Here is a 57,671-nt window from a genome sequence, read left to right as displayed (position 1 = left end):
CACCCGGGTCGAAGGGCTCGCGATCTGGCTGCGCAGCGCCGGGCTGGCCGACCGCTTCCGCGCCGACGCGGCGACCCTCGTCCACCTGCTCACCGCGCGCGAGGCGCTGGCCCGCGCGGTCGCGGACCCCGCCGACGCGAGCGCCCGCTCCCTGGTCGACTCCGTCCTGGAGCACGGCCGGATCCGCGCCACGCTGACCGCCGAAGGCCCGGGCGAGCGGCCCGAGTTCGCCGATCCCGCCTGGGGTCCGGCCTGGACGGCCGCCCGCGACTACCTGGACCTGCTGGGCTCCGATCCCGACCGGATCCGCAAGTGCGCCTCCGAGACCTGCGTACTGCACTTCCACGACACCTCGCGCAACGGCACCCGGCGCTGGTGCTCGATGGCCGTCTGCGGCAACCGGGCGAAGGCCTCGCGCCACTACGCGCGCACGCGCGAGCGCTGAGGGCGCGAAAGTTGTCACACCCGATTCGAGACGGAGCTCCGCTCCGCCGCTGACGCGCGGTCGGGATATCTACAAATCAACTCTTCAACCCCGGCGGGTCGTACCGGTTCATCACGGTACGGCCCGCCTGGCGTTCACTCCGCATTGGCGAGTGTCCGCCATGGCAGGTATCGGTCAATGACAAGCCTCCCCAAACAGCTGTCACTTGCGCAAAGCTGACCGGTCATCCGGCACCGAAATCCGGACCGTTTCTTTCACTTACCAGGGATGCTGATGACCCTCGAATCCCCCAGCTCCATATCCGGGGCCCGGCGCGTCGCACGCGTCGCGGCCGCGGCCGGTCTGGTGGCCGCCCTCGCGGCCACCGGCGCCGTGCCCGTTTTCGCGGCCACCGGCGCCGACAACCCGGGCACCACTCCGGCGGTCAAGTCGGCCGACCAGAAGCTCGGTTCGGCGGATGCCGAGCTGCTCCAGGAGGCCAAGGCCAAGGGTGACGCGAACGTCACCGTCATGGTCGCGACCGCCCCCGGGCAGACCAAGCAGGTGGCCGACCAGCTCGACGCCGTCCAGGGCGCCTCGGTGGGGCAGACGTACGACAACCTCGGCTACGTCCGCGCCACCCTGCCCACCGACAAGGCGGAGGCCGCGCTGAAGTCGGCCGCCAAGCTGTCCTCCGTGCACGGCATCGACCTGCGGCACGAGATCCAGCTCCCCGACCCGCGTCCCGACGCCGACCGCGAGACCGGCACGGTCAAGCGGACCGCGGGCGCGACGTTCGCGGCGCCGGACAAGGACACCCCGGCGAAGAACCCGTACAACCCGTCCTTCGAGACCGGTGCCGTCGACTTCGTCGAGGACAACCCGCAGGCCGACGGCCGCGGCGTGACCATCGGCATCATGGACTCGGGCGTCGACCTCGGCCACCCGGCCCTGCAGACGACCACCACCGGCGAGCGCAAGATCGTCGACTGGGTGACGGCGACCGACCCGATCACCGACGGCGACGCCACCTGGCGCGCCCAGATCACCCCGGTCACCACCGCTGCCGGCACCTTCTCCGCGGGCGGCCAGAGCTGGAAGGCCCCCGAGGGCTCCTTCCAGTGGAGCCGGTTCAGTGAGTCGATCACCGCCAACGGCGACATGAAGGGCGACGTCAACCGGGACGGGGACACCACCGACCGGTTCGGCCTGCTCTACGACGCCGCCGCCGGCACCGTCCGCGTCGACACCGACCAGGACGGCGACTTCACGAACAACGAGCCGATGAAGCCGTACAAGGACGGCTACCAGATCGGCTACTTCGGCACGGACAACCCGGCGACCCAGGTCGCCGAGCGCATCCCGTTCGTGATCGAGATCCGCAAGGACGTCCCGATGGACCCGCTGGGCGGTGACTGGGTCGGCAAGAAGGCCGACTTCGTCAACGTCGGCATCATCGAGTCCGAGCACGGCACGCACGTCGCGGGCATCACCGCCGCCAACAGCCTCTTCGGCGGCAAGATGAACGGCGAGGCGCCCGGCGCCAAGCTCGTCTCCTCGCGCGCCTGCTCCTGGTCCGGCGGCTGCACCAACATCGCGCTGACCGAGGGCATGATCGACCTCGTCGTCAACCGCGGCGTGGACATCGTCAACATGTCCATCGGCGGTCTGCCGGCGCTGAACGACGGCAACAACGCGCGCTCCGAGCTCTACAAGAACCTCATCGACACCTACGGTGTCCAGCTCGTCATCTCGGCGGGCAACGAGGGTCCCGGCATCAACACCATCGGCGACCCCGGTCTCGCGGACAAGGTCATCTCCGTGGGCGCCGCGGTCTCCAAGGAGACCTGGGCCGCCAACTACGGCTCCGCCGTGGACAAGAAGTACAACATGTTCCCCTTCTCCTCGCGCGGTCCGCGTGAGGACGGCGGGTTCACCCCGACCATCACCGCCCCCGGCGCCTCGATCAACACGATCCAGACCTGGCTGCCCGGCGCCCCGGTGAAGGAGGCCGGCTACGACCTGCCGGCCGGTTACGGCATGCTCCAGGGCACCTCGATGTCCTCGCCGCAGGCGGCGGGCGCCAGCGCCCTGCTGATCTCGGCCGCGAAGCAGCAGAACATCAAGCTGACGCCGGCCGCCCTGCGCATCGCGCTCACCAGCACCGCGAAGAAGATCGACGACGTCCCGGCGCACGCCCAGGGCTCGGGTCTGATCGACGTTCCCGGCGCGTGGGAGTCCATCCAGCGCGACGCGAAGGCCAACGAGTTCACCGTCAAGGCGCCGGTCGACACCGCGATCGACCAGTTCCTGAAGACCCCGGGCTTCGGCACCGGCATCTACGACCGCGAGGGCGGCCTCAAGGCCGGCCAGAAGAAGGTCTACAACGTCGTCGTCACCCGCACCACGGGCGTCAAGTACGGCACCCAGCACAAGCTGTCGTGGCGCAACAACGACGGCACGTTCAAGGTCCTCAGCGACTACGACTACGTCACGCTGCCCCTGAACAAGCCGGTCACCATCAAGGTCGAGGCCAAGGCCAAGACGGCCGGCGTGCACAGCGGCATCCTGCAGCTGGACGACCCGACCACCGAGGGCATCGACAAGCAGATCCTCTCCACGGTCGTCGTCTCCGCCCCGCTGGCGAAGCCGTCGTTCTCCTACTCGGACACCTCGTCCGTGCAGCGCAACAGCCACAAGTCGTACTTCGTGACCGTCCCGCAGGGCGCCAAGACCCTTGAGGTCGCCCTCGGCGGTCTGAAGCCGGGCAGCCAGACGCGCTTCATCTCGATCCACCCGTACGGTGTGGGCGTCGAGGACAGCGCGACGACCCAGTGCTACCCGAACTACGACAACCCGGCGAACCTCTGCCGCCCCGACCTGCGTTCGTACGAGAACCCGCAGCCGGGCGTCTGGGAGATCGAGGTCGAGTCGCGCCGTACGTCGCCGCTGCTCGACAACCCGTTCAAGCTGGACATCTCGGTGCTCGGCGCGGCCTTCGACCCCGCGGTCAAGGTCCTGCCCGAGGTCAAGAAGGGCACCCCCGCCCCGGTCCAGTGGAGCATCAAGAACGAGGCCGCGGCCATCGCCGGCGGCAAGCTCCAGGGCGGCCCGCTCGGTTCCGCGAAGGTCGCCAAGCCGACCATCGCCAACGGTGAGACCCAGACCTCCGAGGTCGTGATCGGCGAGGGCGTCTCCCGCCTCGACGTCGCGATCGGCGGCGTCTCCGACACCGGCGCGGACCTCGACCTCGAGGTCTACAAGGACGGCGTCAAGGTCGGCACCTCCGCCGACGGCGACTCCGAGGAGGCCGTGAGCCTGGTCAACCCGGCCGCGGGCACCTACAGCGTCAAGGTGATCGGCTACGCGGTCCCGGCCGGCACCACCACGTACGACTACCGCGACGTGTTCTTCTCGGCCGCCCTGGGCTCCGTCCTGGTCGACGAGACCGCCACGGTGAACCTCGCCAACGGCGCTTCGGCGAACGTCTCGGCGAACGTCCTGGTCAACAGCGAGGCCCCCGCGGGCCGTCAGTTCTTCGGCCAGGTCAAGCTGCTCAACGGCCGCGGCACCGCCGCGGGCACCGGAAGCGTCCAGATCGACAAGGTCCTTCCGTAGTACAGGCAGGCCGAAGGGGCGGTGCTCTGACGAGCACCGCCCCTTCGGGCTTTTTCCCCCCGCGCTCTACTTGCCGAGCGACCTCAGGGACTCGGCGTAGGTGCCGACCGCGTGGGCGATCACGTCCAGGTTGGTGTCGAAGGCCCCCAGGTCCAGGTTCTTCAGGTCGTCGCCCGCCCCGTGGTAGTTGGGGTCGTACGGGGCGCCTGCCGTGCCGCCGTAGCGCTCGGCCTGCTCGGCGGTCTTGATGCCCTCGGCGCCGGTGAAGGTGCCGCCGGCCGGGATGCCGTTCGCGATGAACGGGCCGTAATCGGAGCGGCCGTCGAAGTCACTGCCCTCGTGCGGCTTGCGCTTCTTGTCGAGGAAGCCGTTGATCAGCGCCTCGATCTGCGCGGAGCCGGCCGGGCCCGCGCCCTCCCCGACCTTGTCCGAGTCGTCGCCGTCGTAGACGAACTGCGCCGGGTTCGGCGAGGCGATCATGTCGAAGTTCAGGTAGAGCGCGATGTCCTTCTTCTGCCGCTCCGACAACTGCGCGACGTAGTGCTCGGAGCCCAGGAGTCCCAGCTCCTCCGCCGACCACCAGGCGAAGCGCACCTTGTTGGCGGGACCCCTGCCCTTCTTGTTGCCGCCCTCCTCCGCGAGCTTGAGCGCCACCTCCAGCAGACCGGCCGAGCCCGAGCCGTTGTCGTTGATGCCCGGCCCCTCGGGGACCGAGTCCAGGTGGGAGCCGACCGCGACGACGCGGTCGGAGCGGCCGCCCCGGGTCTCGGCGATCACGTTGCGGGTGGTCTTCCTGACGTGCTCCTGGTCCAGCTCCAGCCGTACGGTCACCTCGCCCCCGGCGGCGGCCGCGGTCAGCGCCTCGCCGTCGGCCAGGGTGATGCCCGCGCTCGGGATCACGCCGTCGGCGGGCGAGGAGAAGCCGCCGCGGACGGGGGTGGTGCCGCTGTGGTTGTAGACGATGACGCCGAGGGCGCCGGCCGCGGCAGCCGCCTTCTCCTTCTCCACGAAGGTGCAGGCACCCCGCTTGACCAGGGCGATCCTCCCGGCGAAGGCGCCCGCCGGGTAGTCGGCCGCGTCGCAGCCCGGGGTCTCGTCGACCCGGGCGAGGGCGAGCGGGGCGACGAGGCCGCCGGCCGGGGTGGACTTGGTGAAGGTGAAGGCGGCGGTGGCCAGCTCGCGGCCCGCGGTGCCCTCGGGCCCGCCGAGGACCAGGGTCCGCTCCGTCTTGGTGTGCGCCTCGTGGATGTCGAAGTCCTGGTACGAGACCTGGTACCCGGCCTTCTTCAGGGTGTCGTGCACGTAGGCGGCGGAAGCGGCGTGGCCGGGCGTGCCGGCGGCCCGGTTGCCGCCGTTGGCCTCGGCGATCTGCTGGAACTTCGCCAGGTGGCGGTAGGCGCCGCGGGCGGTGACCTCCTCCACCAGTTCCTTGGCGAGCCGGGACTCGCGCGGGTGGGCGGCCGCCGGCGTGGCGGTCAGCAGGACGGGTGCGGCGACGGCGGCTGCCGCGAGGGCGGCGAGCGCCGGTATGGACCGGCGGCGGTGGCGGATGGCGCGCACGGTGTTCCTCCCCAGGGTTCGTACAGCGGACTGCCGTGTCCGGACAGCGGACACGACAGACCGGACGCTAACCGGCCGCGACCAGGCAAAACGGCCGTTCTGGGGTGGTGCAACACGCCCGTCACGAACTCGTCACGGGGGTTCGCATTCAGGACACCGTCCGTTCCTCGGACAATGGATTGGACAAGCCTCGTGGGGTCGAACGCATGATGGCTCCACGCGCGCCCGCGTCGTACGTACCAAGAGGAGTCACCGTGAGGGTCGGAATCGTCGGAGCCACCGGACAGGTCGGCGGAGTCATGCGCGGCATCCTGGCCGAGCGGAAGTTCCCGGTGGACGAGCTGCGGCTGTTCGCCTCGGCCCGTTCCGCGGGCTCGACGCTGGAGTGGGAGGGCCGGGAGATCACCATCGAGGACGCCTCGACGGCCGACTACACCGGCCTGGACATCGTGCTCTTCTCGGCCGGCGGCGCCACCTCCAAGGCCCTCGCCGAGAAGGTCGCCTCGCAGGGCGCCGTCGTGATCGACAACTCCTCCGCCTGGCGCAAGGACCCCGAGGTCCCGCTCGTCGTCTCCGAGGTCAACCCGCACGCGATCAAGAACCGCCCCAAGGGCATCATCGCGAACCCGAACTGCACCACCATGGCCGCGATGCCGGTGCTGCGTCCGCTGCACGAAGAGGCCGGTCTGACCGCGCTCGTCGCCACCACCTACCAGGCCGTCTCCGGCTCGGGCCTGTCCGGCGTCGCCGAGCTGCGCACCCAGGCCTGCGCGGTCTCCGAGGCCGCCGACCAGCTGACCTTCGACGGCGGCGCGGTGGACTTCCCGGAGCCGGCCGTCTACAAGCGGCCCATCGCCTTCAACGTCATCCCGCTGGCGGGTGCGATCGTGGACGACGGCTCCTTCGAGACCGACGAGGAGCAGAAGCTCCGCAACGAGTCCCGCAAGATCCTGGAGATCCCGGAGCTCAAGGTCTCGGGCACCTGCGTGCGCGTGCCCGTCTTCTCGGGCCACTCCCTCCAGGTCAACGTCCGCTTCGAGCGCCCGATCAGCGTGGAGCGCGCGTACGAGCTGCTCAAGGACGCCCCCGGCGTCGAGCTCTCGGAGATCCCGACCCCCCTCCAGGCCGCCGGCAAGGACGCCTCGTACGTGGGCCGCATCCGCGCCGACGAGACGGTCGACAACGGCCTCGCGCTGTTCCTCTCGAACGACAACCTGCGCAAGGGCGCGGCGCTGAACGCGGTGCAGATCGCCGAGCTCGTCGCCGAGGAGCTGCGCGGCTGATCCCGCTCGCACGGACGGGGGGCGGCGCCGTGACGGCGCCGCCCCCCGTCGTTCCGGACGCCTCAGCCGCGGCGGACCTCGTAGAGGAAGCAGCCGAACTCGACGGCCCGGACGTGCACGAGGGCGACCTCCGGATCGGCGAAGGCCTCGTCCAGGGCCCGCCCGAGCTCGGCATCGGCGTCGGTGTCCGTACCGGCGTCCGCGTCCGGGTCCGCGGCGAAGCCGATGACCCGGCCGCCGAGGATGTGCCCGCGGGCGCTGTAGCGCCGGGCGGCGCGCTGCACGCCGGGCCGGACGAAGGGGTACGCGCCCTCGGCGGCCGGTCCGCCGCAGTCCTCGGCGTGGACGAAGACGGGCCCCTGCTCGTCGTACGCCCCCGGCTGCGCGCCGGTCGCGGCGGCCCAGCGCCGCAGCGGTGCGTACGAGACGAGCGCGATCCGCTCGCCCGCCGCGCTGGGCCGCAGACAGCACCTGAGCGGCGCGCCGCCCTCGTCGTCGGTGTACGGGACGCAGCCGCGCCCGGCGTCGTCACGGACCCGCAGTGCGGCGAGGGCATCGGGGGCGATGGGGAGCACGGTGTGCCTGGTCACGGTGGTCATGGCTCCAGGGTGGGGGTCCGCGGCCGGGCGGGTCTGGCAGGAATCGGACGTCGCGTTCGCCCCTGGATGACTCCGGCGCGGTGGCGCCGACCGCGTGGAAGGATGGCGGGGCAACGTCACCATCAAAGGAGATGAACGCGTGCCTGGCACGAACCTGACCCGTGAAGAAGCGCAGCAGCGGGCGAAGCTGCTCACCGTCGACTCCTACGAGATCGAGCTCGATCTCAGTGGGGCACAGGAGGGCGGGACCTACCGGTCCGAGACCACCGTGCGCTTCGACTCGGCCGAGGCCGGCGCCGAGACCTTCATCGACCTGGTCGCGCCGGCCGTCCACGAGGTGGTCCTGAACGGCAAGGCGCTCGACGTCGCCGCCGTGTTCCGGGACTCGCGCATCGCGCTGAAGCACCTCGCGGCCGGGACCAACGAGCTCCGTGTCGTCGCGGACTGCGCCTACACCAACACCGGCGAGGGCCTGCACCGCTTCGTCGACCCGGTGGACCAGCAGGCGTACCTGTACACCCAGTTCGAGGTGCCGGACGCGCGGCGGGTCTTCGCCAGCTTCGAGCAGCCCGACCTGAAGGCGACCTTCCGGTTCACTGTGACGGCCCCCGAGGGCTGGACGGTCATCTCGAACTCGCCACGCGACATTTCGCAGGGGGCGGAGCCGAAGGACCGGGTGTGGGCCTTCGAGCCGACCCCGCGGATCTCCACGTACATCACGGCCCTGATCGTGGGCCCGTACCACGCGGTGCACAGCTCCTACGAGGGCTCGGACGGGAAGTCCGTGCCGCTCGGCATCTACTGCCGGCCCTCGCTCGCCGAGTTCCTCGACGCGGACGCGATCTTCGACGTGACCCGGCAGGGCTTCGACTGGTTCCAGGAGAAGTTCGCCTACGACTACCCGTTCGCCAAGTACGACCAGCTCTTCGTCCCGGAGTTCAACGCGGGCGCGATGGAGAACGCCGGCGCGGTCACCATCCGCGACCAGTACGTCTTCCGCTCGAAGGTGACGGACGCGGCGTACGAGGTGCGCGCGGAGACCATCCTCCACGAGCTCGCGCACATGTGGTTCGGCGACCTGGTCACCATGGAGTGGTGGAACGACCTGTGGCTGAACGAGTCGTTCGCCACCTACACCTCGATCGCCTGCCAGGCGTACGCCGAGGGCTCGAAGTGGCCGCACGCGTGGACGACCTTCGCCAACTCCATGAAGACCTGGGCGTACCGGCAGGACCAGCTGCCGTCCACGCACCCGATCATGGCCGACATCCGCGACCTGGACGACGTCCTCGTCAACTTCGACGGGATCACGTACGCCAAGGGCGCCTCGGTGCTCAAGCAGCTCGTCGCCTACGTCGGCCAGGACGCCTTCTTCAAGGGCGTTCAGGCGTACTTCAAGGCGCACGCCTTCGGGAACACGCGCCTGTCCGACCTGCTCGGCGCCCTTGAGGAGACCTCGGGCCGCGACCTGACCGCCTGGTCCAAGGCGTGGCTGGAGACGGCCGGGATCAACATCCTGCGTCCGGAGATCACCACGGACGAGGACGGTGTCGTCACCGCCTTCGCCGTCCGCCAGGAGGCGCCGGCGCTGCCCGCGGGCGCCAAGGGCGAGTCCACGCTGCGCCCGCACCGGATCGCGGTCGGCCTGTACGACCTGCAGGGCGGCCGGCTGGTCCGCACGGACCGCGTCGAGCTGGACATCGACGGCGAGCTGACCCCGGTGGACGCGCTCGTCGGCCGTCCGCGCGCGGCTGTCGTGCTGCTGAACGACGACGACCTGTCGTACGCGAAGGTCCGCCTCGACCAGGAGTCCCTCGCCACGGTCACCGCGCACCTGGGCGACTTCACCGAGTCGCTGCCGCGGGCGCTGTGCTGGGCCTCGGCGTGGGACATGACCCGCGACGGGGAGCTCGCCACCCGCGACTACCTCGCGCTGGTGCTGTCGGGCATCGGCAAGGAGTCGGACATCGGCGTCGTCCAGTCGCTGCACCGCCAGGTGAAGCTGGCCGTCGACCTGTACGCCGACCCGGCGTGGCGGGAGCAGGGGCTGGCCACCTGGACGGAGGCCACGCTGGAGCACCTGCGTGCGGCCGCCCCGGGCAGCGACCACCAGCTGGCGTGGGCCCGCGCGTTCGCGGCGACGGCCCGTACCGAGGAGCAGCTGGCGTACCTGTCGGGTCTGCTCGACGGGTCCGTGGAGATCGAGGGCCTGGCCGTCGACACCGAGCTGCGGTGGGCGTTCCTGGAGCGCCTCGCCGCGACGGGCGTCAGCGGCGAGGCGGCCATCGCGGCCGAGCTGGAGCGGGACGCGACGGCGGCGGGCGAGCGCCACGCCGCGACCGCGCGGGCCGCGCTGCCGACCGCGGAGGCCAAGGCGGCGGCGTGGGCCTCGGTCGTCGAGAGCGACTCGCTGCCGAACGCGGTGCAGGAGGCGGTGATCGGCGGCTTCGTCCAGACCGACCAGCGCGAGCTGCTCGCGCCGTACGCGGAGAAGTACTTCGCGGCGGTCAAGGGGGTCTGGGACAGCCGCAGCCACGAGATCGCACAGCAGATCGCGGTGGGCCTGTACCCCTCCCTGGCGGTGTCCGAGGAGACCCTGGCGGCGACGGACGCGTGGCTGGCCTCGGCCGAGCCGAACGCGGCGCTGCGCCGCCTGGTCTCGGAGTCCCGCGCGGGCGTCGAGCGGGCGCTGAAGGCCCAGGCGGCCGACGCCGCTGCCGCTCGGGTCTGACGCACCACCCCGGGCGGGGGGCATCCCCCGCCCGGGCCCCATCGCGGGGCCCCGGTGGGTTCCGCGCAGCGGTTACTGCCGGGCCGCGGCTGCCTGGCGCAGGGCCGCGAGGACGTGGGAGACCGCCGGGCCGGACTCGGCCCCACGGCGGACCGCCGCGATCACGTGGCGGGTGGGGCGGTCGTGGGTGAGGACCCGGACCGCCACGCCCGACGCGCGGCTCGACACCATGCGCGGGACCAGCGCCACGCCCATGCCCGCCTCGACCATGGCCAGGATCGCGGTCCAGCCGGACGCCGAGTGCGCCTGCTCGGGGACGAAGCCCGCCGCCTCGCACGCACCCACCGCGATCTCCGACCAGGGGCCGCTGCCGCCGTAGATCCACGGGTCGCCGGACAGGTCCGCCAGCCGCAGGTCCGGGGCGGCCGCCAGCGGGTGGCCCGGCGGCAGGGCCACGTCCAGCGGGTCCTCCAGCAGCGTGACCCGGGTGAACCGCGCGTCCCGCGCGGTCGGCGCGTGCGCCGCCAGGGACAGCGCGAGGTCCACGCCCCCGGCGGACAGCAGCTCGTACGATTCCGCGGCCTCGGTCTCCCGTACGCGCACCTCGACCCGGGGGTGGGTACGCCGCAGCTCGGCCACGGCGGGGACCACCAGGGCCGGCACCGCGGTGGAGAAGGCCCCGACGCGCACCTCCCCCGCCTCCCCGGCGAGGTACCCGGCGAGCTCCGCGTCGGCCCGCTCCAACTGCGCGAACACCGCCTCCGCGTGCCGCAGGACCAGGTGGGCGGCGTCCGTGAGCCGGACCCGGCGCCCCTGCGCCTCCAGCAGCGGCACCCCCAGCTGCCGGCCGAGGTTGGTCAGCTGCTGGGAAACGGCCGAGGGCGTCATGTGCAGCGCCTCGGCCGTCGCGGTCACGGTCCCCCGCTCGGCGAGGGTCCGCAGGATCCGCAGCTTCTTGATGTCCCACTCGGTCATGGGCCCGAACCTACCGCCGGGCACCGAGGCCCACGCCGCCCAGGATCAGCGCCATGCACAGCAGTTGCGCCGGGCCGGTCCGCTCGCCGAGGAGCAGGAGGCCGAGGCCCGCGACGCAGACCGGCTGGAGGTAGTAGACGACCCCGGCGCGGGCGGCGCCGATGACCGAGACGGCCTTGTTCCAGGCGAAGAAGGCGACGGCGGAGGAGAAGACCCCGACGTAGAGCAGCGGTCCGACGGTGCCCGCGGTGACCTCGAAGCCGCCCTGGACGGTGACGGACACGGCGTACGCGGGGGCCAGCATCAGCGCGCCGAGGAGGAAGGTGGTGATCAGGAAGGCCAGGCCGCCCAGTTCGGCGGGCTTGCGCTTGAGCAGCGCGCTGTACGTGGCGAAGGACAGGGCGGCGCCGAACATCCACAGGTCGCCGGCGCCGAAGTCGAAGCCGAGCGAGCCGTCCCCGACCAGCAGCAGCACGCCGAGGGCGGCGAGGGTGAGGCCGAAGGTGCGCCGGGCACCGAGCCGTTCGCCGCCGAGGCGGCCGTACAGGGCCATGAGGACCGGCGAGGCGGCCATGATCATGCCCATGTTGGAGGCTGAGGTGGTCAGACCGGCCTGGTGGACCAGCGTGTTGTAGAGGGTGACGCCGAACAGCGTGGCGAGGGCGATGAATCCGAAGTGCCGCCGGATCAGTGCCCGCTGCTGCCAGGCCTGCCGGGCGGCGAAGGGGGCGACGGCGAGGGTGGCGATGATCCAGCGCCAGAACACGGCCTGGACGGGCGGGACGCTGTCGGCCATGCCCCGGGTGGCGACGAAGCTGCCGGACCAGACGACCGTCGCGAGCAGGGCCAGGAGCACGCCGACTCCGGCTGCCCCCTTCTTCCCCGTCCCCTGGGCGGCGGGCTTGCCTTGCGAAACGGTACGGACGCGGTCCATGACGGCCACTGTGTGTCTCCCCCTCGAAAGTCCGGTGTGTCGGTCGAGGCTCTACCGTCCCACCCGCCCATCCGTCAGGTCCATCGAAATGTTTCGATCATTCTTTTCAGAAGAACTGAACGATTCGGCCTTCGGCGGCCGGGGCGCGCCGAGCGTCAGCTGGCCCGCGACCGTAGCGCCGAAGGCGATCGCCATGCCCGCCACCTGCACCGGCGTGAGCGCCTGGCCCAGGGCCGCCCAGCCGATGACGGCGGCGGTCAGCGGGGACAGCGGGCCGAGCAGGGTGACCGAGGTGGCGGTGAGCCGGCCGATGCCGCGGAACCAGAGCCAGTACGCGATACCGGTGTTGATCAGCATCATGTAGCCGTAGCCGAGGAAGGCCTTGCCGTCGAGCGCGGGCGGGGCCCCTTCGACGATCGCGGCGATCGGGATGATGATCAGCCCGCCCGCGGTGAGCTGCCAGCCGGTCATGGCCAGCGGCCCGACCCCCTCGGGGCGCCCCCAACGCTTGGTCATGACGGTTCCGGCGGCCATGGAGGCGGAGGAGACGATGCCGGCGGCGATGCCGACGAGGTCGAGCTCCGCCTCGGCGGTCAGGACGACCATGCTGACCCCGAAGGCCCCCACGACGGCGGCGAGCACGGTCCGCAGCCGCGCCCGCTCGCCCAGCAGGAGGGCGGCGAGCCCCACAACGAACAGCGGCCCGGCGGAGCCGAGCACGGCCGCGACACCGCCGGGCAGCCGGTAGGCGGAGAGGAACAGCAGCGGGAAGAAGGCTCCGATGTTGAGCCCGCCCAGGACGGCGGACTTCCACCACCACTCGCCCTTGGGCAGGGTGCGGGAGAGGGCGACGAGCAGCAGCCCGGCAGGCAGGGCCCGCATCACGCCGGTGAACAGCGGCCGGTCGGGCGGCAGCAGTTCGGAGGCGACGGCGTACGTGGACCCCCAGGAGACGGGGGCGAGGGCGGTCACTGCGACGGTGGCGAAGCGCTTCATGGCGGTTGACTCCTCGGGCAGGTGGGGGCGGCGGGACCGTACGGAGGCTCAGGCGGCGGGCACCGGCGCCCGCGGGGCGTCGACCGGCGGCTCGACGAGCGCGACCTTGGCGAGCGCGACCTCGGCGGGCAGAGCTTCGGCGGGCGCGGCCTCGGCCGGCCGGGCCTCGGCGGGCCGGGCCTCGGCCGGCCGGGCCTCGGCCGGCCGGGCCTCGGCGGGCGCGGCCTCGGCGTGCACGGCCTCGGCCGGCAGGTGCCGCTCCAGCCGGACCAGCGCCAGGGCGGCTCCCAGCGCGGCGACGGCGAGGACGGCCCAGGGCAGCCGGCCGTCGACGGCGAGCAGGGCGGTGAACAGCGAGGGGGCGAGCGCGGAGGCCAGCGAGTAGGACAGCTGGTAGGTGGCCAGGTAGCGGCCGCGGACCGCCTCGGGGGCGGCGGAGACCGACAGGGCGCCGCCGGAGGGGCTGTGGACCAGTTCGCCGAGGGTGTAGACGACGACGATGGCGAGCAGGGCGACCAGGGTCGCGGTCTGGCCGGGGCGCAGCGTGCCGAGCACGATCTGACCGACGAAGGCGGCGGCGAAGAGCAGGGCGCCCAGGGCGGCCGAGCGGGTGCGGCGGGCGCCGGAGCGGCGGACCCGGCCCGCGATCAGCACGCCGATCCCGGCGCACAGGACGGTGTTGACGGTGAAGGCGGCTCCGGTGAGGGAGTCGGGGGCCGTCAGCCAGGTGGAGAGGTAGAGCGGGAAGAGGACGGACAGGGCCGAGTAGCCGAGCGCGGTGAGGAAGTTGGCGGCGGTCAGGCCGAGGAAGGGCCGGTCCCGCAGGACCATCCGGTAGCCGGCGGCCGCCCGCCCCGCGGTGGCGGTGGCGGCGTCACGGACCGGGCGGACCCGGCTGACGAGCAGTCCGGCGAGGGCGAAGGCCAGGGAGTTGCCCCAGGCGGTGTAAGTGAACCCGCCGGATCCCCACAGGCCCAGCACTCCGGAGACGAGCAGGGCGCCCGCACCCATCCCGGCGTTCTGCAGGGCCCGGATGGAGGCCTGGAGCCGGTCGCGGGCGGCGCCGCGCGCCACCTCCCCGATCAGCGACTGCTGGACGACGGAGAAGGAGCGGTCGGCGAGGGCGGTGACGAGGGCGACGGCCGCGAAGGCGGGGAGCGAGCCGGCGAAGGGGTACAGGGCGAAGCCGAGCGCCCGTATCCCGTAGAGCACCAGGTTGACCTTCTTGGCGCCGAACCGGTCGACGGCCGAGCCGGCCAGCGGCATGAAGGCCAGGCCGGCGACGCCGGTGACGGTCATGACCAGGCCGACGAGGGTGAAGGAGAGGCCGGTGACGTGGTGGAAGAAGACGAGCGAGAACGGGATGTACATGCCGATCCCGACCGAGCTGATCCCGATGCCCACGAGCAGCGAGCGCTCCCCCGCGACCCGTTCTTCCTTCACCGGTGTACCGGTCTTCATGGTGTCCCCCCACGATCGTTGCTCCGTGATTGCTTGCTTGGAAGTAGCTTAGCGCTAAGCTACTTTTCGTCAAGCTACTTTCTTGCGAACGACCGAGCGGAAACCGGATACTCCACCCATGAAGGACCAGCAGGACGCAGTCGACGCGATCACCGCCCAGTGGCACGCGGTGCGCCCCGACCTGGACACGGCCCCCATGGCCGTCTTCGGGCGGATCTACCGGATCGCCAAGGCCATGGGCGACGCCATGGAGCAGACCTACGCGCGCTTCGGGATCTCGCGCGGGGAGTTCGACGTCGTGGCCACCCTGCGCCGCTCCGGCGCCCCCTACACGCTCTCGCCGCGCCAGCTGTCGGCCACTCTGATGCTCACCACGGGTGGCATGACGGGGCGTCTGGACAAGCTGGAGAAGGCCGGGCTGCTCTGCCGCAAGCCCGATCCGCACGACCGGCGCGGACTCCAGGTGACCATCACCGACCGCGGGCTCGCGCTCATCGACGAGGCCGTCTCCGCCGGCCTGGAGGTGCAGCGCGCCTCGCTGACCGGTCTGAGCGAGGCGGAAGTGGACGTGCTCACCGGCCTGCTCCGCAAGCTGCTGGCCGGGGTCTGAGGACACGACAGGGCGCCGGAGGTCGCGCACGGCCGACTCACATCGGCGTACGGACCCCCGGCGCCCCGGAAGTATTCAGTTCGAAGGGAGCGGACCCGTCGGGTCAGCTGTCCTTCTGCTGCTTTCGCGACTGGTCGCCGACCATCACGAGACCCGCGATGACCAGGAACAGCACGATCGGCGCGGCCACGTACAGGCCGAGCGTCTCGCCAATGCTCAGGCCCGGGCCCGGGTCGTCGCCGTCGTCGCGGGTCAGCGCCAGGGCGGGAGACGTCATCAGCAGCATCATCAGCGTCGTTCCGGCCGTGACGGCGCCGGCGCGCAGAGCGTTCTTCTTGTCCACGGTGCAAACGTAGCGAACGCCTAAAGGGGGCGCGCGCCCGGGGGTGCCGTACGGGTCTGCGCCCCCTCCCGCACCGCGCCCAGCAGGGCGTTCGCCCGGGGCGAGGAGGCCAGCGCCTCCAAGGTCAGCGGCCGGCCCTCCCCGTCCGCGAGCGGCAGCCGCCAATTGGGGTACTGGTCCCAGGTCCCCGGCAGGTTCTGCGGCCGCCGGTCGCCCACCGCATCCGGCAGCCACACCCCGACCAGCCGGGCCGGGGTGCGCAACAGGAACCCGTACAGGGCCCGTACGGCGGCCTCCTCGCCCTTGGCGTCCAGGCCCAGGTCCTCCAGCACCTCCAGCCACCGGGCGGTGTCCGCGGCATCCTCGGCCCGCTCCCGCTCCACCGGGCGGGTCAGCAGGCCGAGCCGGTCGCGCAGTTCCACATGGGCGCCGGCGAGCTTGGCGGCCGTGGGCGGCAGGTCGTGGGTGGTGACGGTGGCCAGGCAGTCGGCCCGCCAGGCCCCGGGCTCCAGCGGGTCTCCGCCGCCCGTCCAGTCCCGCTCGAACCACAGCACGGAAGTGCCGAGCACCCCGCGCCGGGCCAGGGCCTGACGGACCCCCGGCTGCACCGTCCCGAGGTCCTCGCCGATGACCAGGGCCCCGGCCCGGTGCGCCTCCAGGACGAGGACGGCCAGCATGGCCTCGCCGTCGTACGAGACGTACGCGCCTTCGGCGGGCGGGGCTCCCTGCGGGATCCACCAGAGCCGGAACAGCCCCATGACGTGGTCGATGCGCACGGCGCCCGCGTACCGGAACACCCCGCGCAGCAGCTCCCGGAAGGGCGCGTACCCGGACTCGGCGAGCGCGTCGGGACGCCACGGCGGCAGCCCCCAGTCCTGGCCGCGCGCGTTGAAGGCGTCCGGCGGGGCGCCGACCGACACCTCGCGGGCGTGGCAGGAGCCGGTGCGCGCGTCCGAGCCCTCCGGGTGCACCCCGACGGCCAGGTCGTGCACGATCCCCACGGCCATGCCCGCCTCCCGGGCGGCCCGTTGGGCGGCGGCGAGCTGGGCGTCGGTCAGCCAGACCAGCCAGCGGTGGAAGTCGAGCCGCTCCCGCGGGTCCTCCCCCGCCGCGGCCGCGCACCAGGCGGCGTGCCCGTCGAGCGCCGGCCCCTGCGCCGCGCGGAACTCCCGGTAGGCCGCCTCCCGTTCGGCGGTGCGCGGCACGGCGTACAGCAGCTCCAGGGCGGCCCGCTTCAGGGCCCACACCGCGTCCCGGTCGATCAGGGCGCCCTTCTCCAGCACCTCCCGGCGCAACTCGCCCCCCTTGGCGGCCAGTTCGGCGAGGGCCGCCCGCTCGGGGCACCGGTCGTGCTCGGGAACGTCCTCGATCCGCAGGTGCACCGGGTCGGGGAAGCGGCGCGACGAGGGCCGGTAGGGGGACGGGTCGGTCGGGGTCCCGGGCACGGCCGCGTGCAGCGGGTTGACCTGGATGAACCCGGCGCCGTGGGTGCGCCCGGCCCACCGCGCGAGCGCCGCCAGGTCCCCGAGGTCGCCCATGCCCCAGGAGTGCTCGGAGAGCAGCGAGTACAGCTGGACGAGCAGCCCGTGCGCCCGCTCGGGCGCGGCGGGCGCCCGGTCCGGGGCCACGATCAGGGCGGCCGTCGCGGTGCGCCCGTCGGGGGCCTCGACATGGACCCGGTGCACGCCGTGCGGGGGCACCCCGCCGGGCGGCCGGCCGCCCGGCTCCTCGCCCTCCAGCTCCAGCCGGGTCAGCGTCCCGGGCGGCAGCGCGGCGAGCTCCACGGGCGGCCCCGACCCGGCCCACCAGACCAGCACGGGCGGCAACAGCCGCTTGGCGGCGCCCCGTTCGCCGATGTCGGCCCACGCCCGGATAGACTCGGCGGTCTCGGCGGACACCCCGAGCGTGCCCAGCACCGATCGGACGGTGGCTTGCGGGACCTGGACCGTGACGTCCTCGGCGGGCTGGTAGGTGGTGGCGACGCCGTACAGGGCCGCGAGCCGGGCGAGGTCGTCCATGTGTCGAATCCCTGTCTAGTCTCCCGCCGCGGCGGCCGCGGCGGATGTGGTCGGCTCGCTCGTCAGCGGCGCCTCGTCGGCGAGCGGGGGCTCGCTGGTCAGCGGCGCGTGCGCGGAGCCCGCGAGCGGGGGCTCGCTGGTGAGGGGTCCCCCGTCCGGCCCGGCCTGCACGGGCAGGTGGGCGAGCAGCGGGCGGCGGGTCGGGGCGGTGGTCTCTGCGGCGGGCTGTCCGGAGGTCTGTCCGGCGATCCGTCCGGCGTGGGCAGCGGTGTTCACGGTCGGCACTCCTTTGTGCGTGAGGAACAGTCAGAACCATGGAACAACGCCGGAGAACACCGCAGCCATACCCAGTCGGACGCACCGCATTCCTGACGTATCCAGGTCAGATCACCCATCCGCGTTGACACCCCGCCCGCACGGATGGTGGGCTCGGGCTCATTCGTACGAGCAGGGGACGACTCGGGACGGGGAGGCTCCGTGCAGCTCAGGGGCGGGAAGCGGGTCACGGCCGCGGCCGTGGCGGTCATCGGGACGCTGCTGGGCGGCGCGACGTCCGCGGGCCCGCCCGGGGCCTCCGCGCTCCCCGCCGCCCCATCCGTACCCCGGGCGGACCCCGCCGCCGGTGCTGGGCCCGGACCCGTGCTCGACCCCGGCTCCGATGTGGTGCGAGCCCCCGCCGAGGGCCCGGCCGTGTGGCCCCGGCCGCAGTCGATGACCGCCGACCCGGCGCGCGAGGTGGCGCTGGGCGCCGAGGCCGTGCTGGTGCTGCCGGCGGACACCGACCCGTACGCGGCCCGGGTGGTGCGGGACGCCCTGCGCGGGGCGGGCGTACGGACCCTGCACGAGCGGGCCCCCGGGGCGCCGCTGCCCGAACGGGGCACCGTCGTACGGCTCCAGGGTCCGGACGCGGAGGCCGCGCTGCGGGCGCTCGGCGCGGCCGCGGCCGGAGACCTGCCGGACGGCGGCTACCGGCTGGCCGTGGGGCGGACCGGCGGCCGGGACACGGTCGCGCTGGCCGGCGTAGGCGAGGACGGCCTATTCCACGCCGCCCAGACGCTGCGCGCCCTGCTGGCCCCGCGCCCCGCGAAGGTGCCCGGCGTACTGGTACGGGACTGGCCGACGGCGCCCGTGCGCGGGATCGCCGAGGGGTTCTACGGCACTCCCTGGACGCGGGAGCAGCGGCTCGCGCAGGTGGAGTTCATGGGCCGCACCAAGCAGAACCGGCTGCTCCTCGCGCCCGGCGACGACCCCTACCGCAGCGTGGAATGGCGCCAGGAGTACCCGCGGGAGCGGCAGGAGGAGTTCCGGGAACTGGCCGAGCGGGCCAGGGCCAACCGGGTGGTGCTGGGCTGGGCGGTGACGCCCGGGCAGTCGATGTGCCTGTCCTCGGACGCCGACCGGGCGGCGCTCGCCCACAAGCTGGACGCCATGTGGGAGCTGGGATTCCGGGCGTTCCAGGTCCAGTTCCAGGACATCAGCTACACGGAGTGGGGCTGCCGGGCCGACCGGGAGCGCTACGGGAAGGGACCGGCGGCCGCCGCGAAGGCCCACGCGGAGGTGGCGGGTGAGCTGGCGGCGCACCTCGCGGACCGCCATCCGGGGGCGCCCGCCCTGTCGCTGCTGCCCACGGAGTACTACCAGGAGGGCGCGACGGCCTACCGGACGGCGCTCGCGGCCGCGCTGCCCGGGCGGGTGGAGGTGGCCTGGACGGGGGTCGGCGTACTGCCGCGCACGATCACCGGGAAGGAACTTTCCGGGGCGCGCTCGGCGCTGGGGCATCCGCTGGTCACCATGGACAACTACCCGGTCAACGACTGGGACCCGGGCCGGATCTTCCTCGGCCCGTACGCCGGACGGGACCCGGCGGTCGCGAGCGGCTCGGCGGCCGTGCTGGCCAACGCGATGCCGCAGGGCACGCTCTCGCGCATCCCGCTGTTCACGGCGGCCGACTTCGCCTGGAACCCCCGCGGTTACCGGGCCGGCGAATCGTGGTCGGCGGCGGTGTCCGAGCTCGCGGGACCCGATCCGCGGGCCCGCAAGGCGCTGGCCGCACTGGCCGGGAACACGACGTCCTCGGGTCTCGCCCAGCCGGAGTCGGCCTACCTGCGCCCGCTGGTCGAGGAGTTCTGGCAGGCCCGCTCCACCGGGGACCCGGCGGCGGGCGAGCGGCTGCGGGCCGCGCTGCGGGTGCTGCGCGAGGCCCCGGAGCGGCTGCCGGCGCTGTCCGGGGAGGCAGGGCCGTGGCTGTCGCGGCTGTCGCGCTACGGGGCGGCCGGGGAACTGGCCCTGGACGTCCTCCAGGCCCAGGCCCGCGGGGACGGCGCGGCCGCCTGGCGCTCCGCCCAGGCCCTGGCACAGGCCCGCGAGGAGCTGGCGCAGCCGGGCGACGTACGGGTGGACGGCGCGGTGCTGGAGCCCTTCCTCGCCAAGGCCGCGGAGGCGGCGGACGCCTGGACCGGCGCCGCCCGCCCGACCGGCACGGTGGCCCGTGAGCCGGACGCGTGGACGGTCCGGCTGGACGCGGTGCGCCCGGTGTCGGCCGTCACGGTGATGACGGACCCGCTCCCGCCCGGCACCCGGGCGACGGTGGAGGCGCACGTGCCCGGCGAGGGCTGGCGCGAGGTCGCCGGGGCGGCGGCCTCGGGGTGGACCCAGGCGGACACCGGCGGGCTGCGGGCCGACGCGGTCCGGCTGGCCTGGACGGGACCGGCGCCGGCCGTGCACCGGGTGGTGCCGTGGCTCGCGGACGGCCCGCAGGCCCGCTTCGAACTGGCGGAGGCCGCCGACGCGGAGATCGGCGGGGCCCCGCAGCGGCTCACGGCGCAGCTCGCGCCGCTGCGCCCCGGCGAGGTGCGCGGCCCGCTCTCGGCGGCGCCGCCGCCGGGCATCGAGGTGCGCCTCCCGGCCGAGGCGAAGGCGCCGCGCGGCACGCAGGTGTCCATCCCGGTGGAGGTCACGGTCCCGGCCTCGACCCCGCCGGGCAGCTACCGGGTCGCGGTGAGCTTCGCGGGCGAGTCCCGCACCCTGACCGTCCGGGCGGTTCCCCGTACGGGCGGGCCTGACCTGCTGAGCTCGGCCCGCGCCTCCTCCTCGGCGGACGAGGCGCCTCAGTTCCCGGCCTCGGCGGCGCTGGACGGCTCCGCCGCCACCCGCTGGTCCTCGCCGCCGGTGGACGGCGCGTGGTGGCAGGCCGAGCTCCCGGCCCCGGCGCGGCTCGGACTGCTGACGCTGCACTGGCAGGAGGCGTACCCGTCCGCCTACCGGGTCGAGACCTCCGCGGACGGCGTGGCCTGGCTCCCGGCGGCGTCGGTGGCGTCCCGGGGCGGTGTGGACTCCGTACGGCTGGACGCCCCGGGGACCCGCTTCGTCCGCGTGACCTGCGACGTACGGGCGACCCGCTTCGGCTGCAGCCTGTTCGCGGCGGAGGCCCGCGCGGTCGTTCCGTAGGCCGGCCCGGGCCGCACGGGCGGGCGGTCAGGAGGCGGCGACTCCGATGCGGTCGAGGGCGTCCTCGGCGCCGTACGGCTGGAGGTACGGCATCCACCGGGGGTCCCGGTGGCCCGTGCCGATGATCCGCCAGGCCAGTCCGGACGGCGGGGCCGGCTGGTGGCGCAGCCGCCAGCCCAGCTCCAGCAGGTGCCGGTCGGCCTTGACGTGGTTGCAGCGGCGGCACGCGGCGACGACGTTGTCCCACACGTGCTGCCCGCCCCTGCTGCGGGGGATGACGTGGTCGACGCTGGTGGCGACGGCGCCGCAGTACATGCAGCGGCCTCCGTCGCGTGCGAACAGGGCGCGCCGGGTGAGCGGAACGGGCCCCCGGTAGGGGACCCGCACAAAGCGCTTGAGCCGGACCACGCTGGGCGCGGGGACGGCTCTCGTCGCACTGTGCAGAAAGGCGCCCGATTCCTCCAGGGAGACCGCTTTGTTCTCCAGGACGAGGACGAGCGCGCGGCGGAGCGGTACGACGCCGAGGGGCTCGTACGACGCGTTGAGGACCAGGACGTGCGGCACGGACTGCCTCCTTGTACGCCGGCGGCGCGTGGCTCGCGCCGGGACGATCTGCTCTCCAGTCTCTCCTTACGGCAGGTCGAAGCGCCACCACGCGCCCGTAACGGGTCCGAGGTGTTTTCAACCACACCCGGATCATGGGGCGGCCGCAGCCCCGGGCGGCTCCGCTCCCTCCCCGAGTACGGCAACGGAGTCGGGGCGATGCCCCGTTAGTGTGGATGCTCTGCCCGTACACCCCTTCCGCGGGCAGGACGCCACACCTGGAGGTATCCGCCGTGCCCTGGCCTGCCGCCCTGCTTCCCCTCGCAGCCGACACCCCGGACGCGACCGACACACTGAGGGAGACGCACCAGAACGTCACCAACGCCGCCAGTTTCATCGAGGAGAACTGGGCCGGATGGCTGTACCTCGGCCTGCGGATCCTGCTGATCGTCGTGATCGCGGCCGCACTGCGGTCGGTGGTCCGCAAGTCGCTGACCAAGCTGATAACGCGGATGAACCGCAGCGCCGAGGCCGTCGAGGGCACGGCGCTGGGCGGACTGCTGGTCAATGCCGAGCGGCGGCGCCAGCGTTCCGAGGCGATCGGTTCCGTCCTGCGCTCGGTGGCCTCGTTCCTGATCCTCGGCACGGCCGGCCTGATGGTGCTCGGTGCGCTCGACATCAACCTCGGACCGCTGCTCGCGAGCGCCGGTGTGGCCGGTGTGGCGATCGGTTTCGGCGCCCGGAACCTGGTCACGGACTTCCTCTCCGGCGTGTTCATGATCCTTGAGGACCAGTACGGCGTCGGCGACAAGATCGACGCCGGGGTGGCCTCGGGCGAGGTCGTCGAGGTGGGGCTGCGCGTCACCAAGCTGCGCGGGGACAACGGCGAGATCTGGTACGTCCGCAACGGCGAGATCAAGCGGATCGGCAACCTCAGCCAGGGCTGGGCCACCGCGGGCGTGGCCGTGCAGGTCAAGCCGACCGAGAGCCTGGCCCACATCCGCGAAGTGGTCCAGGAGGTCGCCGACGGCCTGGCCAAGGAGTCCCCGTGGGACGAGCGCCTGTGGGGCCCGGTGGAGGTACTGGGCCTGGACGAGGTGCTGCTGGCCTCGATGACCGTGAAGGTGACGGCCAAGACGATGCCCGGCCAGCAGTTCGCCGTGGAGCGGGAGCTGCGCTGGCGCATCAAGGAGGCGTTCGACGCCGCCGGCATCCGCATCATCGGCGGTGCTCCGGCCGCCGATGAGGCCGAGGACGCGGCCCCGGCCGATCCCGCGGCCGCCGTCGCCCCGCCGTCGGCGCTGGCGAACCCGTCCTCCCCTCAGTCCCTCGCGACCACCCCGATCCCGGCGGCGCAGATCCCGCCGCCGGCCACCGCGGGGCCGCGCATCTCCAAGTAGTCGCGGTGCCCCGGTGCCCCCGCAGGTTCTCCTGCGGGGGCACCGGTGTTTGCGCAGTTCCATTGACACTGCGCAGTTCCATTGACACGGATCAAACAGCGATAGGAAACTTACCTAACAGTTTCTGACGGCGACGCGCCGCCGAAGAGGGAGAGAGACGCCCCATGCCAGGCACCACCCCCGGAACCACCCCCGGCACGCCGAGCCTGCTGCGTGTCATGAACGACCGGGCCGCCCTGGACCTGTTGCTGACGCACGGCCCCCTGTCCCGCACCCGCATCGGCAGGCTCACCGGCCTCTCCAAGCCCACCGCCTCCCAGTTGCTGAGCCGACTGGAGGCCGCCGGGCTGGTCATCGCCACCGGCACCGCCGCGGGCCGCCCCGGCCCCAACGCCCAGCTCTACTCGGTCAACGCGCGCGCCGCCCACGTCGCCGCCCTCGACGTCACCCCCGGCCGGATCCTCGCCGCCGTCGCCGACCTCACCGGCGAGGTCGTCGGCAGCCACGAACTCCCGTGCGCCAAGGGCATCGGGGCGGTCGAGCAGGTCACCCGGGCCCTCGGCGAAGCCGTCAAGGACGCCGGGATGCTCCTCACCGACATCCACCGGCTGGTCATCGCCACCCCCGGCTCCTTCGATCCGCGCACCGGAGTGCTGCGCTACGCCGACCACCTCGTCGGCTGGCAGTCCCCCACCCTCCTCGACGAGCTGGCGGCGGCCCTGCCGATGCCGGTGGAGTACGAGAACGACGTGAACCTCGCCGCGATCGCCGAGCAGCGGCTCGGCGCCGCCCGCGGCCACGAGGACTTCGTCCTGCTGTGGAACGAGGAGGGCCTCGGCGCCGCCCTCGTGATCGGCGGCCGGCTGCACCGCGGCTGGACCGGCGGCGCGGGCGAGGTCGGCTTCCTGCCGGTACCGGGCCATCCCCTGGTCCGGCAGGTGGTACGGGAGAACGGCGGCGGGTACCAGGCGCTGGCCGGCGGGGAGGCGCTGCCCGGGCTCGCGGCCGCGCTCGGGGTCGAGGCGCCGCAGGTGCCCGCGTCCGGAGCCGGATCGGGCGCCGAGCACGGAGCCGTGCACGGGCCCGTGTCGGGGGCCGAGGTGGCGCAGGCCGTGGCGATCCTGTCCCGGGCCGCCGCCGAGCCCGAAGGGGCCAACCTGCGCCTGCTCCAGTCGTACGCCACCGCGCTCGCGACGGGCCTCGCCGCGGTGGTCGCCGTACTGGACCCGGAGATCGTCGTCCTCTCCGGCGCGGTGACCGACGCCGGCGGGGATCCGCTGCGCGAGCTGATCGAGGCCGAGCTCGCCGACCTCGCCCCCTCCCAGCCGCACCTGGTGGCCGGCGAGGTACGGGAACGGCCCGTGCTGCGCGGGGCGCTGGAGAGCGCCCTCGCCGCCACCCGCGACGAGGTGTTCGACACCTCGCGCCGCTGAACCGCACCACTGCCGCACCGCACCGCACCGCACCCCGTTCCACCCCGTTCCGTCCGTTCTCCTGCACCGCCCCTTCCGGAAAGACACCCCGCGCAGAGAGTGACACCGCCATGCCCAGAACGCGCCGCCTGACCACCGCAGTCACCGCCCTCGCGGCGATATCCGTACTCGCCACCGCCTGTGCGGGCCAGAGCGGGAACGACGCCGCCGACGACCCGAGCAAGGAAGTCACCCTCAACTTCTGGCACGGCTGGTCCGCCCCCAGCGAGGCGAAGGCCATCGAGGACAACATCGCGCGCTTCCAGAAGGCCCACCCGAACATCAAGGTCAACGTCACCGGCAACATGACCGACGAGAAGGTCAACCAGTCCCTGCGCGCGGGCGGGGACAAGGCCCCCGACGTGGTGTCCTCCTTCACCACCGACAGCGTCGGCAAGTTCTGCAACACCGGCGCCTTCACCGACCTGAACCCCTTCCTCAAGAAGTCCGGGATCGACAAGGAGAAGGTCTTCCCCCGGACCCTGCTCCAGTACACCCAGTTCAACGGCAACCAGTGCACGCTGCCGCTGCTCAACGACGCGTACGGCCTCGTCTACAACAAGACCGCCTTCGACGCCGCCGGCATCACCGAAGCACCCAAGACCTGGAGCCAGTTCGTCGAGGCCGCGCAGAAGCTGACGGTGGCCCGCGGGGACGGCTACGAACAGCTCGGCCTGATGCCCACCTACCACGGCTACGAGACCACCCCGATGCGGCTGGCCGCGCAGTGGGGCCCGACGTACTTCGGCGCCGACGGCAAGTCGAACCTGGCCAAGGACCCCGCCTTCGCAAAGATGCTGACGGCGCAGAAGGACCTCGTCGCCAAGCTCGGCGGCTACGAGAAGCTGGAGAAGTTCCGCACCACCTTCGGCGACGAGTGGAGCGCCGAACACCCCTTCCACCAGGGCCTGGTCGCGATGCAGATCGACGGCGAGTGGCGGGCGCCGATGGCGAAGGAGGCGGGCGTCAAGTTCGAGATCGCCACGGCGCCGCTGCCCGTGCCCGACGACCAGCTCGCCGACTACGGCAAGGGCTACCTGTCCGGCACCATCATGGGCATCGCCGCCGGCAGCAAGAAGCAGAACGCGGCCTGGGAGCTGGTCAAGTACATGACCACCGATACCGACGCGGTCGTGGACTTCGCCAACGCCATCCACAACGTGCCTTCCACGCTGGCCGCGCTCGAATCCCCCAAGCTCCAGGTGACCCCGGAGTTCAAGACCTTCCTCGACATCGCCAAGCACCCGAAGTCGACCACCACCCCCGCCCAGGCCGACGGCGGCACCTACCAGCTGACCTTCACCGACTTCGCGTACGCGGTCGAGAAGGGCGACGTCGCGGACATCCCGGCCGGTCTCGCCAAGACCGACCAGCAGATCGACACGGACATCGCGAAGGCGAAGTAACCCGATGACCGGCACGCTCACACCTCCCCGCACGCGCGGCGCGGACCCCCTGCGCTCCAAGCGCCGCAGGTCCGCGCTGCGGACGGCGGCCTTCATGTCGCCCTGGCTGATCGGGTTCGGCGTCTTCTTCGCCTACCCGCTCGTCTCCACCGTGTACTTCTCCTTCACCAAGTACGACGGCTTCCGCCCGCCCGTCTTCAACGGCCTGGACAACTGGTCGTACGTCTTCGGCGACTATCCGCTGTTCTGGCCGGCCATGCGCAACACCCTGTGGCTGGTCGTGGTGATGGTCGCCTGCCGGGTCGTCTTCGGCCTCGGCATCGGCCTGCTGATCACCAGGATCAAGACGGGGGCGGGGGTCTTCCGCACCCTGTTCTACCTGCCCTACCTCGCCCCGCCGGTGGCCGCGACCCTGGCCTTCGTCTTCCTCCTCAACCCCGGTACCGGGCCGGTCAACACCCTGCTGGACGGGGTCGGGCTGCCCGCGCCGGGCTGGTTCACGGACGCCGACTGGTCCAAGCCGGCCCTCACCGCGCTCGCGCTGTGGGGGGTGGGCGACCTCATGGTCATCTTCATGGCCGCGCTGCTCGACGTACCGAAGGAGCAGTACGAGGCCGCCGAGCTCGACGGGGCCGGGGCGCTCCAGCGCTTCCGCCACATCACCCTGCCGAACATCTCCCCGATCATCCTGTTCGCGGTGGTCACCGGGGTCATCCAGGCCATGCAGTACTACACACAGCCCCTGGTGGCGGGAAAGGTAGCCGCGGGCGTGATCGGCGGCTCGGGCCAGCAGTTCGAGCCCGGCTACCCGGACAAGTCCACGCTGACCCTGCCCCAGGTCATCTACAACGTCGGCTTCCAGCGCTTCGACTACGGCACCGCCTGTGTCGTCGCCCTGGTGCTGTTCGCCCTCTCCATGGCCTGCACCGCACTGCTCATGCGCCGCCGCGGTGGACTGATCGAAGCAGGTGACTGAACGCCATGACCCAGGTGATCGAACGCTCCGACCGCGCGGCAGGCGGCCGGCGGGCCCGGCGCGGCCGGGGATCCTCCGGCCCCTCGGACCCCGCACGGGCGGCCCGCACCGCGCGCCGCAAGGACGTCCTGCACTGGATCGCCGTGCACTCCCTCGGCATCGCGGCGGCCCTCTTCTTCGTACTGCCCTTCGTCTTCCTCTTCCTCACCTCCGTGATGAGCGACCAGCAGGCGCTGACCCGCGACCTGTGGCCGCGCACCTGGGAGTGGGGCAACTACGCCAAGGTGTGGGACACGCCCGGCTTCCTGACCTGGTGGCGCAACACCCTGCTGTACGCGGGGCTGGGCACGCTGCTGACCGTGGTCTCCTCGGTGCCCGTCGCCTACGCGCTGGCCAAGTTCCGCTTCCGAGGGCGGCGGCTCTCGCTGCTGCTCGTGATCGCCATGATGATGCTGCCGCCCCAGGTGATCGTCATCCCGATGTACCTGTTCTGGGCCAAGCAGCTGGACCTGTCCGGGACGCTCTGGCCGCTGATCATCCCGATGGCCTTCGGCGACGCGTTCTCCATCTTCCTGCTCCGCCAGTTCCTGCTGACCATCCCCGACGAGTACCTGGACGCCGCCAAGGTCGACGGCTGCGGCGAGGTCCGCACGCTGCTGCGCGTCGTCCTGCCGATGGCCAGACCGGGGATCGCCGCCGTCGCGCTGTTCCAGTTCTTCTCCGCCTGGAACGACTACTTCGGCCCGCAGATCTACGCCTCCGACAACCCGGCCGCCTGGACCCTCAGCTACGGCCTCGAATCCTTCAAGGGAGCCCACCACACCAACTGGAACCTGACCATGGCAGCAACCGTGCTGGTCATGGCGCCGGTGATCGTCCTCTTCTTCTTCGCCCAGAAGGCGTTCGTCGAGGGAGTCACCCTGACCGGAGTGAAAGGCTGACGACGTTGAAACTCGCAGTGGTGGGCGGCGGTTCCACCTACACCCCCGAACTGATCGACGGCTTCGCGCGGCTGCGCGACACCCTGCCGATCAGCGAGCTGGTCCTGATCGATCCGGCCGCCGAGCGGCTGGAGCTCATCGGCGGCCTCGCCCGGCGGATCTTCGCCAAGCAGGACCATCCCGGCCGCGTCACCACCACCTCCGACCTCGACGCGGGCGTGGCGGACGCCGACGCGGTGCTGATCCAGCTGCGCATCGGCGGACAGGCCGCCCGGCTGCAGGACGAGACGTGGCCCCTGGAGTGCGGCTGCGTCGGCCAGGAGACCACCGGCGCCGGCGGCCTCGCCAAGGCGCTGCGCACCGTCCCGGTCGTCCTGGGCATCGCCGAGCGGGTCCGGCGCGCCAACCCGGACGCCTGGATCATCGACTTCACCAACCCGGTCGGCATCGTCACCCGCGCCCTGCTGCGGGCCGGCCACAAGGCCGTCGGGCTGTGCAACGTGGCCATCGGCTTCCAGCGCAGGTTCGCGAAGATGCTCGACCTGACGCCGGCCGACATCCACCTCGACCACGTGGGACTCAACCACCTCACCTGGGAGCTGGGCGTCCGCAAGGGCGGCCCGGAGGGCGAGGACCTGCTGCCCGGCCTGCTCGCCGCGCACGGCGACTCCATCGCCGGGGACCTGCGCCTGCCGCGGGCCGTCCTCGACCGGCTCGGCGTGGTGCCCTCGTACTACCTGCGGTACTTCTACGCGCACGACGAGGTCGTCCGGGAGCTCGGCACGAAGCCCTCCCGGGCCGCCGAGGTCGCGGCCATGGAGCGCGAACTCCTCGGCCTGTACGGGGACCCCGCGCTCGACGAGAAGCCCGAGCTGCTCGCCAAGCGCGGCGGTGCCTTCTACTCGGAGGCCGCCGTGGACCTGGCGGCGGCGCTGCTGGGCGACGGCGGACCCTCGGTGCAGGTGGTCAACACCCTCAACAACGGGACCCTGCCCTTCCTGCCGGACGACGCGGTCGTCGAGGTGCAGGCCCGGGTGGACCGGTCCGGGCCCGTCCCGCTGGCCGCGCCCCGGCTGGACCCCCTGTACTCCGGACTGATCTCGCACGTCACGGCGTACGAGGACCTCGCACTGGACGCCGCGGTGCGCGGCGGTCGCGAGCGGGTCTTCAGGGCACTGCTGGCACACCCGCTGGTGGGGCAGTTCGACCTCGCCGAGGGGCTGACCGACCGGCTCCTGGCGCACAACAAGGAGCACCTGGCATGGGCATGAGCCGGCCTGCCGTTCTCGCGGTCGACGCGGGCAACAGCAAGACGGACGTGGCGCTGATCGCCGCGGACGGCACGGTCCTCGGCACCGGGCGCTCCGGGGGCTTCCAGCCGCCCCGGGTCGGCGTCGAGGCGGCCGTGGACGTGCTCGGCCAGGCCGTCGCGGAGGCGGTGGGGGCGGCCGGGCTGCCCCCGCTCGCGCCCGGGGCCCCGTACGCCGACCGGGTGTCGGCCTGCCTGGCCAACGCCGACCTGCCGGTGGAGGAGAGCCAGCTCGCGCAGGCCATCGGCGCGCGCGGCTGGGCCCCGGCCACCGAGGTGCGCAACGACACCTTCGCGATCCTGCGGGCCGGGCTGACCGAGGCGGGTTCCGGAACCGCAACCGGAATCCCGGCCGGAACCGGGGCGGGGGCCGGAACCCCGGCCGGGGCCGTGGGCCGCGGGCCGAGCGGGGTGGCGGTGGTGTGCGGGGCCGGCATCAACTGCGTGGGCATGCTGCCCGACGGGACCACGGCCCGCTTCCCGGCGCTCGGCCAGATCTCCGGCGACTGGGGCGGCGGGGGCGGCCTGGCCGGGGAGGCCCTGTGGTGGGCGGCGCGCGCCGAGGACGGCCGGGGCGGCCCGACCGCTCTGGCGGCGGCGCTGCCGGGGCACTTCGGGCTGGGCTCCATGTACGAGCTGATCGAGGCGCTGCACCTGGGCTCGCTCGCGCAGGGGCGCCTGCTCGAACTGGTGCCGGTGCTGTTCGCGGTGGCCGCGGGGGGCGATCCGGTGGCCGTGGCGCTCGTGGACCGCCAGGCCGAGGAGGTGGTCGCGCTGGCCGTGGTGGCACTGGAGCGGCTCGGCCTGCTGGGCGAGGCGACGCCCGTCCTGCTGGGCGGCGGGGTGCTCGCGGCCCGGCATCCGCTGCTCAACGGGCGGATCGAGGAGCTGCTGGCCGAACGGGCCCCGAACGCCCGGGTGTCGGTGGTGACGGCCCCGCCGGTGCTGGGCGCCGGACTGCTGGGGCTGGACGCGCTGGGGTCCGCGCCCGAGGCCTACGGAAAACTCCGTGCCCATTTCGGGTGAACCCGCCCCGTAGCGCCTGCGGTCTGGAACCGTGGCGGCCGTAGGGACGTATTGACGGTGAAGGGGGTGGCGGGGGGCCGCCCCGCATGGATCCGCACCTGGTGGTGTGGCGGACCGTCCGTACGGCCATACTGCTGCGGTGCAATGAGGACCGAGGGGGAGGTCACGGTGGCTGTCACATCACGCGCGCCCGCGCCGGGGGGCGGCCTCGCCGTGCCGCCAGACGGGCCGCCCGACGAGCCGCCGGGGCGGGTCACCGCCTGGGCGGAGGGCGTGGAGCGGCTGCGCGCGGCCGCGACGACCGAGCCCGGTCGGCTGCGGATCATCGGCGCGGCCCTGGCCGCGCTGGTCCTGCTCTTCGGGTCCGTCGCCGTCTGGGAGATCTCCGACCGGGTCGTGGCGGCCGAGGACGTGGTGGGCCGCAGCCAGCCCCTGAGCGCGGACGCGGCGAACATCTACCGCTCCCTCGCGGACGCCGACACGGCCTCCTCCAGCGGGTTCCTCGCGGGCTCCGACGAGCCCCGCGAGGTCCGCGGCCGCTACGAGAAGGACATCGCCAACGTCTCGCGGCTGCTGGTGAGCGCCGCCGCCAACACCGGGGCCGGCGAGGACTCCCGCAAGCAGATCACGCTCCTGAGCGAGCAGCTGCCCCGCTACACCGGCCTGATCGAGCAGGCGCGGGCCACCAACAAGCAGGGCCTGCCGCTGGGCGGCGCCTACCTCCGGTACGCGAACGAGCAGATGAGCACCCAGCTGCTGCCCGCGGCGCAGCGGCTCTACGAGGCGGAGACCGGCCGGCTCTACGACGACTACGACGACGCCCGCTCGCTCCCCCTGTTGTCGCTCGGTACGGGGCTGCTCGCGCTCGCCCTCCTGGTGTGGGCGCAGCGGCGCAACTACCGCCGCACCAACCGGGTCTTCAACCACGGGCTGGTCGCCGCGACGGCCGCCTCGGTGGTGGTGCTGCTGTGGCTGGCCGTGGGGCACACGGTCGCCCGGGCGGAGCTGAGCCAGGCCCGCACCGACGGTCAGGAGTCGCTGAAGGTGCTCAACGACGCGCGCATCGCCTCGCTCCAGGCGCGGGCCAACGAGAACCTGACGCTGATCGCGCGGGGCGCCGTACTGGCCGCGGACAACAAGTCCGACAAGTACGACGTGGACTTCACGAACAACATGAAGGACCTGGACGCCGGGCTCGTGACGGCGCTGGCGCTGGCCGACGACGCCGAGGGCCGGGGCCCCGTCGCGGGCGCCGCGGACGGCGTGAAGGAATGGAAGCAGCGGCACGCGGTGGCCCGGGAGACGGACCTGCGGGGCGACTACCAGGCGGCGCTGCCCCAGGTCATCGGGGACAAGGACCACAAGGACAGCAGCGGGGCCGCGTTCGACACCGTGGACGCCTCCCTGGAGCAGGCCGTGGCCCACGAACAGGCGGAGTTCACGCGGTCGGCCCGCAGCGGGCTCGGGGCGCTGGGCGGTCTGATGACGGGCTCGGCGGCCCTGGCGGTGCTCGCCGCGGGGGCGGCCGTGCTCGGTATCGGGCGCAGGCTTTCGGAGTACAGGTGAGAGCGATGCACAGACGCGTGAGGGGCGAGGACGAGGGCCGCACCGGGCCGCGGCCCGCGGTGTCCGGGGTGCGGCGGCTCGCGGGCCGGCTGCGCGGCTGGGGCGGGGTGAGTGCGATGGCCGCCGCCTGCGCGGTGACGGCCGCGGCCGTCCTGCTGCCGCTGGCCCAGGCGGCGCCCGAGGCCGGCCGGCCGTCGGCGATCCGCGGTCCGGGCGTCACCGCGGGCGCCCCGGCCGCCCCCTGGGCACCGGACGACACCTGTCAGAACCCGGACGCGAGCCTGCGCCCGTCCGGGGTGGACGGGCCCACCATCGAGCGGATCCGCAATGCGGGCAAGCTCGTCGCGGGCGTGGACCAGAACAGCTTCAAGTGGGGCTACCGCAACCCGGTCGACGGCCTCCTCGACGGTTTCGACATCGCCCTGGTCAAGGCCATAGCCAAGGACATCCTGGGCGACGAGAACGCGGTCATCTACCGGGCCATCCCCACCAGCCAGCGGATCCCCGCGCTCCAGGAGGGCCGCGTCGACGTGGTCGTCCGGACCATGACGATCAACTGCAAGCGGCTGGAGGACGTCGCCTTCTCGACGGCGTACTTCGAGGCCGGGCAGCAGGTGCTCGCCCCCAAGGACTCGACGATCACCGGCTACGACGCCTCCCTGAAGGGCCGCAGGATCTGCACCGCGGCCGGTTCGACGGCGGAGGCGGCCCTGCGCTCCGAGCCGTACGGCTCGGTGTCTGTCAGCGTGCCCAACCAGCTCGACTGCCTGGTCCGGCTCCAGCTGGGCGAGGTCGACGGGATCATCACGGACAACGCGCTCGCGGCCGGCCAGGCCGCGCAGGACCCCTCGATCCGGCTGGTGGGCTCCCCGTTCACCAAGGAGTTCTACGGGGTGGCCATGAAGAAGGACGCCGGCGATCTGGTGCGCCGCGTCAACAAGGTGCTGGAGAACTACCGCGCGGGCGGCCAGCAGAGCCCGTGGATGAAGGCCTACGAAACCCACCTCAAGCCCGTGCTGCCCGGCGTGAGCGGGCCGCCCGAACCCAAGTACCGGGACGGCTGAGGCCGGTGGCGGATTCGGAGCCCCAGGCAAGGAAAGCAACGGCGGAGGCGGGTTCTGCGGTGTCGGCAGTGATGGACCGGGACGATGTCGACCGCGCGCTCGCCCGGCTGGGGGCGGAGCACGAGGCCGTCGAGACCTCGTTGCTCGCGCTCCAGGACCACGCCGGGCGCCGGCTGCTGGAGGGCGCCGGGCTCACCGGGGTCACCCGGGAGCGGTGGGCCGCCGCCGACGCGGCCATCACCCGGCTGTGGACGTACTTCGACGCCTACAGCGGGGCGCTGGCCGCCGCCCGGCAGATCCGCGAGCGGCGCCGCTGGCCCAGCCGTGAGGACCTGGTCGAGCTGACCGACCGGCTGCGCGGGCCCGGCGTGACGATCGCCGGCGCCGGGACGGAGGGCGCCCTGCTGGCCGAGCGGTTCTCGCTCGCCGAGCTGGTGGCCAGGATGAACGAGCTGTACGCCGGCTCGCTCGACGTGGTGGTGGCCGCCGACTCGGTGTGGTCGGCGCTGCCCGCCCGCATCGACCTGCTCGCCGCCGAGCTGCACCGCACCCGCTCGCTGGCCCACTCGGTGGGGGTGCGCCCCGGCGAGCACCCGTCGGGGGACGACCTGGAGGCCATCACCGCCGAGCTGGCGCGGCTGCGGGAGCAGGTGATCTCCGACCCGCTGGCGTTCTGGGTGGCGGTCTCGGGGAGTTCGGCGCCCGGGGGCGGCCGTCCCGACACCGTCCGCTACGACCGGGCCGCGCTCGCGCTGGAGGACGTACGCCGCGAGGTCGAGGCCGTGCTGGACGTACGGCAGGACTCCGAGCAGCGGCTGATCAGCCTGCGGGACGTGCTCTCGCGGGCCGACCGGACCCTGGCGGAGGCGCGGACGGCGCGCGGCGAGGTGCTCGCGAAGATCGCCGCGTCCGAGGTGCCCGCGGTGAGCGGCCCGCCGACCGCGCTCCAGGAACAGCTGGCCGCGGCCGCCGAGTACCGGCGCCAGTCGCAGTGGCACCGGCTCTCGCCGCTGCTGGAGTCCTTGGAGGAGCGGGCCGAGGAGGAACTCCAACGGGCCCGCGAATCGTTGACCGCGGTGACGGCGCCGCTGGCGGTGCGGGCCGAGCTGCGCGGGCGTCTGGACGCCTACAGGGCGAAGGTGGCCCGGCACGGGCTGGCGGAGGATCCGCTGCTGATCGAGCGGTACGACACGGCCCGGCGGATGCTGTGGAGCGCGCCCTGCGACCTGCGGGCCGCCGAGCAGGCCGTCCTGCGCTACCAGTGGGCCGCGGCCGAGGCGCTGGTGCCACCGCAGCAGCAGCCGTTGCCCGAACACCACTGGCCCGACGGGCCGGGGAAGGAGGACGCATGAGCCTGATCGGAACCGCCTGCGTTCGCCCCGGCTGCCCGGGTGCGTACGAGGACATGGGCGCCGGCGAGGTGTACTGCGACACCTGTGGACTGGCGCCGATCGGCGCCGTCTCCGCGGGTGCGGAGGAGCTGGTGTCCGTGCCGACCGCGATGACCAGCGCGGCGCGCCCCGGCGATTCGCAGGGCTCCGGGCGCTCCTCCTCGTCCTCGTCGCACTCCTCCCGGTCCGCGCGCTCCTCCCGGTCCTCCTCCTCGCGCCGGTCGGTGTCGGGGCGGCTCTCGCGGGCGCTGTCGGGCTCCGCGTCCAACCGGTCGGTGTCGGTGCGCAGTTCCGGCTCGGCGGCCGCGTCCTCGGGGCGCAGCCGGCTCGGGGCCGGGCTGGTCAGCGTGCCGGAAGTGCCCCGCCCGGACCCCTCGGCGGCCGTACTGGAGAACCCGGAGGTGCCGGAGCGCAAGCGGTTCTGCTCGCGCTCGGACTGCGGGGCCCCGGTGGGCCGCGCCCGGGGTGAGCGGCCCGGCCGGACGGAAGGGTTCTGCACCAAGTGCGGGCACCCGTACTCCTTCGTGCCCAAGCTGCGCGGGGGTGACGTCGTCCACGGCCAGTACGAGGTCGCGGGCTGCCTCGCGCACGGCGGCCTCGGCTGGGTCTACCTGGCGGTGGACCGTGCGGTGTCGAACCGGTGGGTGGTGCTCAAGGGCCTGCTGGACACCGGTGACCAGGACGCGATGGCCGCGGCGATATCGGAGCGGCGCTTCCTCGCGGAGATCGAGCACTCGAACATCGTGCGGATCTACAACTTCGTGGAGCACCTGGACCAGCGGACCGGCTCGCTGGACGGGTACATCGTCATGGAGTACGTCGGCGGCAAATCGCTGAAGGAGATCGCCAACGACCGGCGCCGGCCGGACGGGCGGCGCGATCCGCTGCCGGTGGAGCAGGCCTGCGCGTACGGCATCGAGGCGCTGGAGGCGCTCGGCCACCTGCACAGCAGGAACCTCCTCTACTGCGACTTCAAGGTCGACAACGCGATCCAGCAGCAGGACCAGCTGAAGCTGATCGACATGGGTGCGGTGCGCCGGATGGACGACGACGAGTCGGCCATCTACGGCACCGTCGGCTACCAGGCGCCGGAGGTCGCGGAGCTGGGCCCCTCGGTCGCCTCGGACCTGTACACGGTGGCGCGGACGCTGGCCGTCCTGACCTTCGACTTCCAGGGGTACACGAACGTCTTCGCGGACTCGCTGCCCGATCCCGAGCACATCGAGGTCTTCGGGCGGTACGAGTCGTTCTACCGGCTGCTGGTACGGGCGACCGATCCGGACCCGGGCCGGCGTTTCGCGTCCGCGCAGGAGATGGCCGACCAGCTGACGGGCGTGCTGCGGGAGGTCGTCGCGCTCCAGACCGGCAGACCCCGGCCGCAGGTCTCCACCCTGTTCGGGCCCGAGTTGCGGGTCCCGGACGACAGGCTGTTCGCCGACCCGGCCGGCGCGGAGGTGTCCCGGCTGGGGGCCCGGCCCGGCTCCCGGGCGGGTTCCCGGTTCGCTTCCCGGTCCGGCGGGCGCCGGGGTACGGCTGCGGCCGCGCCCCCGGTGGCGGCTGCTCCGGCTGCGGCGCCGGTGGCGCCCGCCGGGAGCCCGGCGGCGGTGGCCTCGACCCTGCCCGCCCCGCTCGGGACGACGGCTACGCACAGGGCCGGCGCGCCCGGCTCGGCCGCCGCGGCCGCCGCGGCCGTCCCCGCGCCGCGCACGGCCGCACCGGCCCCCGCGGCCGCGGCGTTCCCGGACCCGGCCCCCGGCCTGTCCGTACCGCGTCACACGGCGCCGGACACGCTGGACGCCCGGGAGGCGGCGCTGGCGCTGCCCGTGCCGCTGGTGGACGCGGGCGATCCCAACGCCGGTTTCCTCGCGGGCCTGCTGGCCTCCGCACCGGGCGACCTGCTGGGCGCGCTGGGCACGGCCCCGGCCGACTCCCCCGAGCTGCGGCTGCGGGAGCTGCGGGCCCGGCTGGAGCTGGGCGAACGGGCCGTGGCCGCGGCCGCCCTGGGCGAGCTGGAGGACCTCTACCCGGACGACTGGCGGGTCGTGTGGGCCCGCGGGGTCGCCTCCCTGGCCGCCGGGGAGGACGAGATGGCCGCCCTGTCCTTCGACGCCGTCTATGACGCCTTCCCGGGCGAGCCGGCCCCGAAGCTGGCGCTCGGGCTGTGCGCCGAAGTGCTGGGGCAGTTGGACAACGCGGCCGACTACTACCGCCTGGTGTGGGCCACCGACCCCGGCTTCGTCAGCGCGGCGTTCGGGCTGGCCCGGGTCCAACTGGCCGCCGGGGACCGGGCCGGAGCCGTGGAGACGCTGGAATCCGTGCCCGAGGCCTCGATCCACCACACCGCCGCCCGGGTGGCTGCCGTACGGGCACGCCTGCGCGACCGGTCCCCGCAGGAGGAGCTGCTGCCCGACCTGACGGCGGCCGCCGCGCAGGTGGAGGCGCTGGCGCGGTTCGGTCTGGACTCGGTGCGCCACGTCCGGCTGTCGACGGAAGTTCTGGGCTCGGCCCTGGACTGGGTACTGTCGGGTAGCCGGGGTTCCGACCCCGGCCGGACCTCGCTGCTCGGCAGCCAACTGGACGAACGGGGGCTGCGCTTCGGCTTGGAGCGCTCGTACCGCGTGCTCGCACGGCTGGCGCAGCAGGGCGAGGAGAGGATCGAACTGGTGGAGCGGGCAAACCGTTTCCGTCCCCGGACGTGGGTGTGATTGATGTCGAACCATCGGCTGTCGGGCTGCCCCAGCTGCGCGGAGCCCCTGGAAGAGGGTGACCGTTTCTGCGGCGTCTGCGGCCAACCCGTCCCGCCCTCGCCGCAGTCCGGCGCCGCCCGCCCCACCCTGCCCATCACCCCGCCGCCACCGACCCCGACCCCGGCCCCCACGGTGCACGGGTACGGCAGCACGGCCGGCGCCGCGGCCGCCACCGCGGCCGCTCCCGGCTGGGGCAGCGTGAGCACGGCGGCCCCGACGCTGGTCGAGGGCCCGGGCGGCTGGGCGGACACCCCCGCGGGCGAGGACCCGTACGGCGAGGGCGCCCCGCAGGCCATGGCCCCGGGCCACGAGCCTTCGTACGGCAGCGGCCCGGGCGGCGACAGCGGCGGCGCCGGCCCGCAGGGCCCGGTCCCCGCGGGCGAGCCCCCCTACCCGGCGCCCGCCACGCCCCCGCCCCCGGCGCCCCCGGCGCACGGGCCCGCGTACGGCAGCGGCGACGACGGCGCGCCCGCGCGCTACGACCTGCCCGGCGCCGACATCACACCCCCCGACGCAGCCACCGCGTCCGAGGCCGCGGAGGACACCGGCAAGACCTGCGTCGCCTGCCGCGCCGGCCGGGTCGACACCGACGGCTACTGCGAGCACTGCGGCCACGCCCAGCCCAGGGAGCGGGACCACCTCGAAGAGGAGCTCGGCAGCGTCGCCGCCGTCAGCGACCGCGGGCTGCGCCACCACCGCAACGAGGACGCCTTCGCCGTGGCGGCCACCGCCCTGCCCGACGGCTCCGCCGCCACCGTGGCCATCGTCTGCGACGGGGTCTCCTCCGCCAGCCGCCCCGACGAGGCATCGGCCGCCGCGGCCGGCGCCGCCAACGAGTCGCTGCTCGAAGCCCTGCCCCGCGGCGCCCACCCCCAGGAGGCCATGCACGAGGCGATCTTGGCGGCGGCCGAGGCCGTGAACGCCCTGGCCCCCGAGGTCCCGGGCGCCCAGAACGCACCCGCGTGCACCCTGGTCGGCGCCGTCGTCAGCGGCGGCCTGCTGACCATCGGCTGGGTCGGCGACAGCCGCGCGTACTGGGTCCCGGACGACCGCGCCGCGCTCCCCCGCCGCCTCACCGAGGACGACTCCTGGGCCGCCCAGATGGTCGCGGCCGGCCTGATGGGCGAGGCCGAGGCCTACGCCGACGTCCGCGCCCACGCCATCACCGGCTGGCTCGGCGCCGACGCCTACGACCTCGAACCGCACACCGCCACCTTCAAGCCGGACCACGACGGCGTGGTCGTGGTCTGCACCGACGGCCTGTGGAACTACGCCGAATCCGCGCGCGACATGGCCCAGGTGCTGCCCGCCGACGCCGCTGTCCGTCCCCTGCACAGCGCACAGGTCCTGGTGGGACACGCACTCGACGGCGGCGGACACGACAACGTCACCGTGGCCGTGGTGCCGTTCGCCGCCCTGCCGGAGCCGGCTGCCGGAGCACATCCGGAAGCGGAAGCGGAACCGCATCCCCAGGTCTGACCAGCCTGTCCCCAGCTCCCGAGGAGTCCAACCGATGGCGAACTTCGCCAAGCCGAGCGCGGCGCGCTTCAGCGTCGAGGTGTACCAGAACGAGTTCCTCCCCGAGGGCGGCCGCGACGTCCACGCCATCGTCACGGTCACCTCGACCGGCGGCGCCACCGCCACCCGCACCGCCGCGGACCGGGGCGGCGCCGCCGTCGTGATCATGGTCGACTGCTCCGGCTCGATGGAGTACCCGCCGGAGAAGATGCGCGGCGCCCGCGAGGCCACCGCCGCCGCGATCGACACCCTGCGCGACGGCACCGCGTTCGCCGTGATCGCCGGCACCCACGTGGCCAAGGAGGTCTACCCCGGCCAGGGCCGCCTCGCCACCGCCGACGCGGCCACCCGCGCCCAGGCCAAGGAGGCCCTGCGCGGCCTCACCTCCGGCGGCGGCACCGCCATCGGCACCTGGCTGCGCCTCGCCGACGGCCTGCTGCGCCGTTCCCCCGCCGCCATCCGCCACGGCATCCTGCTCACCGACGGCCGCAACGAACACGAGGACGCCTCGGTGCTCCGGGCCACCCTGGACGCCTGCGCGGGCCGCTTCACCTGCGACGCCCGCGGGGTGGGCACCGACTGGGAGGTCAAGGAGGTCACCGGCATCGCGAGCGGGCTGCTCGGCACCGCCGACATCGTGGCCGACCCGGCCCACCTCGCCGAGGACTTCACGCTCATGATGGAGAACGTCATGGGCAAGGAGGTCGCGGACGTCGCGCTGCGCCTGTGGACCCCGGTCGGCGTGGAGATCCAGTACGTCAAGCAGGTCGCACCCGCCATGCAGGACCTGACGGCCCGCCGCACCGAGGCGGGCCCGCGCGCCGGGGATTACCCGACCGGGTCGTGGGGCGACGAGTCCCGGGAGTACCACGTGTGCGTACGGGTCCCCGCCGCGGCCGTGGGGCAGGAGATGCTGGCGGCCCGCGCCACCTTGATCATGCCGGGAGCAGCGGGCGCACCGCCCGCCACCCTCGCTCAAGGGCTGGTCCGCGCGGTGTGGACGAACGATCTGGCCGCGTCCACCGCCATCAACCCCCAGGTCGCCCACTACACGGGCCAGGCAGAACTCGCGCAAGCCATCCAGCAGGGGCTGGAAGCACGCAAACTGGGCGATGTCGGCGGCGCGACGGCGAAACTCGGTCGGGCCGTTCAGCTGGCGAGCGCCTCGGGGAACGCTGACACTGCCAAACTGCTGGCGAAGGTGGTGGATGTCGTCGACGCGGCGGCGGGTACTGTGCGGCTGAAGGCGAAGGTCGCCGATGCCGACGAGATGACTCTTGAAACGCGTTCGACCCAGACCGTCCGAGTGAAGAAGAACTGACCACAGAGAAGAAGACCTGACGCGATGACGCAGGGAGAAGGGGGAAGAGCCGCCATGCCGACCTGCCCGAACGGGCACCAGTCCGCCTCCGACGACTGGTGCGAGGTCTGCGGCCACCGCATGGCTGCCCCCGCGGCCCCCCCCCCGGCACCCTCCTACGGCTACCCTCCCACCGCCGGTGAGCCCACCGCCCAGGCCGAGCTCTGCCCGCAGTGCCGGACCCCGCGCGAGGCGATGGCCCCGTTCTGCGAGGAATGCCGGTACAACTTCCTGACCCGTACGGCGACTTCGTACACGCCGATCGCGCCGGACACCGGCCATGGCCAGGGCCGCGGCCAGGGGGCCGCCGGAGCGCCGGTCCCGCCGCCGCCGGCACCGCCCGCGCCGCCGGTCGCGCCGCCGACCCCGCCGGCGTACTCGCAGGACCACTTCGAGTACCAGGGCTCGCGGCCCTCCCGGGTCAACCGCCCGGCCGAGCCGCTGCAGCGCGAGGACGACTGGCTGCTGCCGCCTCCGGCGCACGAGCAGCCCGCGCACCCCGGCCAGCCCGGTCAGCCCGCCCAGCAGCAGCCGCCGCAGCGGGAGTACCAGCAGCCCCAGTACCAGCAGCAGCCCCCGCCGCCCCCGCAGCAGCAGGAGTACCAGCAGCAGTACCAGCCGTTCCCGTCCCAGCAGCAGCCCGCCGCCTGGACCGCGACGATCGGCCCCGACCGCTCGTACTTCATGGCGATGATGCAGCGCAGCGGACCGGAGGCGGCCGGCCTCAACCTGCCCGCGTACTCCCCGGAACAGCACCTCCCGCTCTCCGGCGGCCAGATCACCATCGGCCGCCGCCGCGCCTCCACGGGCGAGTCCCCGGACATCGACCTGTCGGTGCCCCCGGAGGACCCGGGCGTCTCGCACCAGCACGCGGTGCTCGTCCAGCAGCCCGACGGCGGCTGGGCCGTGGTGGACCAGAACTCCACCAACGGCACCACCATCAACGGCGGCGAGGACCCGATCCAGCCCTACGTGCCGGTCCCCCTCACCGACGGCGACCGGGTGCACGTCGGCGCCTGGACCACGATCACCGTCCGCCGGGGCTAGAGCTGGAGCTCCGGGCCCGGTCCGCCCTCCTCCCCCAGGGGCCACACGTACGGCCCCTGGGGATCGTCGAGCCACGACCACTGCCCCTCGGCGCTGACCGTCACCCCGAAGCGCTCCCGCGACGGCCGGTCCTCGCGCCGCCACAGGTCCAGCGCCTCCCTCGGGTGCAGCGCGCCCGCGGTCAGCAGCAGCATGAACTGGAAGCGTTCGTTCTCCACCATCTCGTACGGGAGCCCCTGCGGCAGGCCGAACGCCCCGGGCGGCGCCGCCGTGGCCCCGCGCAGCGGCACGAAGTACGCCGAGGTGTGCAGGAAGCGGCCCTCCGCCAGCTCGGCGTCCCGGACCGTCAGCGCGATCAGCCCGGTCGACAGCGGGGCCAGGATCCGCGCCCCCGGCCGGCACTGCCCCAGCCAGGCGTACGGGATCAGCGGCAGCGTGCAGGTCACCAGGATCCGGTCGAAGGGGGCGCGGGAGGGGCAGCCGCGCGCCCCGTCACCGGTGACGACGGTCGGCCGGTATCCGAGCTGGGCCAGGTGGGCGCGCGCGGACTCGGTGATCTCCTCGTCCAGGTCCACGGTGGTGACCAGGTCCTCGCCGAGCCGGTGGCACAGCAGGGCGGCGTTGTAACCGGTGCCCGCGCCGATCTCCAGCACGTTGTCCCCGTCGCGCACCTCCAGGGCCTCCAGCATCTTCGCCATCAGCGAGGGCTGGCTGCTGGAGGAGACGAGCTCGCCGTCGCGCAGCCGCGTCGCGAGCGGGGCGTCCCGGTACACCCCGCGCAGCCAGCGGGCCCGCCGCTCCGGGTCCGGGTCCTCGGCCCACAGCCGCTCGTTGCCCGCGCCGCGGCCGGTGAAGAAGTACGGGACGAAGACGTGCCGGGGCACGGCCGTGAAGGCCGCCCGCCAGGCCGGATCGTCCAGCGCCCCGGCTGCGGTCAGCTCCCGCACCTGCGCGGCGTGCGCGGTCTCCAGCACGTCGCGAACCTCGGCGTGTGCGCCCATGACTCCACTGTCCTGCGCGGGCCGTTCCCGTGCGACCTCGGAGTCCTAGGACCCGGGTCCTCCGTCCGGGCGTCTGAGACGATGGTCGGGTGAATGAGATTCCGAGGGGCACGGTCCAGGAGCAGACCTTCTACGAGCAGGTGGGCGGCGAGGACACCTTCCGCCGTCTGGTCCACCGGTTCTACCAGGGGGTCGCCGAGGACCCGCTGCTGCGTCCGATGTACCCGGAAGGGGATCTCGGGCCCGCCGAGGACCGGTTCGCACTGTTCCTGATGCAGTACTGGGGCGGCCCGAACACGTACAGCGAGAACCGCGGCCACCCGCGCCTGCGCATGCGGCACGCGCCGTTCCAGGTGGACTCCGCGGCGCACGACGCGTGGCTGAAGCACATGCGGGTGGCGGTGGACGAGCTGGGCCTGGCACCGGAGCACGAGGCGCAGCTGTGGCGCTACCTGACGTACGCGGCGGCGTCGATGATCAACACCGCGGGCTAGCGGACTACAGGGGGCGGACCTGGAGGGCGCCGAGCCCTCCGACGCCGCCGGGGCGGCGCATGGCGATCGAGCCGTACGGGGTGCGCAGGCGCAGCCAGCTCCCCGAGGCGAACAGCGCCACCGGGTCGGGGGCACCGGGCGGGACGGGTGCGGCGGGCACGGTGGACCGTATCGGCCGCAGGAAGCCCAGGGACTGCGCGGCGTGCACGGCCCGCAGCGGGAGTTCCGTGTCGCCGAGGGTGCGGGACCAGATCTCGCGGCCGATGCGGTCGCGCTCGGACCGCGTGCGGTGCTGCGGGGGCAGGGCCTCGTCGCGGGCCCGGAACTCGGCCACGGCGGCGGCCACGGCCTCGCCGATCGCCCCGGGGCCGGGCAGTCCGGGAACCTGCTGCCAGCCTCCGCGGGGCGGGAGCACCCCGGCCCAGGCGGGGCCGGTGACGGGTGCGGGGACGACGGCGAGCGCCGAGGCCTCCTCGACGGACTCCAGCAGCTCACCGGCGGACACGGTCAGGTCCAGCGGCGCCGCCACGGGCCCGGCCAGCCGTACCGTGCGGACGGCCAGCACCTCGAAGGACGGCGGCCGCCCGAAGACGGCGAGCGCGCCGCCGCCCGCCTGGAGGCGGACCGCGGCGGCGCGGTCGTAGTGCAGCAGCCGGCCCAGGAAGGCGGCGAGGTCCGCCGCCTCCCCGGAGTCGGCGAACCGCAGCTGTTCGGGGTGCCCGCTCATGCCGCGAGGCGCCCTTGCGCGCTCTTGCGGCCCTTGGAGGCGTCCGCGGCCTCGTCGAGGTACTCCTCGAGGAAGAGCTTCTCCTCGGCCGTGATGCGGCGGGGCCGCCCCTCGGCGAGGTTGTACGGCACGACCACGGTCTCGGCGCGCACGTACACAGTCTCCGGCGCGTCCTGGGTCGCCTCGTCCTTGACCTCGTAGCGGATGGTCAGGGACGCGGCGCCTATCCGGGTCACCCAGGACTCGATGAGGACCGGCTCGTGGCGGTGCACGAGGGGCAGCTTGTAGTCGATCTCGTGGCGGGCCACGACGGAGCCGCCCGTGAAGGACTCACTGCCCTCCCCCGGCGCGAGGCGGAACATGAAGTCGATCCGCGCCTCCTCCAGATAGCGGAGGAAGACGACGTTGTTGACGTGCCCGAAGGCATCCATGTCCGCCCAGCGCAGGGGGCACCGGTAGTGATGTCTGGCCATGACCGTTGCCTCAGCCTCGGGTGAGCTTCTTGTAGGTGGCACGGTGCGGGCGGGTGGCGTCCGCACCGAGGCGCTCGACCTTGTTCTTCTCGTACGACTCGAAGTTGCCCTCGAACCAGTACCACTTGGACTCGCCCTCGTACGCCAGGATGTGCGTGGCGACGCGGTCCAGGAACCAGCGGTCGTGGGAGATGACCACGGCCGCACCGGGGAACTCCAGGAGCGCGTTCTCCAGCGAGGACAGGGTCTCGACGTCGAGGTCGTTGGTGGGCTCGTCGAGGAGCAGCAGGTTGCCGCCCTCCTTGAGCGTCAGCGCCAGGTTGAGGCGGTTGCGCTCACCGCCGGACAGGACGCCGGCCGGCTTCTGCTGGTCCGGGCCCTTGAAGCCGAAGGCGCTGACGTACGCGCGGGACGGCATCTCGACCTGGCCGACGTTGATGTAGTCCAGCTCGTCCGAGACGACCGCCCAGAGGGTCTTCTTGGGGTCGATGTTGGCGCGGCTCTGGTCGACGTACGAGATCTTGACGGTCTCGCCGATCTTGACGGAGCCGGAGTCCGGCGCCTCCAGGCCCTGGATCATCTTGAAGAGCGTGGTCTTGCCGGCGCCGTTCGGGCCGATGATGCCCACGATGCCGTTGCGCGGCAGCGTGAAGGACAGGTCGTCGACGAGGACCTTGTCACCGAACGCCTTGGAGAGGTTGTTGACCTCGACCACGATCGAGCCCAGACGCGGGCCCGGCGGGATCTGGATCTCCTCGAAGTCCAGCTTGCGCATCTTGTCCGCCTCGGCCGCCATCTCCTCGTAGCGGGCGAGACGGGCCTTGGACTTGGTCTGGCGGCCCTTGGCGTTGGAGCGGACCCACTCCAGCTCTTCCTTGAGGCGCTTCTGGCGCTTCTCGTCCTTGCGGCCCTCGACCTTGAGGCGGGTGGCCTTCTTCTCCAGGTAGGTGGAGTAGTTGCCCTCGTAGGGGTGCGCGCGGCCGCGGTCGAGTTCGAGGATCCACTCGGCGACGTTGTTCAGGAAGTAGCGGTCGTGGGTGACGGCCACGACGGCGCCCTTGTACTGCGAGAGGTGCTGCTCCAGCCAGTTCACCGACTCGGCGTCGAGGTGGTTGGTGGGCTCGTCGAGGAGGAGCAGGTCCGGGGCCTCGATCAGCAGCTTGCAGAGCGCGACGCGGCGCTTCTCGCCACCGGAGAGGTTGACGACGGGCCAGTCGCCGGGCGGGCAGCCCAGGGCGTCCATGGCCTGCTCCAGCTGGGCGTCGAGGTCCCAGGCGTTGGCGTGGTCCAGGACTTCCTGGAGCTTGCCCATCTCGTCCATGAGCGCGTCGGTGTAGTCGGTCGCCATCTCCTCGGCGACCTCGTTGAAGCGCTTGAGCTTGCCCATGATCTCGGCGGCGCCGTCCTGGACGTTCTCCAGGACGGTCTTCGACTCGTCGAGCTTGGGCTCCTGCATGAGGATGCCGACGGTGAAGCCGGGCGACAGGAAGGCGTCGCCGTTGGACGGCTGCTCCAGGCCCGCCATGATCTTCAGAACGGTGGACTTACCGGCACCGTTCGGGCCGACCACACCGATCTTCGCACCGGGCAGGAAGTTCAAGGAGACGTCATCAAGGATCACCTTGTCGCCGTGCGCCTTGCGCGTCTTGCGCATGGTGTAGATGTACTCAGCCAAGAGAAACCGTCCGGCAGATCGATGGGTGGGCAGATACACCCCATCTTGCCAGTCGTCCATACCTCGGGGGAAACCCGTATGGCCCCCGGGCCCTGCGCCGGGGCGGTGCACGGGGGCCGGATTCCGGGCCTGGACAGGGATCGGCGGGCCCGGGCGGCCGGTACGGACGCCGAGGGGGCGCCGCCTTCGGGCGGCGCCCCCTCGGTACGTTCCGACTAGGCGCCGGTGCCCGCGCGGCGCATGCGCGCGGCGAGCATCAGGCCGGCGCCGGCGACGAGCGCGGCGCCCGCGCCGCCCGCGGCGAGGGCCGTGTCGGAGCCAGCGCCGGTGGCGGCCAGCGTGTGGCCGGCGCCGTTGGCGGTGACGTTGCCGTTACCGGTGGTGGCGGTGGCTCCGGACCCGGTGGTGACGACGGCGGGCTGCACGGCGGACCCGGTGCCGGTACCCGTGCCACTGCCGGCCTGGGCCTGCTGGGCGGCCTTGGCGGCTTCCTCGGCGGCCTTGTCCTTCGCGCGGGCCTCGTGCTGGCCGGTCTTGAGGAAGGCCTCGATGGCCTTGGGGTCGTCGGAAAGCATGGCGGCCCGCGCCGCCTTCTGCACCTCGGGGCCACCGGCGCCGGCGACCCGGGCCACGCGGACGCGGTTGTCCTCGGCGCGCAGCTGGTACTGGGTCACCTCAAGGAAGTGACGCATCTCGGCGTAGCTCGCACCGCGGGTCAGGAGCTTGTCCGCGGCCTCGCCGGTGTCCCAGCCCTTCTCCCCCTCGGCGATCCTGGCCAGCCAGACGCGGTCGTCGGAGGCGCGGGCCGCGTGCTGGCCGGTCTCCACGAATGCGCGCAGCTCGGCGTGGGTACCGCGCATGGCCCTCTCGGCCTTCTCGCGCACCTGCGAGCCCACGTTCGGGAGCTCCAGCATGCGGGCGATCTCCACGCGGTCGTCGTCGGCGCGGGCCGCGTGCTGGCCGGTCTCCAGGAACTTGCGGACGGCTTCCGGCCCCTCGTCGAGGGCCTTGCTGCCCTTCTCGCGGACCATGGATCCCGGCTTCGCGGCGTGCATGAGCCGCAGGACCGCGATCCGGTCCTCGTCCGCCTGCTTGTCGGCCTGGCTCGCGTCGCCGGCCTTCTCGGCCGGCTGCTCAGCGGGCTTCTCTGCGGACTTCTCGGCCGGGGCCTGGTCGGGAACGGTCGGCGCCGGCGGGGTGGCCGACCCCGGGGCGGTCTCTTCGGCGAAGGCCGGAGAGGCGAGCAGTACGGCCGGAGCAATGGCGGCGGCGGTGACCACCGCGGCGATCCGGGACAGCTTCACAGACAGCACCTCAGTGTTTGCGCGTCTTCACGCGTCAGATGATCCTAATTTCGGATCACTGTAGGCGTTCCGATCACCCCCACTCCACCCCATTGATGTGGAACCCCCGGGTCCGATCCCCAGGTCAGCGGGGGCGGTAGACCGTCAGCGCGTCCGGGAGCTCGTCGAGGACCAGCGCGGCGGGGGCCTTCGCGTATTCGCCGTCGTACGCGAGCGCGGTGCCGGCCGGGATGTCTCCGACGCGCAGGCTGCGCAGGCGCGTGGCCACATGGACGGGGGAACGGGTCAGCGGGCCCGCCAGGGCGGCGGCGAGCAGCCGGGGGCCGGGGCGGCCGCCGCCGTGGACCAGGCGGACGTCGAGCAGGCCCTCGCCCAGGCTCTCGCGCCAGCGAGGCGCGGGTCCGGTGCCCCGGTAGGTGCCGTTGCCGGCGAAGAGGAGCCATACGCTCCGGGGCCGCCCGGCCAGCCGCAGCTGTACGGGGCGCTGGGCCCGCACCACCCGCCAGGCCGCCAGCAGCGCGGCGGGCCCGCCGCCGATCCGGGGTCCCCACCGCAGCCGGTGGCCCAGCAGCTCCGGGTACGCCCCGATGCTGAAGTTGTTCAGGAAGTACGCCGGGCGGCCGCCCTCCGGACCCGGGGTGAAGCGGCCCACCCCGACGTGCACGGCGTGGCCGGCCGCCACGGCGCGGCAGGTGTCCTCCGCTCCGGCGAGGCCGAGGTCCAGCGCGAAGTGGTTGAGCGTGCCGCCCGGGAACACCGCGAGCGGGACCCCGGCCCGCAGTGCGGCGGTCGCGGCGGCGTTGACCGTGCCGTCGCCCCCGCAGACCCCGAGCACGGTGGAGCGGGCGGCCGCCGCCGCCAGCCCGGCGACCAGCTCCGGGCCCGCGCACTCGAACACCTCGGCCTTGGGGAGCCGCTCCCGCAGTACGTCGAGCCCCGCGGCCGCGGCGGTCCCCGACCCGGTGTTCACCACCACCGTGAGCCCGCGCCCGTCGGGCAGCGCGGGAGCCCCGGCCGCCGTCCGCTCGTCGCCCGGGACGACCCGCGCCTCCACGGCGTCCCGCGCGAGGCGGCGTACGACGAACCCAGCGGCCACCCCCAGCGCCGCGCCCGCGAGCACGTCGGAGGGGTAGTGCACGCCGGTGTAGACCCGGGAGAAGGCCACAGCGGCGGCTGCCGGGGCCACCGCGGCGCCCCAGGCCGGGGCCTCCAGCGCGAGCCCGGTGGTGAAGGCGAACGCCGACGCCGAGTGCCCCGACGGGAAGGAGGTGGTCCAGGGCGGCGTCGCCGGCTGGCGCACCACGGGCACGCCGTCCAGCAGCGGCCGCGGCCGGCGTACGGACCACTTGCCGACGGTGTTGATGGTCGCGGAGGCCAGTGCCAGCGAGGCCGCCCCGCGCAGGGCGGCCTTGCGCGCCCCGGCCGAGCCGAGGACGGCGATGCCCGCCGCGGCCGCGCCCCACAGCACCCCGTGGTTCGCGGCCCGCCCGAGCCGGGGCAGCACCCGGTCCGCCCCGGGCCAGTGCCGCCGGGCCACCACGTCGAACAACTGCCGGTCCCACCGCGCGACCGCGCCCCGCCAGGTCAGCTCCTGTCCAGCCATCTCCAGTCCCTACCCGCGCTCCCGGATCCGGAATCAGGGCAGCCGGTCTACTACTCCGACTCCTCCTCCAGCGGACGCTTGCGCAGCAGGAGCACCACCAGACCGCCCAGGACCACCAGACCCACCGCCAGGGAGGCGATGAACGGCGTGGCCGCCGAGCTGCCGCTGGTGGCCAGGCGCTCCTCCGAGCTGTCGGGCGAGCCCTGCGCGGACAGCGAGCCCAGCGTGGTCAGCGCCGTCCCGGCGTTCGTGTTGGAGCCCGCGCCGGAGCCGCTGCCCGATGCCGTGCCCGCCGGAGCGGCGACCGGTGTCTCGGCGGACCGGGGCCACATCGCCGTCGCCGTCGCCGCCGTGGCGGATGCGCTGGAGCCCGCCACGATCTGGGTCTGGGCCGGCACCCCGCTGGTGAAGACCCGGCCGACCGGCACCCTGGTCGCGCCGTGGACCGTGACCGAGGCCATGCCGTCCGGGGTGCCCGCGGGCACCTCGAAGTACAGCCGGCTGCCGTTGACGGCGGTGTCGACCGGCCGCCCCTCGGCGTCCACCACCCGCACCCCCATCGCCACCGCCGCGGCGTCGGGGGTCACGCTCACGCTCTGCGCCCCCGTCCGCACGGTGACCGGCCCGAGCCGGCTGCCCACCGGCCCCGACACGTCCCCGGGGTCCAGCCCCAGCGAAGCCGGCGGCTCCGGCATCCGGCCCGCCTCCCGCTGGAGGTAGTCGGCCAGCTTCTCGGCCGCCGGGTCGGCGGCCTCGACCTGCACGCCGTCCGCCAGCCGCCAGATCGCCACCTGCGTCCCGGCCGCCGCGCTCTCCGCGGTGAGCGCCCCGGCACCGGCCGCCTCGGCGAGCCCGGCCAGGTCGTTCAGCTGCGGATAGGAGTGCTCCAGGACCCAGCGGATCCGGCCCGCCTCCCCGTTCCCCGCGAGCGGGCTTCCGCTCCAGCCGCTCTCGTTGAACCGGGCCTGGGGCTGCGCGTTGCCCGCGAGTCCGACCCCGTACGTCTGGAGCATCCCGCCGCCGTCGACGCGCATCTCGTACAGCCCGGCCGGGATCTGGCGCACGGATCCGTCGCCACCGCGCAGGACCGCCTGCCCGAACGTCTTCAGCCCGTCCAGCACGGCGCTCGCGCCCTCCGGCGCCCTGGGCGCCGTCGGGTCGCTGTCGGCAGCCGCCTGGGCGCCCGGGGCGGCGGCGAGCGCCGCGGCGAGCAGCGCCACCGCCAACGGCCGCCGCACGCCCGCCCGTACGGCAGCTGCCGCGCGAGCCGGCCCAGCAGCCTGAGCCGGGGCCGGAGTTGGACCATGAGCCGGAGCCAGAGCCGGAGCTGGGGCTGGAGCCGCAGTCGGAGCCGGACCAGGAGCGGAATCGGGAGCGGAGAATGCGGGAACGGCAATCGACACAGTCTTCCCCTTCGGGCCGAAGGCCCAGGTGCCCGTGAGTACCGGGGAATCCTATCCGCCTCGAACACTCAGACCACCGCCGCGTTCTGAGTGGCCATCAGAGGGGCGTCCGCCTTGACGATCCGCCGGAAGGCGGCCGTCCCGCGGTTGAGGTCGTGCCCGATGGCGGTCGCCTCGATGTCCGCCGAGAACCATCGGTTGCCCTCCTCGTCGGGCGGGTTCTCGCGCACCCGCAGCCTCCCGTGCACCACGAGCGGTTCGCCGACCGACACGGAACCGGCGAGGTTCAGGGCGAGGGTGCGCCGCGCCCACACGGTGTAGAAGCTGGTGGGCGCGTCCGCCCAGACCTCCTTGCGGCGGTCGAAGTACCGCGGTGTCACGGCGAAGCGGAACCGCGCCGACGGTCCCGCCGGCGTCTCCCTGTAGTCGATCTGCGTTGCCACGTGACCCACCAGCGTCACCTGGGTGTCGTTCATCCCGGCCGCCCTCCCCGGGCGGGGCCGCGGCTCCGATCAGCCCGCCCCACGCCCGCGTTCCGTACCCGAACGGACCATCCGCACGAGGTACGACCATGCTGGGCGAGGCCGCCGGATCCCGCTCGGGCCTGTGGATTACTGGCGGGTTGTGGACAACCTGATCCCCCCTGCGGCTACCGTCGCGTACTGCTCGCGCACCTCGCGGTAGCGCAGCAGCTCCGCCGCCACCGGCTCCAGCACCCGGGCCCGGCCGCACCCTGCCGCCGCCTGCCTCAGCCGCCGCTCCGCGTCCTGCCCGTAGCGCCTCGCCGGACCGCGGGCCGCGATCGAGCAGGCCCACTCCACCAGCGGCCCACCGATGATGCCCGCGACCATCAGCAGCACCGGCGGCAGCAGTCTGGGCTCCAGGACCCCGACGATCTGCCCGACCAGCCACAGCCCGCCGTAGATCTGGAGCAGCGTCATGGCCGCCTGCGCCAGCACCGCCGCCGGCCACCACGTGGGCCGCGGCGGCTTGGCGCTGGGCACCGCGACCGCCGCGCCGAGCGTCACCGCGATCTCGTCCAGCGCCTCCGGAAGCCCGTGGGCGCCGCGCACCGCCGTCTCGCGGACCGCCTGGGCCCAGGGCTGGGGCAGGCCGGTGGCCGCCTCGTCGGCGACCGTCCGCACGGCCTGCTCCACGCGCTGGCGGGCCGTCACCTCCTCCTCCACCGGCGCCTCCACGACGGCCGCGCCCCGGCCGCCGATCGCCGCCAGGGCGGCCAGCCCGGCCAGCGTGCGCGGGGCGCGCCGGCTCTCGTACCACCGCCACAGCCGCAGCCACGGGGTCCCGCACGCCTTTCCGGCATTGCGCCGCCAGGCCCGCTCGGCGGCGAGCCCGGCGGCATACGCCCCGACCGCCTCGGCGAGCCGGTCCTCGAACTCGGCGCGCGCGGCCTCCCCGATCTCCGGCCCCGGGTGCCCGTCGGCGACGTAGAGGGGCCGCAGGCGCGCGGCGGCCCGGTCGACATCGGCGCAGATCCGCCGGGTCGCGGCGCCCTTCTCCTGGGTGAACTGTCCGAGCATCTCGCGCAGTTCCCCGACGCCCTCACCCGTGAGGGCGGACAGTCCGAGCACGGTGGCCCCCGGCTCCCCGTGCTCGCCGAGCGCGATCCCGTCGTCGTCCAGCAGCCTGCGCAGGTCGTCCAGTACGAGGTCCGCCGATTCGCCGGGCAGCCGGTCCACCTGGTTCAGCACGACGAAGGTCACCTCCGCGTGCCCGGCCAGGGGGCGCAGGTACCGCTCGTGCAGCACGGCGTCGGCGTACTTCTCCGGGTCCACGACCCACACCACCGCGTCGACCAGTGCCAGCACCCGGTCCACGTGGTCCCGGTGCGCGCCGACGGCCGAGTCCAGGTCGGGCAGGTCCACCAGGACCATCCCCCGCAGCGCCTCAGCCTCCGAGGTCTCGCGGGGCCGGCGCCGCAGCCGTCCGGGGATCTCCAGCCGGTCGAGCAGGCCGGCGGCCCCGTCCGACCAGCTGCACGCGATCGGCGCCGCGGTCGTGGGCCTGCGCAGCCCCGTTTCGGAGATCTGCACTCCGGCGAGTGAATTGAAGAGGGTGGACTTGCCGCTTCCGGTGGCTCCGGCGATGGCGACGACCGTGTGCTGCGCCGACAGGCCGCGCCGCGCCGCCGCCTCGTCCAGCACCCGCCCGGCCTCGGCGAGGGTCTTTCCGTCGAGGATCCGGGTCCGGGACAGCCCGACCAGCTGGCGCAGCGCGTCCAGGCGCGCCCGCAGCGCCTGGCCCTCGGGGCTGAGCGGGGAAGCGGGGGCCTTGCCGCCGTCTTCGCCCGCCCCGGAGACCGCCCGTACGAGCGCGTCGTCGCCCTCGTCGTCGCCGGTTCCGGGCCAGTCGTCTTCGGTGGGCCGGGGGCGCGAGCGTGCGATGAGTCCGTCGTCCCAGCGGTCGTCGGTGCGATCGGTCAAGGCGGTCACGGCGTCATCTCTCCTTCTGCAGTAGCGACAGCGCGGCGATCAGCTCGGACTGTGGTTCCGGGGTCACTTCGAGCGCTTCCAGGGGGGCGAGCCGGCGGTCGCGCTCGGCGCGCAGCACCTGGTCGAGGTGCTCGCCGACGAGCTCGCCGCCGCGGTCGCGCAGCCGCAGGGCGGCCTGCGCGCCGATCCGTTCGGCGAGCTTCTCCCCCGCCGGGCGGGCCCGCTTGCCGCCCAGCAGGGCGGCGACCAGCAGGGCGGCGATACCGTCGGGGTCGGGCGCGGGCTGCTTGTCGAGCTGCGCGACCTCCTCCTCGGCGAGTTCCTCCAGCACGCGCCGCCAGCGGCGTACGGCCATGCCGATACGTTCCGCCGCCTCGCGATCGGGCGCGGGCAGCGACACCGCCCCGGCGGCCGGCTCGCGCCGCCAGGCCTCGGCGATCCGCTCGTCGGCGGCGGCGACCGCGCACTGGAGCAGCGCCGCCAGGGACTCCGCCAGCGAGTCGAGCAGTTCGTCCGCGCTGGTGTCGAGCGGGTAGCCGCGCCAGCGGGTCAGCGCGTCGCCGGCGAGCACGGCGCCCTGGTCGAGGCGGTTGCGCACCCGCTTGCCCTCCCGCTTGTACGCGTCCTCGACGGCCGAAGTCAGCCGTACGGCGGCAGCGTGCTGGGCGGCGACGGCCGAGGCGAGCTCGGGCATCCGCCGCGCGAGGGAGTCCAGCGCCCCGAGCGCGGTGCGCCCGACGGCGTACTGCCGGGCGGCCGGGTCCTGGACGTGGTGGGCGAGCCACGCGGCGAGCGGCGCGACGGCGCTGGCCGGCAACAGCCCGCCCCCGCCGGCCGACTCGGGCAGCTCGGGAACCGTGAACCGCGGCACCTCGCCCAGCCCGGCCCGCGTGAGCAGAGCCCCGTACTGCCGTGAGACCTCGGCGAGCACCTGGTGCGGAACCCGGTCGAGGACGGTGATCAGAGTGGCCTTGTACTGCTTGGCGGTGCGGAGCAAGTGCCAGGGCACGGCGTCGGCGTACCGCGAGGCGGTGGTGACCATGACCCAGACGTCGGCGGCGCAGATGAGCTCGGCGGCGAGTGTCCGGTTCTCGACCACGAGGGAGTCGATGTCGGGGGCGTCGAGGATGGCGAGCCCGCGGGGCAGGGAGGAGACGGTCTCGATCCGCAGCTCGCGGGTGGAGTGGTTCAGGGGGCCGCGGGGGGCGGTCGTCTTCGGGGCCGGAACGCACTCCTCCTCCCCCGGCGGGGCCCAGACCCGCATCAGGTCGGGGAGCACCCTCATGCCGGCGAACCAGTGGTGGTCATCCGGATGGCAGACGAGCACCGGCGTGCGCGTGGTCGGACGCAGCACCCCGGCTTCGCTGACCTGCCGCCCGACGAGGGAGTTGACGAGGGTGGACTTACCGGCCCCGGTGGACCCGCCGACAACGGCGAGCAGCGGCGCCTCGGGCGCCTTCAGCCGGGGTACGAGGTAGTCGTCGAGCTGCGCGAGCAGCTCGGCTCTGGTCTGGCGGGCGCGGGGGGCGCCGGGCAGGGGCAGCGGCAGACGCACGGACGCGACCCGGTCGCGCAGGGCGGACAGGGCATCGAGCAGCTGAGGCCGAACATCCAAGGTCACCACATGCGAAGAATGCCCAATTTAGGACCATTTTTGAAGCTTATACGTCCTCTGCGCGCCGACCGCGACTCCAGTGGGACATTCTGGGCACGGCGGACGAGTGGGGCGCAGGCATAACGAGTGCACAACACCCAGGGCGCCGCGGCGCAAAAGCGATGCGAGAATCGCACCTGCCTGCGATTATCGGGACCGCTTCACCGAACCTCCACATCGTGGCACGCGGGTGAAGCAACCGGGACAAGGCAACCGGAGCCCTATCCTTGACCCGGCACGGACCACAGTCCCACCCCCACCAAAGGGGCTCCAGGCCACCACGGCCACCTTCCGGCCCCCGTAGCTCAGTGGATAGAGCAGGTGCCTTCTAAGCACTTGGCCGCAGGTTCGAGTCCTGCCGGGGGCACTCTTCTCCACCACCCCGAGCCCTCCCTTCGCGGAGGGCTTCAGTGCAGGTCAGGGCACCTTACCGAGCGGGTTGTAGCGCCAGGGTAAGCGGTCGGCCGCGCGGCGCGGACGGCCCCTGTGCCACTCGCCCGCACTCACCCGGTCGGCCGAAGCGGCGGGGCGGGGACGCGGCTCATACGACCGTCCCGCCCGACAGGGGGCGTCGGGCGGGACGGGAGCGGGGTGACGCGCGTGGATCACGCGGTCGGGGCGTCCTGGGGGGAGACGCCGAAGGCCTTGACGGCCTGGTAGTAGGTCCAGGCCGTGCTGTCGCAGGAGGCCTTCTTCACGCTCGAGTACTGCGAGCAGACGCGCTTGAGGTCTGAGTAGAACATGTCGTCCAGCCGGGTCTTGGTGGCCGAAAACTCTCCTGCCGCCTTGTAGTTGCGGTAGCCGAAGTCGTGGCGGGCGCAGGCCGTCTGGAAGGGGAAGCCGAACGGGTTGTCCGGGGAGGTCGTGCAGTAGTCGGTCGACCAGTCGAAGCCGTACGCCGACCAGGCGCCCTGGTTGCCGCGGGCCGCGACCCAGGAGTTGTAGCTGGCGGCGCTCGTCTGGGTCCAGTTGCTCAGCACCTGCGGCTTGTCCGCGGGGGCCGCCGACGCGGGGGTCGCGAAGACGAGCACACCGGCCGCGGCGGCGGACGCGAGAACGGGGGCGAGACGACGGCGCATGACATTCCTCCAGGACGGGGCGGGGGGCGGTACGACGGGGGGCGGTACGGGAGTACTACGCGGGGCGGTATTGCCCGCCGCCCGGCCAACTCCCGGTGCGGCGTCTGGTCACACCCTCGGAGCCCGCCATATCGCCGATCCCCACGGCGCCTATAAGCGCCGCGCGCGCCTGGGCCTCGATGCCGCCTCGGCCGGACCCGGACTGAGCCGGGACTCAGGTATGAGTCGCTGTCACTCTTGGGGTCGAGAGCAGGTTCGTACTCGGGAGGGACGCGCAAACGGCCGCGGGCGCGAACACTTGCGGGTATGAACCGCCGTCCCCTCGTCATCGCCGCCGCCACCGTGGGAGCTCTCGCCACCGCCGCCTTCGCGCTGCCCAACCTGCCGCCCAACCCTGTGAGCGACGTGGTCGACGGCGCGGTGTTCAAGGAGAAGGGCAAGCGCTTCAAGAACGCGTCCGATGCTCCGACGCGCGGGGATCAGGCGTGGGTTCTGCCGTCCTGGATACCCAAGGACGCCACCGATGTGCGCATACACGCGCGGACCACCGGCGAAGCCCGGCTGATCCGGTTCAAGCTGGGCGAGACGCCGCTGGACGGCCCGCAGTGCTCGGCGGGCACGCCGAAGAAGATGGCGAAGCCGGGGCTGGACGCCAAGTGGTGGCCGCGCGACACCCGGGCCGAGGAGCGGTCCGAGTGCCGGGACTTCTACCAGTACCAGGTCGCGGTGCGCGGCAAGCGGGTCTACGCCTGGACCGACGGGACCCCGTCGCCGGGCGCCAAGACGCAGGACGGCGCCCCGGCGACCCGGCAGACGGGTAGTCGCTAAGCGCTAGGCCTGGGGCAGGTCCGGGGTGCTCGCGAGGGCTGCCGCGGCGGCGCGGGCGAAGCCGTCGGGGTTGTCGAGCATGATGTTGTGGCCGCAGTCGGGGATTGCGAGCACCATCACCCCGGAGGCCTCAAGCGCCTCGGTGCCGGGGAAGTGGCCGTCCTCGGCCGGGAACAGGTAGCTGCGCGGGATCTTCAGCTCCAGCAGCAGCTCGCGCATCGTGGGCTTCGTGCCCGCGGCGAGGTGGACGGCGGTGCGGTGCAGGGCCACCCGGCCCGCGAGCCGCATCGTGGACCACCAGTGCGCGCCGACCCGGTCGCGCACCTCGGCCCAGCCGCCGGCCAGGAACTCCTCCTCGGTGTAGGTGGCGAGCCCGCTGCTGCCGGCCGTACCGGGGGTGGGCGGGATCGGATCCAGGTTCGCGTCGACCAGCACCAGGCGGGAGACGAGGTGGGGGTGCCGGTCGGCCAGTACGACGGCCACGGCGCCGCCCATGCTGTGCGCGATCAGCTCGGCGCCGTCGGCTCCGGCCTGTTCGAGTGCGGAGGCGAGCGCGTCGGCGTGCGCTTCCAGCGTGTACGAGAAGTCCTCGGGACGGTCGCTGTGCCCGTGCCCCAGCAGGTCGACCAGCAGGGACCGGCGCCCGGCGAGGAGCGGGTGCACGGCGCTCGCCGCGAAGTAGGCGGGCGAGGTGGAACCGAGTCCGTGCAGGTAGACCCGGGCCGGTCCGGCCCCGGGCAGTTCGACCCACCGGATCCGGTCACCCGCGGGTGTGACGACGGCACTTCGCATTCTGGACTCCCCCAAGTCGGATGAGCAGATCGATCAAGTAGATGTCGGGATGGAAGCATAGGTCGCGCCCGGGGAAGGGCCCGCCGACCTGCTCGTCTGCCCTCGTCTACCCTCGTCGGGTGGGTACCTACGTGAACCGCCTCGGCAGCGACGCACCGCGGACCGCCGGGCTTCCGGTCGGCGCGGACGTGGTGGTCTGGGCTCTGGACACCACCTCGGAGGTGGTCGGCGGCCACCGGGTCGCCGAGGCGCTCCCGATGCTGGACGAGGCCGAGCGCGACCGGGCCGGGCGGATGGTGCGGGAGGCCGACCGGAGCCGCTACATGGCCTCGCACGTGGCGCTCCGGGTGCTGCTCGGCGGCTACCTCGGGCTGGACCCGGCACAGGTGGCGCTGGTCCGCGAGACGTGCCCGTGCTGCGGCGGCCCGCACGGCCGGCCCGCCGTGGCCGGCGGCGCCCCGCACTTCTCCCTCTCGCACAGCGACGACGTTGCCTACCTCGCCTTCGCCGGGGTCCCGGTCGGGGTCGACGTGGAGGCGGTTCCGAGCGCGGCCGCGGTGGCCGACGTACTGACCACCCTGCACCCCGCGGAGAGCGCCGAACTGACCGCGCTCCCGGAGCCGCAGCGGCCGTCGGCGATGGCCCGGGTGTGGTGCCGCAAGGAGGCCTGCCTCAAGGCCGTCGGCACGGGCCTGGCGCTCGGCCTGGCGGAGCCGTACGTGAGCTCCGCGCACACCCCGGCCGCGGTCCCCGGCTGGACCCTGACCGACCTGCCTGCCCCGCCCGGCTACGCGGCGGCCCTCGCCCTCCACGCCCCGGACTAGAGGGTGTCTGACGGATGTCCGCCACGCCGCTATGGTGGCCGCCATGGACATCCGCCGAGCCGCCGCACCCGACGAACTCCGGGCCGCCGAGGGCCTTTTCGACGGGCCCGTCAGCGAGGACCTGGCACAGCGGTTCCTCGCCGCGCCCGGGCACCTGATGCTCATCGCGTACGTGGACGGCGTGCCCGCCGGCATGGTCTCCGGCATCGAGATGAGCCACCCGGACAAGGGCACCGAGATGTGCCTGTACGAGCTCTCCGTGGACGAGGGCTACCGGCGGCGCGGGATCGGCCGCGCCCTGACCGAGGCCCTGGCCGCCGAGGCCCGCGCCCGCGGCTGCTACGGCATGTGGGTGGGCGTCGACACCGACAACGAGGCGGCCCTGGCCACCTACGCCTCGGCCGGCGCCCGCGACGAAGGCGTGTTCTCCATGCGCGGCTGGCCACTGGGGGGTGCCTGACGGATGTCCGCGGCGTCGCGGACATCCGTCGGACACCCCCCAGGGAGTGTCGTCAAAGTGGCGTCGGCCGCCCGAAGGGCGGGGCCGGCGGGGCCTGGTGCGTGCGCTCGCAAGGCGGAGGAGGGAATCGACGCGG

General features: G+C 73.4%; 46 protein-coding genes and 1 tRNA gene (1 of these 47 running past the window's edge). 25 read left to right on the top strand and 22 right to left on the bottom strand.

Annotated features, from left to right (window positions below; all coding sequences use genetic code 11):
* On the top strand, positions 1-445 hold the 3' portion of the coding sequence (locus ACZ7GJ_RS08435; protein ID WP_470750390.1) for a CGNR zinc finger domain-containing protein. 122 nt of this gene lie to the left of the window's left edge; 445 of the gene's 567 nt are visible here — the last part of the coding sequence; its start codon lies beyond the left edge, outside the window; the stop codon is at positions 443-445.
* Between the two features lie 273 nt (positions 446-718).
* Entirely contained in the window at positions 719-4,042 is a 3,324-nt protein-coding gene (locus ACZ7GJ_RS08430) for a S8 family serine peptidase (protein ID WP_470750389.1), read from the top strand.
* A 66-nt stretch (positions 4,043-4,108) separates the two neighbouring features.
* On the opposite strand, the gene ACZ7GJ_RS08425 is transcribed toward ACZ7GJ_RS08430, so the two are convergent.
* Positions 4,109-5,602 (bottom strand): M28 family metallopeptidase, encoded by a 1,494-nt coding sequence (locus tag ACZ7GJ_RS08425; RefSeq protein WP_470750388.1) that lies wholly within the window; start codon positions 5,600-5,602, stop codon positions 4,109-4,111.
* Positions 5,603-5,856: 254 nt separating this feature from the next.
* On the opposite strand from ACZ7GJ_RS08425, the gene ACZ7GJ_RS08420 reads away from it, so the two are divergent.
* Complete coding sequence (locus tag ACZ7GJ_RS08420; protein WP_470750387.1) at positions 5,857-6,885, top strand: aspartate-semialdehyde dehydrogenase; 1,029 nt, start codon at positions 5,857-5,859, stop codon at positions 6,883-6,885.
* 62 nt (positions 6,886-6,947) lie between these two features.
* Here ACZ7GJ_RS08420 and ACZ7GJ_RS08415 read toward each other — a convergent pair whose 3' ends face one another.
* On the bottom strand, positions 6,948-7,475 hold the full coding sequence (locus tag ACZ7GJ_RS08415) for a DUF1203 domain-containing protein (RefSeq protein WP_470750553.1): 528 nt from the start codon (positions 7,473-7,475) through the stop codon (positions 6,948-6,950).
* Between the two features lie 148 nt (positions 7,476-7,623).
* Between ACZ7GJ_RS08415 and pepN the strand changes: the two genes are divergently transcribed.
* Positions 7,624-10,215, top strand: a complete 2,592-nt coding sequence (pepN, locus tag ACZ7GJ_RS08410; protein WP_470750386.1) for an aminopeptidase N — start codon at positions 7,624-7,626, stop codon at positions 10,213-10,215.
* Positions 10,216-10,287: 72 nt separating this feature from the next.
* Here the strand turns inward: pepN and ACZ7GJ_RS08405 are convergent, their stop codons facing one another.
* Genes ACZ7GJ_RS08405 through ACZ7GJ_RS08390 form a run of 4 tightly spaced genes read right to left on the bottom strand, consistent with a single transcriptional unit; the run spans position 10,288 to position 14,581 of the window.
* Entirely contained in the window at positions 10,288-11,190 is a 903-nt protein-coding gene (locus ACZ7GJ_RS08405; protein WP_470750385.1) for a LysR family transcriptional regulator, read from the bottom strand.
* Positions 11,191-11,200: 10 nt separating this feature from the next.
* Positions 11,201-12,133: a DMT family transporter gene (locus ACZ7GJ_RS08400; RefSeq protein WP_470750384.1), complete on the bottom strand. Its 933-nt coding sequence runs from the start codon at positions 12,131-12,133 to the stop codon at positions 11,201-11,203.
* 42 nt (positions 12,134-12,175) lie between these two features.
* Positions 12,176-13,120: an EamA family transporter gene (locus ACZ7GJ_RS08395; RefSeq protein ID WP_470750383.1), complete on the bottom strand. Its 945-nt coding sequence runs from the start codon at positions 13,118-13,120 to the stop codon at positions 12,176-12,178.
* A gap of 48 nt (positions 13,121-13,168) precedes the next feature.
* Entirely contained in the window at positions 13,169-14,581 is a 1,413-nt protein-coding gene (locus tag ACZ7GJ_RS08390; RefSeq protein ID WP_470750382.1) for an MFS transporter, read from the bottom strand.
* Positions 14,582-14,699: 118 nt separating this feature from the next.
* Between ACZ7GJ_RS08390 and ACZ7GJ_RS08385 the strand changes: the two genes are divergently transcribed.
* Complete coding sequence (locus ACZ7GJ_RS08385) at positions 14,700-15,191, top strand: MarR family winged helix-turn-helix transcriptional regulator (protein WP_470750381.1); 492 nt, start codon at positions 14,700-14,702, stop codon at positions 15,189-15,191.
* Between the two features lie 103 nt (positions 15,192-15,294).
* On the opposite strand, the gene ACZ7GJ_RS08380 is transcribed toward ACZ7GJ_RS08385, so the two are convergent.
* From ACZ7GJ_RS08380 to ACZ7GJ_RS08370, 3 genes are read right to left on the bottom strand one after another with little or no spacing between them, the layout of a single operon-like run.
* Positions 15,295-15,534, bottom strand: coding sequence for a hypothetical protein (locus tag ACZ7GJ_RS08380; RefSeq protein ID WP_365920292.1), 240 nt, complete (start codon positions 15,532-15,534; stop codon positions 15,295-15,297).
* 20 nt (positions 15,535-15,554) lie between these two features.
* On the bottom strand, positions 15,555-17,552 hold the full coding sequence (locus ACZ7GJ_RS08375; protein ID WP_470750380.1) for a 4-alpha-glucanotransferase: 1,998 nt from the start codon (positions 17,550-17,552) through the stop codon (positions 15,555-15,557).
* Positions 17,553-17,567: 15 nt separating this feature from the next.
* Positions 17,568-17,828 carry a hypothetical protein gene (locus tag ACZ7GJ_RS08370; RefSeq protein WP_470750379.1) on the bottom strand — a complete coding sequence of 87 codons (261 nt, stop codon included), beginning with the start codon at positions 17,826-17,828 and terminating at the stop codon, positions 17,568-17,570.
* A 201-nt stretch (positions 17,829-18,029) separates the two neighbouring features.
* On the opposite strand from ACZ7GJ_RS08370, the gene ACZ7GJ_RS08365 reads away from it, so the two are divergent.
* Positions 18,030-20,999, top strand: a complete 2,970-nt coding sequence (locus ACZ7GJ_RS08365; RefSeq protein ID WP_470750378.1) for a beta-N-acetylglucosaminidase domain-containing protein — start codon at positions 18,030-18,032, stop codon at positions 20,997-20,999.
* 27 nt (positions 21,000-21,026) lie between these two features.
* Here the strand turns inward: ACZ7GJ_RS08365 and ACZ7GJ_RS08360 are convergent, their stop codons facing one another.
* Positions 21,027-21,563, bottom strand: coding sequence for an HNH endonuclease (locus tag ACZ7GJ_RS08360; protein ID WP_365920283.1), 537 nt, complete (start codon positions 21,561-21,563; stop codon positions 21,027-21,029).
* Between the two features lie 215 nt (positions 21,564-21,778).
* On the opposite strand from ACZ7GJ_RS08360, the gene ACZ7GJ_RS08355 reads away from it, so the two are divergent.
* From ACZ7GJ_RS08355 to ACZ7GJ_RS08290, 14 genes are all read left to right on the top strand, one after another.
* Positions 21,779-22,942, top strand: coding sequence for a mechanosensitive ion channel family protein (locus tag ACZ7GJ_RS08355; RefSeq protein WP_470750377.1), 1,164 nt, complete (start codon positions 21,779-21,781; stop codon positions 22,940-22,942).
* A gap of 164 nt (positions 22,943-23,106) precedes the next feature.
* Positions 23,107-24,375 carry an ROK family transcriptional regulator gene (locus ACZ7GJ_RS08350; RefSeq protein ID WP_470750376.1) on the top strand — a complete coding sequence of 423 codons (1,269 nt, stop codon included), beginning with the start codon at positions 23,107-23,109 and terminating at the stop codon, positions 24,373-24,375.
* A gap of 110 nt (positions 24,376-24,485) precedes the next feature.
* Positions 24,486-25,820: an ABC transporter substrate-binding protein gene (locus ACZ7GJ_RS08345; protein ID WP_470750375.1), complete on the top strand. Its 1,335-nt coding sequence runs from the start codon at positions 24,486-24,488 to the stop codon at positions 25,818-25,820.
* 4 nt (positions 25,821-25,824) lie between these two features.
* Positions 25,825-26,796 (top strand): carbohydrate ABC transporter permease, encoded by a 972-nt coding sequence (locus ACZ7GJ_RS08340; RefSeq protein WP_470750374.1) that lies wholly within the window; start codon positions 25,825-25,827, stop codon positions 26,794-26,796.
* Positions 26,797-26,801: 5 nt separating this feature from the next.
* Positions 26,802-27,737, top strand: coding sequence for a carbohydrate ABC transporter permease (locus ACZ7GJ_RS08335; protein WP_470750373.1), 936 nt, complete (start codon positions 26,802-26,804; stop codon positions 27,735-27,737).
* A 5-nt stretch (positions 27,738-27,742) separates the two neighbouring features.
* Positions 27,743-29,008, top strand: coding sequence for a 6-phospho-beta-glucosidase (locus ACZ7GJ_RS08330; RefSeq protein WP_470750372.1), 1,266 nt, complete (start codon positions 27,743-27,745; stop codon positions 29,006-29,008).
* Complete coding sequence (locus ACZ7GJ_RS08325; protein WP_470750371.1) at positions 28,999-30,072, top strand: N-acetylglucosamine kinase; 1,074 nt, start codon at positions 28,999-29,001, stop codon at positions 30,070-30,072. The genes ACZ7GJ_RS08330 and ACZ7GJ_RS08325 overlap by 10 nt, the downstream gene beginning before the upstream one ends.
* Positions 30,073-30,216: 144 nt before the next feature.
* Positions 30,217-31,638: a hypothetical protein gene (locus ACZ7GJ_RS08320; RefSeq protein ID WP_470750370.1), complete on the top strand. Its 1,422-nt coding sequence runs from the start codon at positions 30,217-30,219 to the stop codon at positions 31,636-31,638.
* Between the two features lie 5 nt (positions 31,639-31,643).
* Positions 31,644-32,702, top strand: coding sequence for a glutamate ABC transporter substrate-binding protein (locus tag ACZ7GJ_RS08315; protein ID WP_470750369.1), 1,059 nt, complete (start codon positions 31,644-31,646; stop codon positions 32,700-32,702).
* 71 nt (positions 32,703-32,773) lie between these two features.
* Positions 32,774-34,054 carry a hypothetical protein gene (locus ACZ7GJ_RS08310; RefSeq protein ID WP_470750368.1) on the top strand — a complete coding sequence of 427 codons (1,281 nt, stop codon included), beginning with the start codon at positions 32,774-32,776 and terminating at the stop codon, positions 34,052-34,054.
* A 5-nt stretch (positions 34,055-34,059) separates the two neighbouring features.
* A complete protein-coding gene (locus ACZ7GJ_RS08305; protein ID WP_470750552.1) occupies positions 34,060-36,798 on the top strand; it encodes a serine/threonine-protein kinase in 2,739 nt (912 codons plus the stop codon).
* A 3-nt stretch (positions 36,799-36,801) separates the two neighbouring features.
* Complete coding sequence (locus ACZ7GJ_RS08300; RefSeq protein WP_470750367.1) at positions 36,802-38,319, top strand: protein phosphatase 2C domain-containing protein; 1,518 nt, start codon at positions 36,802-36,804, stop codon at positions 38,317-38,319.
* Positions 38,320-38,353: 34 nt separating this feature from the next.
* On the top strand, positions 38,354-39,679 hold the full coding sequence (locus ACZ7GJ_RS08295) for a vWA domain-containing protein (RefSeq protein ID WP_470750366.1): 1,326 nt from the start codon (positions 38,354-38,356) through the stop codon (positions 39,677-39,679).
* A gap of 54 nt (positions 39,680-39,733) precedes the next feature.
* Positions 39,734-40,765: an FHA domain-containing protein gene (locus ACZ7GJ_RS08290; RefSeq protein WP_470750365.1), complete on the top strand. Its 1,032-nt coding sequence runs from the start codon at positions 39,734-39,736 to the stop codon at positions 40,763-40,765.
* Here the strand turns inward: ACZ7GJ_RS08290 and ACZ7GJ_RS08285 are convergent.
* On the bottom strand, positions 40,762-41,766 hold the full coding sequence (locus ACZ7GJ_RS08285; RefSeq protein ID WP_470750364.1) for a methyltransferase domain-containing protein: 1,005 nt from the start codon (positions 41,764-41,766) through the stop codon (positions 40,762-40,764). The two genes, ACZ7GJ_RS08290 and ACZ7GJ_RS08285, sit on opposite strands and share 4 nt — an antisense overlap.
* A gap of 89 nt (positions 41,767-41,855) precedes the next feature.
* Between ACZ7GJ_RS08285 and ACZ7GJ_RS08280 the strand changes: the two genes are divergently transcribed.
* Positions 41,856-42,260: a globin gene (locus ACZ7GJ_RS08280; RefSeq protein ID WP_470750363.1), complete on the top strand. Its 405-nt coding sequence runs from the start codon at positions 41,856-41,858 to the stop codon at positions 42,258-42,260.
* A gap of 4 nt (positions 42,261-42,264) precedes the next feature.
* Here ACZ7GJ_RS08280 and ACZ7GJ_RS08275 read toward each other — a convergent pair whose 3' ends face one another.
* The 9 genes from ACZ7GJ_RS08275 to ACZ7GJ_RS08235 all read right to left on the bottom strand — a co-directional run bounded on the left by ACZ7GJ_RS08275 (position 42,265) and on the right by ACZ7GJ_RS08235 (position 53,513).
* Positions 42,265-42,987, bottom strand: a complete 723-nt coding sequence (locus ACZ7GJ_RS08275; RefSeq protein WP_470750362.1) for a DUF8010 domain-containing protein — start codon at positions 42,985-42,987, stop codon at positions 42,265-42,267.
* Positions 42,984-43,460 carry an acyl-CoA thioesterase gene (locus ACZ7GJ_RS08270; RefSeq protein WP_470750361.1) on the bottom strand — a complete coding sequence of 159 codons (477 nt, stop codon included), beginning with the start codon at positions 43,458-43,460 and terminating at the stop codon, positions 42,984-42,986. Before ACZ7GJ_RS08270 ends, ACZ7GJ_RS08275 begins: the two co-directional genes overlap by 4 nt.
* 10 nt (positions 43,461-43,470) lie before the next feature.
* Entirely contained in the window at positions 43,471-45,135 is a 1,665-nt protein-coding gene (ettA, locus tag ACZ7GJ_RS08265; RefSeq protein ID WP_470750360.1) for an energy-dependent translational throttle protein EttA, read from the bottom strand.
* Between the two features lie 215 nt (positions 45,136-45,350).
* Positions 45,351-46,439: an ALF repeat-containing protein gene (locus ACZ7GJ_RS08260; protein ID WP_470750359.1), complete on the bottom strand. Its 1,089-nt coding sequence runs from the start codon at positions 46,437-46,439 to the stop codon at positions 45,351-45,353.
* A 124-nt stretch (positions 46,440-46,563) separates the two neighbouring features.
* Entirely contained in the window at positions 46,564-48,042 is a 1,479-nt protein-coding gene (locus ACZ7GJ_RS08255; protein ID WP_470750358.1) for a phosphatase PAP2 family protein, read from the bottom strand.
* A gap of 50 nt (positions 48,043-48,092) precedes the next feature.
* Positions 48,093-49,280: a thioester domain-containing protein gene (locus ACZ7GJ_RS08250; protein ID WP_470750357.1), complete on the bottom strand. Its 1,188-nt coding sequence runs from the start codon at positions 49,278-49,280 to the stop codon at positions 48,093-48,095.
* Between the two features lie 233 nt (positions 49,281-49,513).
* Positions 49,514-49,921, bottom strand: a complete 408-nt coding sequence (locus tag ACZ7GJ_RS08245; RefSeq protein WP_470750356.1) for a single-stranded DNA-binding protein — start codon at positions 49,919-49,921, stop codon at positions 49,514-49,516.
* 135 nt (positions 49,922-50,056) lie between these two features.
* Positions 50,057-51,898, bottom strand: coding sequence for a GTPase (locus ACZ7GJ_RS08240; protein WP_470750355.1), 1,842 nt, complete (start codon positions 51,896-51,898; stop codon positions 50,057-50,059).
* Between the two features lie 4 nt (positions 51,899-51,902).
* Complete coding sequence (locus tag ACZ7GJ_RS08235) at positions 51,903-53,513, bottom strand: dynamin family protein (protein ID WP_470750354.1); 1,611 nt, start codon at positions 53,511-53,513, stop codon at positions 51,903-51,905.
* A gap of 333 nt (positions 53,514-53,846) precedes the next feature.
* Here ACZ7GJ_RS08235 and ACZ7GJ_RS08230 point away from each other — a divergent pair.
* A tRNA-Arg gene (locus ACZ7GJ_RS08230) sits at positions 53,847-53,919 on the top strand.
* Positions 53,920-54,157: 238 nt separating this feature from the next.
* Here ACZ7GJ_RS08230 and ACZ7GJ_RS08225 read toward each other — a convergent pair.
* On the bottom strand, positions 54,158-54,631 hold the full coding sequence (locus ACZ7GJ_RS08225; protein ID WP_470750353.1) for a phospholipase: 474 nt from the start codon (positions 54,629-54,631) through the stop codon (positions 54,158-54,160).
* A 306-nt stretch (positions 54,632-54,937) separates the two neighbouring features.
* Between ACZ7GJ_RS08225 and ACZ7GJ_RS08220 the strand changes: the two genes are divergently transcribed.
* Positions 54,938-55,459 carry a hypothetical protein gene (locus ACZ7GJ_RS08220; RefSeq protein ID WP_470750352.1) on the top strand — a complete coding sequence of 174 codons (522 nt, stop codon included), beginning with the start codon at positions 54,938-54,940 and terminating at the stop codon, positions 55,457-55,459.
* Positions 55,460-55,462: 3 nt separating this feature from the next.
* Here the strand turns inward: ACZ7GJ_RS08220 and ACZ7GJ_RS08215 are convergent, their stop codons facing one another.
* Positions 55,463-56,251, bottom strand: a complete 789-nt coding sequence (locus ACZ7GJ_RS08215; RefSeq protein WP_470750351.1) for an alpha/beta fold hydrolase — start codon at positions 56,249-56,251, stop codon at positions 55,463-55,465.
* 119 nt (positions 56,252-56,370) lie between these two features.
* Here ACZ7GJ_RS08215 and ACZ7GJ_RS08210 point away from each other — a divergent pair, with 119 nt between their 5' ends.
* Positions 56,371-57,075: a 4'-phosphopantetheinyl transferase family protein gene (locus ACZ7GJ_RS08210; protein WP_470750350.1), complete on the top strand. Its 705-nt coding sequence runs from the start codon at positions 56,371-56,373 to the stop codon at positions 57,073-57,075.
* A gap of 43 nt (positions 57,076-57,118) precedes the next feature.
* The gene (locus ACZ7GJ_RS08205) at positions 57,119-57,535 is read left to right on the top strand and encodes a GNAT family N-acetyltransferase (RefSeq protein ID WP_470750349.1); all 417 of its coding nucleotides are present in this window, start codon (positions 57,119-57,121) and stop codon (positions 57,533-57,535) included.
* Positions 57,536-57,671: the final 136 nt, after the last annotated feature.

It is taken from the genome of Streptomyces sp. NPDC037242 (assembly GCF_055604165.1).
Note: the sequence above shows the minus strand (reverse complement) of the source record. Positions and strands in the feature narration are given on the sequence as shown.

Excerpts from the sequence above, each read along its gene's own strand:
- ACZ7GJ_RS08430 (WP_470750389.1), top strand. The coding sequence starts at position 719 with ATGACCCTCGAATCCCCCAGCTCCATATCCGGGGCCCGGCGCGTCGCA.
- ACZ7GJ_RS08405 (WP_470750385.1), bottom strand. The coding sequence starts at position 11,190 with ATGACCGAGTGGGACATCAAGAAGCTGCGGATCCTGCGGACCCTCGCC.
- ACZ7GJ_RS08395 (WP_470750383.1), bottom strand. The coding sequence starts at position 13,120 with ATGAAGCGCTTCGCCACCGTCGCAGTGACCGCCCTCGCCCCCGTCTCC.
- ACZ7GJ_RS08390 (WP_470750382.1), bottom strand. The coding sequence starts at position 14,581 with ATGAAGACCGGTACACCGGTGAAGGAAGAACGGGTCGCGGGGGAGCGC.
- ACZ7GJ_RS08385 (WP_470750381.1), top strand. The coding sequence starts at position 14,700 with ATGAAGGACCAGCAGGACGCAGTCGACGCGATCACCGCCCAGTGGCAC.
- ACZ7GJ_RS08375 (WP_470750380.1), bottom strand. The coding sequence starts at position 17,552 with ATGGACGACCTCGCCCGGCTCGCGGCCCTGTACGGCGTCGCCACCACC.
- ACZ7GJ_RS08355 (WP_470750377.1), top strand. The coding sequence starts at position 21,779 with ATGCTCTGCCCGTACACCCCTTCCGCGGGCAGGACGCCACACCTGGAG.
- ACZ7GJ_RS08350 (WP_470750376.1), top strand. The coding sequence starts at position 23,107 with ATGCCAGGCACCACCCCCGGAACCACCCCCGGCACGCCGAGCCTGCTG.
- ACZ7GJ_RS08345 (WP_470750375.1), top strand. The coding sequence starts at position 24,486 with ATGCCCAGAACGCGCCGCCTGACCACCGCAGTCACCGCCCTCGCGGCG.
- ACZ7GJ_RS08340 (WP_470750374.1), top strand. The coding sequence starts at position 25,825 with ATGACCGGCACGCTCACACCTCCCCGCACGCGCGGCGCGGACCCCCTG.
- ACZ7GJ_RS08335 (WP_470750373.1), top strand. The coding sequence starts at position 26,802 with ATGACCCAGGTGATCGAACGCTCCGACCGCGCGGCAGGCGGCCGGCGG.
- ACZ7GJ_RS08325 (WP_470750371.1), top strand. The coding sequence starts at position 28,999 with ATGGGCATGAGCCGGCCTGCCGTTCTCGCGGTCGACGCGGGCAACAGC.
- ACZ7GJ_RS08320 (WP_470750370.1), top strand. The coding sequence starts at position 30,217 with ATGAGGACCGAGGGGGAGGTCACGGTGGCTGTCACATCACGCGCGCCC.
- ACZ7GJ_RS08315 (WP_470750369.1), top strand. The coding sequence starts at position 31,644 with ATGCACAGACGCGTGAGGGGCGAGGACGAGGGCCGCACCGGGCCGCGG.
- ACZ7GJ_RS08310 (WP_470750368.1), top strand. The coding sequence starts at position 32,774 with ATGGACCGGGACGATGTCGACCGCGCGCTCGCCCGGCTGGGGGCGGAG.
- ACZ7GJ_RS08300 (WP_470750367.1), top strand. The coding sequence starts at position 36,802 with ATGTCGAACCATCGGCTGTCGGGCTGCCCCAGCTGCGCGGAGCCCCTG.
- ACZ7GJ_RS08295 (WP_470750366.1), top strand. The coding sequence starts at position 38,354 with ATGGCGAACTTCGCCAAGCCGAGCGCGGCGCGCTTCAGCGTCGAGGTG.
- ACZ7GJ_RS08290 (WP_470750365.1), top strand. The coding sequence starts at position 39,734 with ATGCCGACCTGCCCGAACGGGCACCAGTCCGCCTCCGACGACTGGTGC.
- ACZ7GJ_RS08285 (WP_470750364.1), bottom strand. The coding sequence starts at position 41,766 with ATGGGCGCACACGCCGAGGTTCGCGACGTGCTGGAGACCGCGCACGCC.
- ACZ7GJ_RS08275 (WP_470750362.1), bottom strand. The coding sequence starts at position 42,987 with ATGAGCGGGCACCCCGAACAGCTGCGGTTCGCCGACTCCGGGGAGGCG.
- ACZ7GJ_RS08270 (WP_470750361.1), bottom strand. The coding sequence starts at position 43,460 with ATGGCCAGACATCACTACCGGTGCCCCCTGCGCTGGGCGGACATGGAT.
- ACZ7GJ_RS08255 (WP_470750358.1), bottom strand. The coding sequence starts at position 48,042 with ATGGCTGGACAGGAGCTGACCTGGCGGGGCGCGGTCGCGCGGTGGGAC.
- ACZ7GJ_RS08245 (WP_470750356.1), bottom strand. The coding sequence starts at position 49,921 with ATGAACGACACCCAGGTGACGCTGGTGGGTCACGTGGCAACGCAGATC.
- ACZ7GJ_RS08225 (WP_470750353.1), bottom strand. The coding sequence starts at position 54,631 with ATGCGCCGTCGTCTCGCCCCCGTTCTCGCGTCCGCCGCCGCGGCCGGT.
- ACZ7GJ_RS08220 (WP_470750352.1), top strand. The coding sequence starts at position 54,938 with ATGAACCGCCGTCCCCTCGTCATCGCCGCCGCCACCGTGGGAGCTCTC.
- ACZ7GJ_RS08215 (WP_470750351.1), bottom strand. The coding sequence starts at position 56,251 with ATGCGAAGTGCCGTCGTCACACCCGCGGGTGACCGGATCCGGTGGGTC.
- ACZ7GJ_RS08205 (WP_470750349.1), top strand. The coding sequence starts at position 57,119 with ATGGACATCCGCCGAGCCGCCGCACCCGACGAACTCCGGGCCGCCGAG.